This window comes from Mesorhizobium montanum (assembly GCF_033977145.1).
In the GTDB taxonomy this organism is placed as follows: domain Bacteria; phylum Pseudomonadota; class Alphaproteobacteria; order Rhizobiales; family Rhizobiaceae; genus Mesorhizobium; species Mesorhizobium montanum.
Map to the genome: position 1 here is coordinate 1 of NZ_JAVIJF010000001.1, position 56,437 is coordinate 56,437.

Below are 56,437 nucleotides of genomic sequence, written 5' to 3' on the forward strand. Positions count from 1 at the left end.
ACTGCCTACTGCCTACTGCCTACTGCCTACTGCCTACTGCCTACTGCCTACTGCCTACTGCCTACTGCCTACTGCCTACTGCCTACTGCCTACTGCCTACTGCCTACTGCCTACTGCCTACTGCCTATTCGGCCAGTAGACGCGCAGGCGATGATTGTCGGGGTCGAGCGCGACGAAGGTACGGCCGAAATCGAGATCGGTCGGTGCCTGCAGCACATTCAAGCCTCTACCAGCCCAATCCGCATGGGTGGCATCGACCGCCGACGCATTATCGACCGCGAGCACCAGTTCGCCGCCACCGCCCGCAACTGCCGCCGTGGGCTCGACGGTGTGGCGCGACCAGAGACCGAGCTTGAAACCCTTGTCGAGCACGAACATCACGAAGGTCGGCGAGGACTCGACCGGTTCACGTCCGAGCAACGAGGCATAGAAAGCGCCGCTCTTCTCCGGGCTGTCGACATAGAGGATGATGAAATTCGGCGTGGTCATATCTGATCTCCAAAGTGTCTGAACCTTGGGGACCATACGCAAACATACTGTCAGATTCTGGCAGTAGCGATTAGCTGGAAACATCTTTCGCGCCGTTCCGGCCGGGCGCGTCGAGCGTCGCACGCCATTCCTTCAGCATTACCTGGCGACGGCGCGGATAGCGGATATCGGTCGCTGTCAGGCCGGACATTCGGTCGGCGCGGAAATGGCGAAAATCCTGGCGCATTTCGCACCACGCCACCATCACCCGCGCTTTGTCGAAGAAGCCCAGCGCGAATGGCCAGACCAGGCGCTTCGATGCCGCTCCCCCGGCGTCACGGTAAAGGAAGCCGAGCTTGCGCTCGTCGCGGATCGCCTGCCGTACGACACCGAGGTCGATCGCTTCGACGCTTTCCGAGCGCGGCCCGACGAGCAGCGTTGTCGCGTCGAGATCCTCGCGCAGGTCATCCGGCAGTACCGCCGCGATCTTGGCCAGCGCGTCCGTCGCGGCGGCGGCCAACCTTTTGTCCGGCTGCTTTGCCACCCAGCGCGAGCCGAGCACGATCGCCTCGATCTCCTCATCGGTGAACATTAGCGGCGGCAGCATGAAGCCGGGCTTCAGCACATAGCCAAGCCCCGCCTCGCCTTCGATCGGCGCGCCCTGCCCCTGCAGCGTCGCGATGTCGCGATAGAGCGTGCGGATCGACACGCCCATCTCGTCCGCAAGCGTATGGCCGCTCACCGGCCGGCGGTGGCGGCGCAGGATCTGGACAAGGTCGAGCAGGCGTTCGGAACGGGACATCGATTTGCTATCCGTGCTGGTCGGACGATAGGGCCCAGGCGCTCATCACGGCAAGCTTGATGCCGAAACGGAACGCCAGCGGCCCGGCGCCGTTGTCTCCACAATGGAGATGCGCGGATTCCTGTTGTTCTGGTCGGTGCTCGCCGCCACGATCGCTCAGCCTTGGACCGTCCTTTGCCCATGTGCTGGAATCGCTGCCCAGGTTGACGAAATGGCCGCCGGCGCTCTGGCGCGAGGCGACCGTCTTCAACGGTCAGTTGCTGCTTTTTGCCGTGATCGGAGCGCCGCTCGACATCGCCGCGATCCTCTGTCCGGCACTGCTCGCCTGGATGCTGCGCGGCCAAGCTACGGCCTTCTGGTTCGTGCTCGCCGCCACTTTGCTCTATGCGGTCTCGCTGGCGCTCTGGTTCGGGCTTGTCAAACCGGCCAACGATATTCTCGCGACCTGGGCGCCCGGACCGATCCCGGATAATTTCGAGGCCGTCCGGCTGCGTTGGGAAACCGGCCATATGGCGGTGACCGCAGCTAAGGCGCTTGGCTTCATTTCGCTTTGTCTTGGCCTGCTCAGGGTCCGCCACGGTTGATGACTTCACCATTGAATAAGCCACGGTTTGTTGCGCCGATGGGCTGAGCTGTGGCAGAAGCGGGCCGAACCGCCGGAGATGATCCTTCTTGAAATCCTTTCGCGACAAGCGCCGCGATAACCGACCGCAGCCCGCGAGGTCGAAACAGACCCGCGCGCGTGATGCATTCGCGGCTGGACGCCAGCAAGCAGCGCCCGCCGAGCGCGGCGAAACGAAGCCGACGGATCGCCAGGAAGTCAAACCGGCGCAACACGTGCTTGCGCGCCGCGAAGGCGTGTTGCCCGCCGAGCGCCTGCCGCTGATCCTCGAGGTCGCGCCCAATGCCGACTACGCGCTGCTGGACAGCGGCGGCGGCGAGAAGCTCGAGCAATACGGCCCTTACCGGATCGTGCGCCCAGAGGGCCAGGCTATCTGGCAACGGGCGCTTCCGGCGAAGGAGTGGGAGGGCGCCGACGCCATCTTCACCGGCGACACTGACGAGGAAGGCATCGGCCGCTGGCGCTTTCCGAAGGCGCCGCTCGGCGAAACCTGGCCGATGAAGCATGACGGCATCGACTATCTCGGCCGCTTCACCTCATTCCGCCATGTCGGCGTCTTTCCGGAGCAGGCCTCGCATTGGGACCATATGGCAGGGCTGATCGCGGCGGCGAAGCGGCCGGTGAAGGTGCTGAACCTGTTCGGCTATACGGGACTTGCCTCGCTGGTGGCTGCCCGCGCCGGCGCCGAGGTCACCCATGTCGATGCCTCGAAGAAGGCGATCGGCTGGGCGCGCGAGAACCAGGAGATGGCAGGCCTTGCCGACAAGCCGATCCGCTGGATCGTCGAGGACGCGGTGAAGTTCGCCGAGCGTGAGGAACGACGCGGCAGCCGCTACGACATCGTCCTGTTCGACCCGCCGGCCTATGGCCGCGGCCCGAAGGGCGAGGTCTGGCAATTGTTCGAGGACCTGCCGGGCCTCACCGACCTCTGCCGCTCGATCCTGACGCCGAAACCGCTGGCCGTCGTTCTCACCGCCTATTCGATCCGCGCTTCCTTCTTCGCCATCCACGCGCTGATGCGCGATACTTTCGCCGGCATGGGCGGCACGATCGAATCCGGCGAACTGATCATTCGCGAGAAATCCGCCGGCCGCGCGCTGTCGACCTCGCTGTTCTCGCGCTGGGTGGCTTGAAATGACTGCACATGACGGCGCTCGCCCTGTCGGGCAGGTCAAGGAAGTCACCAGCCTTGCCAATCCGCTGGTCAAGGACATCAAGGCACTTGCGCTCAAGAAGTTCCGCGACCAGCAGAACGCCTTCATGGCCGAGGGCCTGAAGCTGGTCATCGACGCGCTCGACCTCGGCTGGTCGATCAGGACGCTGGTCTTCGCCAAGGCCGGACGCGGCAATACGGCCATCGAAAAGGTCGCCGCGCGGACTGTTGCCGCCGGCGGTATGGTTTTGGAAGTCTCCGAAAAGGTGCTCGCGGCAATCACCCGCCGTGAAAACCCGCAAATGGTGGTCGGCGTCTTTGCCCAGCAGACGGTGCCGCTGAAGGATATCCGTGCCAGGGACGGCGATGTCTGGGTCACGCTCGACCGGGTGCGCGACCCCGGCAATCTCGGCACCGTCATCCGCACAATCGACGCCGTCGGCGCCAAGGGCGTCATCCTGGTCGGCGACACCACCGACCCGTTCTCGCTGGAAACGGTGCGCGCCACGATGGGCTCGATCTTCGCCGTGCCGGTCGCCAAGGCGACTGAGCAAGCCTTCCTCGCCTGGCGGCGCGATTTTTCAGGTCTCGTCGTCGGAACGCACCTCAAAGGCGCGGTCGACTATCGCTCGGTCGATTTCTCCAGGGGCCCGGTTTTGCTCCTGATGGGCAACGAGCAGCAAGGTCTGCCGGACAGCCTAGCCGAAAGCTGTGACCGCTTGCTCAGGATACCTCAGGCCGGCCGCGCCGATTCGCTCAATCTGGCCGTCGCCACCGGCGTGATGCTGTTCGAGATCCGGCGCGGCGCGCTGAAGCTCGAGCCCGCCAACGACATCCGATGAGGACTGCTCAGTGAAATCCTGGTCCCCTTACGTCGTGCTGGTCGTCGTTGCCATTGCGCTCGATCAGTGGATCAAGCAACTGGTCGAGAACGGTCTCGCCTTTCAGGAGAAGGTCGATCTCCTGCCGTTCCTGGCGTTGTTTCGCACCTATAACACCGGCATCGCCTTCTCGATGTTCTCGTCCTTCGGCGATATTGGCCTGGTGGTCATCGCCGTGCTGGTCGTCGCCTTCGTGCTCTATCTCGCCACACGCACGCCGGCCGGCCATGTCGTCGCCCGTATCGGCTTTGCCCTGATCATCGGCGGCGCGCTCGGCAACCTCATCGACCGCGCCGTCTACGGCCACGTCATCGACTACATCCTGTTCCACACGCCCGTCTGGTCCTTCGCGGTGTTCAATCTCGCCGACGCCTTCATTTCGATTGGCGCGGCACTCGTCGTCTTCGACGAGTTGATCGGCTGGCGGCGCGAAGCCAGGCCGCAGGATCCAGGCAATTGACCTCAGCCGGCGACCGCCGCAAAGTCTGCCCTGAAGCAATTCCAGGAAAAAGTGTGCAGCGGTTTTCCGTCCGGAATTGCGTGAAAAACAAATCGCCATAGCGAGGAGAAAAAAGTGCCCGACACCTTCAAAGCCATCCTCGTTTCGCGCGATGCGGAAAAGAAGCAGTCTGTCGATGTTGTCGACCTCACCGAGGCCGATCTGATGGAAGGCGATGTCACCGTCGCCGTCGAGGCAACGACCGTGAACTACAAGGATGGGCTAGCTATCACCGGCAAGGCGCCGGTCGTGCGCCGCTGGCCGCTGGTGCCCGGCATCGACTTCGCGGGCACCGTGATCTCATCGTCCCATGCCGACTGGCGCAAGGGCGATCATGTCATCCTCAACGGCTGGGGTGTCGGCGAGACGCACTACGGCGCCTATGCCGGCCGCGCCCGCGTCAAGGGCGACTGGCTGGTGCCGCTGCCCGAAGGCATGAGCGCGCATGATGCAATGGCCGTCGGCACGGCCGGCTACACGGCAATGCTGTCCGTCATGGCGCTGGAGCGGCATGGTATCGTGCCGGACCGTGGTCCGGTGGTGGTGACGGGTGCGGCCGGCGGCGTCGGCTCGGTCGCCATCTCGATCCTTTCCAGCCTCGGCTACCATGTCATCGCCTCGACCGGGCGCAACGCCGAAAGCCCCTATCTGATCGACCTCGGCGCCGCCGAGGTGATCTCGCGCGAGGAGCTCAGCCAGCCGGCGAAGCCGCTCGCCAAGGAGCGCTGGGCGGGCGGCGTGGACTCGGTCGGCAGCAACACGCTCGCCAACGTCTTGTCGATGACATCCTATGGCGGCGCGATCGCCGCCTGCGGCCTGGCCGGCGGCATGGATCTGCCGTCGAGCGTCGCGCCCTTCATTCTGCGCGGCGTTTCGTTGCTCGGCATCGATTCCGTGATGGCGCCGAAAGCAGTCCGCCTGGAGGCATGGCGCCGCATCGGCACCGATCTCGACCTCAAGAAGCTGTCGACATTGTCACGGACGATCGGTTTTGACGGCATTATCGCTGCCGCGCGCGACATCGTCGAAGGCAAGGTCAGGGGCCGCGTCGTCGTCGATATGTAGCTGGAAGCCATCTCGGAAAGCTCCGGTTTCGTGTCGCGCGCGGGCGATCGGAATCCGCGCAATCGCTAAAATTCGAACGATCCGTCCCAGTCTTCCATAATGTCTGTCTGGCATGGTTTGCGCATGGTCGCGGACTCCGACATCAGACAGGACAGCAAAGCCGCGGGCGCTGACAGGCTCATCCCCGATGCGCCGAAGCGGCAGGTGCTTGTCGCGCCGCCGCTGGCTCCCGAATTGCCCGCCGACGGCCACGAAGGCCTGCCGTTCCTGACAATCGTCGCCATCGCCGTTCTGGCGGGGCTGACGCATCTCACTGGAGCGCCGATCGTCGTCACCATCGGCCTCGCCGCCGCGGCCGTTGCCGGCCTTGCCATGCATCTGCGCAGCCGTCGCGACGAGCGGCGCACCGCCGCGCTGCTCGACGAGACCGCAGCCCGCAGCCGCGCAGAGATCGAGACCCTCGCCGACCGCATGTGGGAGATGCAGGAGAGCGAAGAGCGCTTCCGCGGCCTGATCGATGCGCTCGGCGACCTAGTCGTCCATCGCGACCGCGACGGCCATATCGTCTATGCCAACAGCGTCTTTGCCTCGCTTGTCGAGATCGACCCGCGCGATCTCGCCGGCAAGACCTTGTCCGAGCTTGGCATCGATGTCGGCATCGTTCCCGACGCCGCCTTCTCCGACCACGAATGCCTGAGCTCCACCGATGTCGCGATCCGCACGCCGAGCGGGTCGCGCTGGTTCTCCTGGATCGAATTGTCGGTGCGCGACAAGGACACGGGCGCGGTCTCGCATCGGGCGATCGCCCGCGACATCACCGCCCGCAAGCGCGCCGAATCCTCGCTGATCACCGCACGCGAACGGGCCGAATATGCCAGCCAGGCCAAGTCGCGATTCCTCGCCACCGTCAGCCATGAGATCCGCACGCCGATGAACGGCATCATGGGCATGGCGAAGCTGCTCGCGGACACCGACCTCTCACCCGAACAGCGCACCTATGTCGGCGCTGTTTCCACCTCGGCAAGCGCGCTGCTCGCGCTCATCGAGGACCTGCTCGACTATTCCAAGATCGAGGCTGGCCGTTTCGAGCCCGAGCCGCAACCGACCTCGCTGCGCGAAATCGCCGACAACATCATAGAGCTTCTGGCCGCAAAGGCCTTCGCCAAGAACATCGGCCTCGGCTGCCATGTCGAGCCCGACGTGCCGCAGATGATCACCGCCGATCCCGGCCGCGTGCGCCAGGTGCTGCTCAACCTCATCGGCAATGCCGTAAAGTTCACCGATACCGGCGGCGTGCTGCTCACCGTGGCACGCGCCCGCACCGAAACCACCGACCGCATCTGCTTCACTGTAGCCGACACCGGCCCAGGACTGCGTGAAGAGGATTTGGAGCGCATCTTCGAGGAGTTCGAGCAGTCCGACGGCACCTCGACCAGGGTGCATGGCGGCGCCGGCCTGGGCCTTGCCATCTCGAAGCGGCTGGTGGCGGCCATGGGTGGCACGATCTTGGTTTCGAGCCGGCTCGGCGAAGGATCCGAATTCGTCCTCGAGATCCCGGCGGTCGCGGCAACCGAACCGCCGCCGCACCGCCACAACATCCTTGCTGACCGGCGGGCGGTGATCGTGTCGAAAAACGCCACCGAGGCCGATGCCATCGCGCGCACGATCAGAGCCCATGGCGGCATCGTCGAGATTGCGGCGACACCAAGCCAGGCCGCTCCGTTCGCTGCCAGCTGCAACGTCCTCCTGATCGACGCCGCGCTCGAAAACAGCGACGGCAGACTGCTCAAGCGGCTGCGCGACTCGGGCTTCGCCGATTGCGAGGCGATCACCCTGATCGCGCCGACGGACCGCGGCATACTCGGCGAATTCCGCGCCAGCGGCTACGCCACGTTCCTCGCCAGGCCGGTGCGCGGCGAAACCCTCTTGCGGGTGCTGCTGACCCGCCATGGCTCCGCGCTCGCCCAGCCGCAGCCGCGGCCGCGTGGCGCCGCTTCGTCGCGCAGGCGCGATCAGGGCCTGTCGGTGCTGATTGCCGAGGACAATGACATCAACGCCATGCTCGCCCGCGCCACGCTTCTCAAGGCGGGGCATCGCGTCAAGATCGTCGGCAACGGCAAGGCCGCGGTCGATGCCGTTACCGATGCCGGCCTCAAATTCCGCTTCGATGTGGTGCTGATGGACCTGCATATGCCTGTCATGGACGGGCTGGATGCGATCGCCGCCATCCGCCGCCATGAAGAGTCCATGGCCATGCCGCCGATCCCGATCATGGTGCTTTCGGCCGACAGCCAGGAAAAGACCCGGCACGCCGTCCTCGCCCATGGCGCCAGCGGCTTCGTGACCAAGCCGCTCGACCCCGACGCGCTCGTCCAGGCGGTCGAGGGCCAGGTTGCCGCCTGAGGAAATTTTCAACCCTTGAAAGCCTTGGATTGCTTGGCTTGAGCGGCCACAAGATAGCCGGTTGAGGGTATTGCCCAGCCGACAAAGTATTGCCGGCCACGTCGTATCACGGTACTGTCACAATCCTGTTGCACCTACACCGTATCCCCGTGCCAAGAGGGATGGCTCGAAGGAGAATCACTCGTGCATACAGTCATGCCTGAATGTGACACTCGGCCGAATGCCGGCGGCGCCCTGCTCGCCGCCCGTACCGCCGACGCCGTCGCAAGCGGTGCTCCGCTGGGCCGCATCGGCAACCTCGAGGTGCGGCTCGCCCGCAACGAGGCTGAGATCGCCGCCGCCCAGGAAGTCCGCTATCGGGTATTCTATGACGAGCTTGGCGCGAGGAAGGACCTGTTCCAGGCACAGGACCGGCGCGACGCCGACCGTTTCGACCCGCTCTGCGATCACCTTCTTGTGCTCGACAATTCCCTTCCCGGCCCTGAGCATCGCCGCATCGTCGGCACCTACCGGCTGCTGCGGCAGGAGATCGCCGCGACCGCCGGCGGCTTCTATTCCGAGGGCGAGTTCGAGCTGACCAAGCTGATTGCGCGGCATCCCGGCCAGCGCTTCCTCGAGCTCGGCCGTTCCTGCGTTTTGCCGGAATACCGCTCCAAGCGCACCATCGAGGCGCTCTGGCAAGGCATCTGGGCCTATATCAACCACTACAGCATCGGCGTGATGACCGGTTGCGCCTCTTTCCATGGCATCGTGCCGGCCGCGCATGCCGAGGCGCTGACCTATCTCGCCCATCATTGCCGCACCAACTCCGCCTGGGATGTTCGCGCGGTTCCGGGACGCTACTGCTCCATGGACCTGATGCCGATCGAAGCGGTGAACACCAAGGCGGCGATCGCCGCCATGCCGCCGCTGGTCAAGGGTTATCTGCGCGTCGGCGCCCGCATCGGCGACGGCTGCGTCATCGATCACGAATTCTCGACCGTTGACGTCTTCGTCGTCATGCCGGTCAAGGAGATCGGCGCCCGCTACGTCAACTACTATGGCGGCGAGGGGCAGCGTTTCGCGGCGTGAGTAGTGAGTAGTGAGTAGTGAGTAGTGAGTAGTGAGTAGTGAGTAGTGAGTAGTGATGGACGTCACGACTGGAGCGCCTGTCAATACTGACTACTGACTACTGACTACTGACTACTGACTACTCACTACTCACTACTCACTACTCACTACTCACTACTCACTACTCACTACTCACTACTCACTACTCACTACTCACTACTCACTACCGACTACTCCCTCATGGAATGTCTTCCGGCCTTCGCCCGGGCCGGCTCTTATAGGCCGGAAATGACCAGCCGAATTTAAGCGCGCCGCCGCGCACCACGAATGCGCCCGCGAAGCCGAGCAGGCTGGACGCCAGCGCCGGCAGGCCGGCAAGATCGCCAAGGGTGAAGATGGTGGCGCCGGCAAGGGCGGCCGTGACATAGATTTCGGGCCTGAGCAGCACCGAGGGCTCGCCGGCAAGCAAGTCGCGCAAAATGCCGCCGAAGGTCGCCGTCAGCACGCCCATGATGACCGACACGACGGGCGAGCCGGTGATCGCCAACCCCTTGGCTGCGCCCATCACCGCGAAGGCGGCAAGGCCGATGGCATCGAGCCACAGCAACAGCTTGTAGCGGGATTCGACGCGGTGGGCGCTAAAGAAGACCAGCACGGCGACCACCGCGCAGATCAGCACATAACCGCTGTTGGCGACCCAGAACACCGGCAGGTTGAGGATGACGTCGCGCAGCGTTCCGCCGCCGATGCCGGTGACGCTGGCAAGGAACAGGAAGCCGATAATGTCGAGCTGCTTGCGCGATGCGGCAAGCGCACCCGTCGCCGCAAAGACGGCGACGCCGGCATAGTCGAGCAACGCGATGGGGTTCATAGGGTGAGGCAGTAGGAATTAGGGAATAGGCAGTAGCGATCAAAATAGCACGAAGCCGTCGAATTGGTACGGCCCTATTCCCTATTCCCTATTCCCTATTCCCTATTGCCTATCAAGCATCCTTCTCGGCCTGCTCGTTCACCGGGCCTGGCTCGACCTTCGCCTCGGAGCCTGCCTTCGGGCCGCCCTTGGCGACGCCGACCATCGCCGGCCGCAGCACCCGCTCGCCGATCGAATAGCCCGGTTGCACCACTTGGACGACGGTGCCGGACGGAACCTCCGGATTGGGCACCTCGAACATCGCCTGGTGGAAATTCGGATCGAACTTCTCGCCTTCCGGCGCGAGCTTCTTCACGCCGTGGCGTTCCAGGGCCGAAAGCATGGCGCGTTCGGTGAGATCGACACCTTCGATCAGCGACTTGAAGCCGGCGTCGCCGGCAGCCTTCGTCTCCGCCGGGATCGCGTCCAGCGCGCGGCGCAGATTGTCGGACACCGACAGCATGTCGCGCGCGAAATTGGCGACGGCATAGGCGCGGGCGTCCTGCACGTCGCGCGCAGTGCGCCGGCGCAAATTCTCCATTTCGGCCGCGGCGCGCAGCGCGCGGTCCTTCAGTTCCTCATTTTCCTTCAGCAGCCGCACCAGCGCTTCATAGTCGCCGTCGACGCCACCTTCCGCACGCTCGCCGGAAGCCTGGGTGGCTTCCACATCTTCGGGCGTGCGTTCGTCTTTTGCCTGGTCGCTCATCGCGTTTCCCGTCATTCGCATTGGTCTGGATTTGCGCCCGATATCGAGGTTTGGAAGCCAAAAATCAAGGGGTAAGCGCTGGTGAGCCGATGTCAGGGCTGTCGTTCCAGATTAATTCAAATTTTACCCTATCGAGCAGCTTTACTTGCTCTCAAGCGCTGGTGCCGGAACCATGGACGGGCTGCGGGAGTTTCGAAGCCGACACAGGATTTTGGGACGATGAACGGCAACGACGGCAAAAGGCGCGCTGAGCTCGCCAACGATATCAGGCGGCAGGCCGGCAGCGAAGCGACGAAGCGCTTTCTACGCACATTGCCGACATTTCGCCTGGAAAAAGAGGTGCCCAAGCGGCTCAGCGATCTGCTTGACCGCCTCGAGGGCGCCACGGCGAAGAAGGCGCGCGGCGGGCGGCGTCGATAGCCGCGCGCCGCGATCGACGGATCTAAGCCGCCTTCCTGTCGTCGCGCATCAGCGCTTCGCCATGGCGGATTTCGGTGCCGAGCACCTTCAGGCATTCCCGCATGAAGGCCGCGAGGCCCGGCCAGCCCTTGGCTGAAACCAGATTGCCGTCGACATGCGCGCCGGTCGGGGCAACATCAATATAGATGCCGCCGGCAAGCGTCACTTCCGGCTCGCAATAATGCAGCGCCGCGACTTCCTTGCCGCGCACCACGCCGTCGACCGCGATCAGGATCTGCACGCCGTGGCAGATGGTGAAGATCGGCTTGCCGGTCTCATGGAAATGCCTGACGAGCGCCTGCACGCGCTTGTCGATGCGGATATATTCCGGCCCGCGCCCGCCCGCCGCGTAAACCGCGTCGTAGTCGGCCGGGTTCACCTCGGCGAAGGTCTTGTTGAGGATATAGTCGTGGCCGAGTTTTTCCGTATAGGTCTGATGGCCTTCGAAGTCGTGCAGTGAAGTCTTGAGCACATCGCCCGCCCTCTTGTCGGGGCAGACGACATGGACGGTGTGGCCGACCGCGTGCATGGCCTGCTCAAAGACGAAAATCTCGTATTCCTCGCTGAACTCGCCAACGAGCATCAGTATCTTCTTGGCTGCCATGCCATTCCTCCCTTTGCTGGCTGTTTATTTCGGAGCACGAAATAATGAACCTATCCTAAGGGCAGGATGGCTGAAGGGGAAGTCTGAATCGACAATGTGGTCTGACCAGAACGTTGTAGCTTGGACTCTGCACTTATTTTGAATGGGATCGGTCGACAAAAATGCGCAATCTTGGTCGGACCAGGGCGATACCGTTGCGGTATGAAATGTTGCGTCAGCCGGGGCGCTTGCGCCGCCAGGAATATTTCGGACCCTTGGGCTCCGGTTCCACCGCCGGCTGATAATACACCGGCAGACCGCCGATTCGGCCCTGTTCCAAGCGCTTCAGCAGCACCGGATTGGAGATCTCGAACTCATCGAAGCCGAGCCGCAGCATATGCGGCAGCTGGTCGACCAGCACCTGGCCGGTGGCGCGCACCGGACCCTTGAAATGATGCCGGGCGCGCAGCAATTCGCCCTTTGAGAAGGAGCGGCCGTCATTGAACGCCGGGAAGGCCAGCGCCACCAGCGACAGCTGGTCCAGCAGCCCGGTTATCTTGTCGAGCTCGTCGCCCGGCTGCAGCAGCACGCCGATGCGCTCGCGCGCCGACTTGCGGACCTCCTCGTCGAGGCCGAGAAAGGTCTGCAGCGGCAGGATGAAGCAGCCATTGCCGGCAAGCGCCTCGGCGCTCTCCGCATGGGTCCATTCATCCTCGCGAAAACCGTCCGGGGTCCAGAGGCGGGTCGATCCAGTCATTAAAAATCCTAAAATTCAAAAATCGAGGCTATGTCGAGAGTCAGGTCAGGCCGAGTCGAGAGCGGTGGCTTCCGAGAACCGGAGCGGAGCGTACTTGAAGTACGTGAGCACCGGAAGCGCAGGAAGCCGCCGTTCGCAGGCCGGCCTCACCTGACCATTGGCATAGCCTAAAGCGAGGCGTCGGTCAGCGACTTCTCCAGTCCCGACAAGTGAATGCCGCACTCGGTCTTGGCGTGGCCAGCCCAGCGGCCGCTGCGCGCATCCTCGCCCGGCTGCACAGGCTGCGTGCACGGAAAGCAACCGATCGAGAGATAGCCATAGGCGACCAGCGGATTTTCGCGCAGCGCATGCGCGCGCATGTAGTCGGCCTGGTCCGATGTAGTCCAATGCGCCAACGGATTGATGCGGATGCGCGCGCCGACCGCCTCGAAGACCGGCAGTGCCGCCCGCGTCGAGGCCTGGAAGCGCTTGCGCCCGGTGAACCAGGCGCGGAACGGTTCGACGCCGCGCGCCAGCGGCTCGACCTTGCGCACGTTGCAGCAGGAATCGGTGTCGGTTTCGTTGAGCCTGCCGGTAGGATCGACGCGTTCGAGCGCGTCCTCGTCGGGCTTGATCACCCTGACATCGGTCAGGCCGAAATCGGCGACCAGAGCATCGCGATAGCCGAGCGTCTCCTCGAAATGCTTGCCGGTATCGAGGAAGATCACCGGCAGCGAGCGGTCGACCTTGGCGATCATGTGCAGCAGCACCGCGGAGTCCGCGCCGAAGGACGACACTGCCGCGATTGCGCCACGGAACTCGCGCGCCGAGCGTTCGATGACCTCGATCGGCTTCAGATGGCCGAACAGCGCGTCGAGCCCCGCCGCTTCCGCGGCAACTCCGGCTTCGACATCGACGACCCGGTCAAGCGGCCTTGGTTTCGCCAGCATAGAGCGCCTCCTTGAACGGCGCGGGACCGACTCTGCGGTAGGCGTCGATAAAACGTTCATCGGGACTGAGCCGAAGGCCGAGATAGGTGTCGACAATCTGCTCGATGGCATCGGTGATCTCTTCCGAGGAGAAGCCGCGACCGATGATCTCGCCGACGGATGTGTTTTCGTCGGCCGAGCCGCCAAGCGTCACTTGGTAGAGCTCGGAACCTTTCTTCTCGACGCCGAGGATGCCGATGTGGCCGACATGGTGGTGGCCGCAGGCGTTGATGCAGCCGGAGATCTTCAACTTCAATTCGCCGATCTCGCGCTGCCGCTCGAGCGAGGCGAAGCGGAGCGAGATTTCCTGCGCGATCGGAATGGAGCGCGCTGTGGCCAGCGCGCAATAGTCGAGGCCGGGACAGGAGATGATGTCGCTGATCAGGTTGGAATTGGCGGTCGCCAGGCCAATCTCGACCAGCGCGTCATAGACCGCTTTCAGGTCAGCGCGCGCCACATGCGGCAAGATCAGGTTCTGCTCGTGGCTGACGCGCAATTCGTCGAAGGCGTATTTCTCGGCGATGTCGGCGACCGCTTCCATCTGGCTGTCGGTGGCATCGCCCGGAACCTCGCCGATGCCCTTGAGCGAGATCGTCACCGCCGCGTAGTCGGGGTGTCGATGGGTCACGACATTCTGGTCGAGCCATTGCGAGAAACTCTTGGAATCGAGCCTGGCTTGTTTCACCGCATCATCGCCTTCCGGTCGGGAAACCAGCGCCGGCGGCGCGAAATAGGCGTTGATGGCCTCGATGTCGGCCTCCGGCAATTTCAGCTCGGCGTCCTTGAGCTCCTGCCATTCGGCCTCGATCTGGCGGGTGATCTCGTCCACGCCAGTCTCGTGCACGAGGATCTTGATGCGCGCCTTGTACTTGTTGTCGCGGCGGCCATAGAGATTGTAAACGCGCAGGATCGCGGTGCAGTAGGACAGAAGATCGGCCTCCGGCAGGAAGTCGCGGATCTTCCTGGCCACCATCGGCGTGCGGCCCTGACCGCCGCCGACATAGACGGCGAAGCCCAGCTCGCCGGCCGCGTTCATTTTCAGATGCAGACCGATATCGTGCGTCTGGATGGCGGCGCGGTCGCGCTCGGCGCCCGTCACCGCGATTTTGAACTTGCGCGGCAGGAACGAGAATTCCGGATGCACCGACGACCACTGGCGCAGGATTTCCGCATAGGGGCGCGGATCGGCGACTTCGTCGGCCGCGGCACCGGCGAAATGGTCGGCGGTGACGTTGCGGATGCAGTTGCCGCTGGTCTGGATGGCATGCATCTCGACGCTGGCGAGATCGGCGAGGATCGCCGGAATGTCGGACAGCGCCGGCCAGTTGAACTGGATGTTCTGGCGCGTGGTGAAGTGGCCGTAGCCCTTGTCGTATTTGCCGGCGATGTGGCCGAGCATGCGCAATTGCCTGCTGTTCAGCGTGCCATAGGGCACGGCGATGCGCAGCATATAGGCGTGCAGCTGCAGATAGACGCCATTCATCAGCCTCAGCGGCCGGAACTGGTCCTCGGTGATCTCGCCGGCAAGCCGGCGCTGCACCTGGTCGCTGAACTCGGCGACACGGGCGTGAACGAAATCGTGGTCGAACTCGTCGTAACGGTACATGCTTCGTCTCTCAGGGCGCGTCCGCCCGCTCTTCAATTCTTTTGTTGGAGCATGATCTTCTCCGAAAACCGGTTCCCACGTTTCGGGATCATGCTCAAAACCTATGCCGCCCGGACGGTTTCCGGACTCGCCTGCTTGCCGAGATCGGTGCGGATGGTGGGCCCCGCGGCGCGGATTTTTTCGCGCAGCCGCACCGGCTCGACCAAATCATCGACTATCGCGACGTCGATCAGGTTCACGTCGACCACCTCATTGTTGGCGGCGGCTGCGGCGCCGATCGCTTCGAGCCGATCCTCCGCCGCCTTGTCATGCGCTATATCGGCATGGCCGACGGTTTCCGCCCAGCCGCCATCGGCGTACCAGACGGCGATGCCATCGGAGAGCCTGTTCGCGGTCAGAACCTTCATGGCTCAACTCCTTCGGCCAGCACGCTCGCCGCCTCTTCATGCTTATGTGCCGCGAGCGGCTCGGATTGTTCAAAGTTTGCGCCAGCGACGGCATCGCCGATAATCGTCATCACCGGACCGGTGAGGTCCGCGCGCTCTTCCAGAGACGGCAGGTCCGCAAGCGTGCCATGGAAACGGCGGCGGTTGCCGAGGCTGGCATTCTCGACGACGGCGACGGCGGTGTCCGGCGACAGTCCCGCTTCGACGAGCCGGCCGGCGACCTCGGCAGCTACCGAACGGCCCATATAGACGGCAACCGTCGCGCCCGAGATGGCGAGCTTTGCCCAGTCGGGCAGCGAGTTGCCCTTGAGATCGTGGCCGGTGGTGAACACCATCGAGGACGAGACACCGCGCAGCGTCAGCGGCAGTTCGAAATCGGCGGCGGCGGCAAAGGCGGCGGTGACGCCGGGAACCACCTCATAGGCGATCCCGGCCTCGCGCAGTGCCGCCATCTCTTCGCCCGCCCGGCCGAACACCAGCGGGTCGCCGGACTTCAGCCGCACCACTTTGCTGCCGGCGCTGCCAAGCTCGATGAGCAGCGCGTTGATTTCTTCCTGGCTCTTGGAATGGCAGCCCTTGCGCTTGCCGACCGGCAGGCGCTCGGCATCGCGGCGACCCATCGCCACAATCGCCTCCGGCACCAGCGCGTCGTATACGATCGCATCGGCTTCCATCAGCAGGCGGTGCGCGCGCAGCGTCAAAAGGTCCTCCGCGCCCGGACCGGCGCCGACCAGCGCGATGTGTCCCTCGGCCGGAGCGCTCGTAGCCAATAGGTCGAGCGCCGCACCATGCGCCTCGACGAGCTCCCCGGCTTCAATTGCCTTGGCCGGCGCGCCGGTGAAGAAATCGTTCCAGAACCGCCGGCGGCGATTGCCCTTCGGCAGATTTTCGGCGGCGGCACGAAAGGACGCGGCAAGTGCTGCCAGCCGGCCAAGCGACGGCGACAGCATGCGGTCGATGCGGCTGCGCAGCATCTGTGCCAGCACCGGTCCGGCACCCTCGGTGCCGATGGCGATGGCGACCGGCGCCCGGTTGACCAGGGCCGGCGTGAAGAAGTCGCAAAGCTCCGGCCGGTCGACGGCATTGACCGGGATGCCCAGCCGGCGTGCGTCCTCGGCGACGCGGCGATCGAGCGCTTCATTGCCGCTGGCCGCGAACACCAAGGCAGCACCTTGGAGATGGGGGACCTCGTAGGCCGCGTCGATGTGCACGGCGCCGGTCGATGCGATGAAATCCAGCAGGCCGCCACCGGCATTGTCGGCAATGATGCGCAGCACCGCGCTCGATTGCGAAAGCAGCCGCGCCTTGGCAAGCGCTTCCTCGCCATTGCCGACGATGGCTACGGCTTCGCCGTCGACCCGCATGAAGACGGGAAAGGCATTGAGCTTGGCATTGGCTGGCGGCATGGCGATCAGCAATATTGGAACAGTTTGGCAGTTTTACGCGGCTATGCCAAAAACCAGAAGGCAAGCACTCGCGCAACGCCCGAAAGCAGGCAATCGCTTTTCCGCAAGCGCCAAGGGCAAGAGAAAAAAATTCTACCCTGAGGGTGATGCGGCCAGAGCGGCGTGAGAAATCGCCTTGATCCGCCGTAATTTTTAGCGCCGCGCTTGGAATATGGCAAAACAGTTTTTTCTAAATTCTACTAAGTTAGTAGATTAAAGCCGACCTTCCCGGTTCGGCGCTCCCAGCCTGCCTGCCGGAAGTGATCGAGACGTCACCGCCGATCGGAACAATCATGCTTCGCGGCTCGTTTTGCCTAGCAGTCCGTTCTGTCGATCCTAAGCTCGACCGATCGGCAATCATGCAAGCAAGGAGGAACGCCATGAGCATCAAGCTGAAACGTGGACTGTGGGTCGTCGTGGCCGATGGCGAGAAGGCGCTCTTCCTGCGCAACCAGGGCGACAACAAGTTCCCGAAACTGGAAGTGGTGTACGAGATGGAGCAGGAGAATCCTCCCACGCGCGAGCAAGGCACGGACAAACCGGGCCGGTACGCGGAAGGGCCGCGCAGCGCCATTGAAGACACCGACTGGCATCGCCTGAACAAGGAGCGCTTCGCCATCGACATTGCCGACCGGCTGTACAAGCTCGCGCATCGCGGCGAGTTCGACGCGGTCGTGCTGATCGCGCCACCGCAGGTGCTTGGCGAGATGCGCCAGAAACTGCACAAGGAGGTCGACGAGAAAATACAGGCGGAAATCCCGAAGACGCTCACCAACCACACGATTTCCGACATCGAGAACCTATTGCGGGCGGCATAGAACGGCCGACAGATCGCGGCTTCGAGGCCGGATCGCGCCTCGGAGCCGTCTCTTTGGCGGCGCGGCGCCAATTTTCCGCTGCGCGCTCTGCTTCGCTGTCGATTTCGCGCGGCGGCGGTTGCATCGTCGCCGATCCCTCCGACACCGTGATCATGGGCGAGCGCGAGATCGCCCGCGGCATCGTCGAGGTGGTGACCTGCAAAACCACCGATCCAGCCGGGCCTGCCATGGAGGTCAAGCCGCAGCCCGCTTGATGGATGTCAGGCCAGGAACGCGGAACCGCCGTTCTGCGTGATATCGCTGAGATATTTCGCAGGCGGCTTGCCCAGCGCCTTCTTGAACATGGTGATGAAGGCGGTGACGGATTCATAGCCGAGATCGCCCGATACCTGCTGCACGCTGGCACCGGAAGACAATTCCCGGAGCGCGACGATCAGATGCAGCTGTTGGCGCCAGCGGCCGAAACTTAAGCCCGTCTCCTTGACGATAAGGCGCGCCAGGCTGCTTTCGCTCAGCGCCACGCGATCCGCCCACTCCGCCAGCGTGCTGCGATCGGCGGGGTGGTCAGCCAACGCTTCGGCGATCCGTCGCAGCCGTGGCTCGGCCGAGATCGGCAGGTGCAATTGCTGCACAGGCATGCGCGGCAACTCGGCGAGCATGACCTTTCCCAGGAAATCGCATCTCGGCTCGTCCGGCGCGCACTCCGACAATTCGATGATCAGTTCGCGCAGCAGCGGCGAGATTAAAAGCGTGCAGCATCGATCCGGCAGGTCGGCAGCGCCCGGCTCGATGTAGACGAAGAAAATCCGGGCGTTGGCCGTCGCGATGTTGCTGTGCCGCATGCCGCCGGGAATCCACACGCCGCAATGCGGTGGCACCATCCACAGGCCACCGGGAACGCGGCAGGTGACCCCGCCGCCGAGCGCGAAGACGAGCTGCCCCTTGCGATGCCAGTGCTCGGGCACCTCAGCCCTGGTCTCGGTCACGTCGACACGGACCGCGATCGCGGGCGCGGCCACGTCGTCGACGTCGAAATCCAGCCAGGGCCAGCGAAGTGGCTGTCTCACGGTTGACGTCTTTTAGTGATCATTTGGTTTTATATCTAAATTTTTCGCCTGGAAAAGTCGATAGGGTCGATCCGTTACCGCCACAGCCGATCGCGGCTCCATAACCGCTAATTTTCAAGGTGGCCCATGCTTGCTCTCGCTATTTCTTCCGACAGCCCCAGCCGGCTGAAGCTCACTGTGGCAGACGAGCCAAACTGCAATGAAAATGAAGCATTGGTGACTGTTCATGCAACATCGTTGAACCGTGGCGAGCTGCGTCTGCTCAGCATACGCCCCGACGGCTGGATACCTGGCCAGGACATCGTCGGCATTGTCGAGCGCGCGGCCGCCGATGGCTCCGGCCCGGCCGCGGGCACGCGCATTGCGGCCTTGGTCGACCAGGCCGGCTGGGCTGAACGGGTTGCCGTTCCGACCGACCGTCTCGCCATCCTGCCTGATGGCGTCAGCTTCACCTCCGCCGCCACGCTTCCGGTGGCGGGCACGACGGCGCTGCGGACTTTGCGCCATGGCGGCGACCTCGCCGGCCAGCGGATCCTGATCACCGGCGCAAGCGGTGCGGTCGGTCGTTTCCAGATCCAGATCGCTCGCGAGCAAGGCGGGCTCGTGACCGCGGTCGCGACCTCCCGGCATAGCGAGGATCTCTATTCGCTGGGAGCCGAACAGGTGGTCGAGTCGATCGAGCTGGCCGAGGGACCGTTTTCGCTGATCACCGAGTCCGTCGGCGGCAAAAGCCTCACTGAGGCGATCGAACGCGTCGCGCCCGGCGGGACCATCGTCATGTTCGGCTCGAGCAGCGGCGAACTGACCCCCATCGGGTTTCGTCAGTTCGTTCCGGGTCACGAAGGCGCGAGGCTTCAGACTTTCGCCTATTACACATCCGGTTCGGACATCGGCGCCGACATCGCCGCGCTGCTCGCGCTGGTCGCGGCCGGCCGGCTGGAGACCCGCGTGGCCATGACCGTGCCCTGGACCGAAATCGCCCAAGCCCTGGACGCGCTGCGGCAGCGCGGCATCAGCGGCAAGGCCGTCCTCACCATAGCCGGATGAGCAGAAGGGGGCCTATTGCTTCACAACCGTAAGGTCGGCATCTATCAGCCGCCTCCTGATCGTTTGAACGTCGCCCAGCGGAACGTCCCATTGCCATGTGACGGCCGAAAGTTTCCGCAAGACGCCAAATGAGTTTTCTTCAATCCAGTTTTCCAGGCGTTTGCCATCGATCTGGCGGTCCAGATGGCCTTCTGACAGCAGATTGAAGGGAAACAGATCGCGAAGTTTTTGGTCCAACTGCCGTGTGGCGCCTTCAGCTCGGAAAATTGGGCCGAAGGCGAAAAACTGCTCTTTCATTTCAGGTGGAGGACCGTAAACCGTCTTGTCGACAGTTGCGAAACGGGAAGATGCCGACCCGTGCGCAAATGCCCTCGGACCCCAGAAATACGGCATCGACAGACCGATCCCGTAAACAGGTTGCAACTCCTCGCAAAGCAATCTGATGATCTTCTGGAATGTGCCGTTGAAATCCGCGACCGCTGCTTTGTCGATATGGATTTCGAAGCATCGGAAACTATCGGGAGAGCAGGCAATTTCTATCGCAAAATCCGAGAGTGTGTCGACACTCCTCTTCCAGAGATAACTCAGCGCCTGCCACTCCCGCTTGTGAAGCACATCGAGCTTAACGAAGTTGCGGTAAAGATAGTCCCTGCTGGTTTTCTCGCCGGCGACAGTAGCTATATCTGGCGCTAAGGCGATAATTTCGACGATCTTGTCCAGTATGTCGTGCGCCCGAAATATGTCGAGTTCCGCAGCCCATTCATAGATTACAAGCGACGCAACGACGTTCGTTTCGGTGTAGCGCTCAAAATTCTCGCTCACACGTGCTGGCCGCCATTGATGTGGATTTCCGAGCCGGTCACGTAGGACGCCTGGCCCGAACACAGGAAGAAGATGATGTCGGCCACCTCCGACGTGGCGCCCAGCCGTCTGAGCGGGATTGTCTCGACGATCTTGTCGGTGCCGGGCGACAGGATCGCGGTGTCGATCTCGCCGGGCGCGATCGCGTTGACGCGGATGCCGTGCGGACCGAAGTCATGCGCCATCTCGCGGGTCAGCGAGCCGAGCGCCGCCTTCGACGTCGCGTAGGCCGTGCCGGCGAAAGGATGCACCCTGGTGCCGGCGATCGAGGTGACGTTGACGATCGAGCCCTTGGCGGCGGCGAGTTCCTTGAACAGCCCCCTGGCCAGCATGATCGGCGCGAAGAAATTGACCTGGAAGACATCACGCCAGACATGCATCGGCGTCTCGATCGAGTTCATCCGGCTGCCGTCCTTCAGCTTCGGCGAAATGCCGGCATTGTTGACCAGCGCGTTGAGCTGTCCGCCATGCGCCTCCAGCCGGTGACGGATTTCCGAGACCGCGATGCCGACGTCTTCCTGGTCGGCGAGATCGACCTTGATGTGGTCCTCGGGGCCGGCCGGCCACGGGCAATCCTCGGCGAAAGCCTGACGCGAGCAGGTGATGACGCGCCAGCCTTCGCGCGAAAAACGCTTCACCGTCGCATGACCGATGCCGCGGCTGGCGCCGGTGAGCACGATGGTTTTTCTGCTGTCGGTTTCGGCCATGGGCTTGGTCTCCGGCCGGACATGTAGCCGAAGGCGCTTGCCATTACGAGAGGCGAAGTTGCCGCCCTGATGCATGTCGCCCAAAAGTGCGCAGCGGTTTTGGGATAACGACATGCATCAGACAAAGACTGAAAGCGCGTCGCCTGAATCGGTTTCATCGCGACGCGCCTTAGCCGCCGCCCAGGATGTCGAGGATCGAGGTTTGCCGCTTTTTGGTGGGACCGCCGACATTGCCGGGCGGCACCGGATGCTTGATCGAGGCGGTCGATCCGCTGTCGCTCGGCATGTCGAAGCCGCCGGCATCGACGGTTTCGGCCGGCTGTGCGGTCCGCACCGGACGCGCCGGCGCCGGCGCCTGGGCAACAGGCTGTGACTGGCCGACGGCCGCGGGCGGCGCGGGCGGTGGCTGCGAAGCGTCCGCCGACGGTATCTCGTCCGGTACGATCGTATCGGACGGCGTCGACTTCCAGGTGCCGGGCAACGGCCTGACCGGCACGCCTTCATGCGCCGCCACCATGAACTCGTGCCAGGCCTGCGCCGGCAAGGCGCCGCCGGTGACCTTCTTCATCGCGCTGCCGTCGTCATTGCCGAACCACACGCCCGTGGTGAGATTGGCGGTATAGCCGACGAACCAGGCGTCGCGCGAGTTCTGACTGGTGCCGGTCTTGCCGGCCGAGGGCCAGTTGAAGGCCGCCTTCTTGGCGGTGCCGACCTCGACCGTGCCCGTCATCATCGAGTTCATCATGCCGACGATGTCGGCCTTGATGACGCGCGGCGCGCTGCCGCCATTGTTCTCGTAGAGCACCTTGCCGGCCGCCGTGGTGATGCGCTGGATGAAGTGGATATCCGGCTTGTAGCCGCCATTGGCGAAAGGCACGTAGGCCGAGGTCAATTCCAGCGGCGTCACTTCCGAAGTGCCGAGCGCGATCGAGGTGTTGGCCTGCAGGTCCGACTGGATGCCCATGCGATGCGCGGCTTCCACCACGGCGTCGGGTCCGACCTCCATGGTGAGCTGTGCCGCCACCGAGTTGAGCGATTTGGCCAGTGCCGTCGCCAGCGTGACCTTGCCGTAATATTTGCCGCCGTAATTGTCGGGCGTCCATTTGCCGATCTTGATCGGCGCGTCGTTGCGCAGGCTGTCCGGCGTGCGGCCGGCCTCGAGTGCCGCCATGTAGACGAAGGGCTTGAAGGCCGAGCCGGGCTGCCGGCGCGCTTCCGAGGCGCGGTCGAACTGGCTGGTCGAATAATCATAGCCGCCGACCATGGCGCGCACCGCGCCGGAATCGTCGATCGACACCAGCGCCCCTTGCGTGACGTTGAGCTTCTTGCCGCTCTCGTCGATCAGCCGGCGGATCGACTGTTCGGCAAGCTTCTGCAGGTTGAGGTCGACGGTGGTGTTGATGACGATGTCGCCGCGCACGTCGCCGATGAGGTCGGGAAGCTCGTCCATCACCGTATCGGCGACATAATTTTCGGAACCGGTCCAATAGGACGGCGCGCGCGTCGCCGGCGCGCTCAGCGCCGTCTTGTATTCCTTGTCGCTGATCTTGCCTTCCTCGCGCATGGCGGCCAGCACGAGCTGCGCCCGCTCCTCGGCCGCCTTCGGGTCGCGCGCCGGCGAAAGCCTGGACGGCGCCTTGAGCAGACCGGCCAGGAGTGCTGCCTCCGAAAGGGACACGTCGCGAGCGCTCTTGCCGAAATAGCGCCGCGAAGCCGCCTCCACGCCATAGGCGCCCGAGCCGAAATAGACCCGGTTGAGGTACATTTCGAGGATCTGGTCCTTGGTGTGCTTGTGCTCGAGCCAGAGCGCGAGCAGCACTTCCTGCACCTTGCGCTCCAGGGTGCGGTCCGGCGTCAGGAACAGGTTCTTTGCCAGCTGCTGCGTCAGCGTCGAGCCGCCCTGCGAGAAATGGCGGCCGATGAGGTTGGTGACCATGGCGCGCGACAGGCCGATCGGGTCGATGCCGAAATGCGAATAAAAGCGGCGGTCCTCGATGGCGACGACGGCCTCAGGGATATAGGGCGACATTTCGTGCAGGCCGACAGCCTCGCCACCGGACATGCCGCGATTGGCGATCAGCCCGCCATCGACCGAGACGATCTTGATGTTGGGCGCGCGGTCGGGGATCGACCATGTGGTCGCCGCCGGCATCTTGGCGCCGTAATAGACGACGATGCCGGCCACCGCGATGCCGCCCCATATGCACAGCACGAAGCACCAGTAGACCAGGCGGGTGGCAATGCCGAGCAGCCCGCGCCGGTTGCGGTCCCGGCCACGACCGCGCGATTTCGCCTTGGCGGACTTGCCTTTTGCAGCGGATTTACGGGTGCGCGGCACGACGCGATCCTCCTCGCTCACCGAAAAGCCATCGGAGGACTTCGCGCCCGGCGAACCCTCGAAGCTCGGTTCGATGCGACTGTCTCTGCGGTTCGCCATGCGCTCTTGCTTGTTGCCCCGGTGCCTATGGCGTTTGGGTTGAAGACTAGATGCGGCGGTTTAAAGGCGCGTTAAAGCAAGGTTTATGCGGAGCTTTGAAAACCATTATGATTTTCTAAATCCCGCTGTCTCGCCAGCATCGTTCGGGGTCAGTTCGGCTAAACTTGCAAGCGGATAGCGTTCAAAGACCCGCCGCTTTTGCCAAATAGGGCGCCAGCGCCAGCGCGTAGGTTGCCGTCAGGTGATGGTTGTCGCGCAGGACTACGATGTTGCCGACCACCGCCGGGCAGCTGTCCTTGCCGCATAGCGTATCGTTCATGTCGACCACGGTCACCCCCGTCATGGACCGAGCGGCGAGCGCGTAGATGTCTCCCCGTTCGACCTTGCTGCGCGGATTGATGCAATTACCCGGATCGGTTCCCAGGCAATTGCGTGGATCGAACAGGCTATAGGGCGTGTTGCGGATGGCGACGACGCGCGCACCCTCGCCGGCGAGCTCGCTCCAGACGCTGCGTAACCCCTCGATCATCGCATCCTGCGCAATGCTGGTGTAGTTGCTCTGGCTGGTGACAACGAAATCGGGCTTCAATTTCGCGATTGCAGCGAGAACCCTCTCGCGCCATAGCGCGCATTGCTCATACGGCTTGCTGTCGTCAAGGATGGCAACCCGGGTTACCGGGCATGCCGCCTTGGTGAAGGTGACGAGCTTCCACTTCCTGTCTTTGGCGATTTTGTCGACTGCCGGTACCCATTGCGCCGCGTGGGAATCGCCCATCACGACAATGGTCCTCGTCCCCGCCGGATCCCCAAGCCGGCAACCGGTCGCGTCGATGCCCCCCTGCTCCTGATGACATTTCATCCGGTAGATGACGGGTACGTCGGCGCCGATCTTGCTAAGGGGAGGCAGTGGCTTGACGCCCTCGGGGACTGCGGCGTTCGCCACCAAGGCCGCCGGCCCCGGATAATTCGGCGTTCCAATCAGGCTGACGTCGATGGGCTGCCGGTCGATCGCATAGACCAGTCCGCCGGCCGCCGCCACGCACAGCCCTACCGCCGCCGTGCCGTCGATCAGCGGCCGCCATGCCAAGGATGAACGCGAATGGCGATAGGGCTGTTCGACGAAGCGATAGGAGAGACCGGAGACGACCAGGGTGGCGATGATCAGCGCAACGCCATCGACCAGGCCGATCGTGCCTCGCCGCGCCACATAGAATATGATCAGTGGCCAATGCCACAGGTAGATCGAATAGGAGCGATCGCCGATATAGCGCAGCGCGGCGGCATCCAGGCCGCGGAAGCGGCCGATGCGTATGCTGCCGGCCGCAATGATCAAGGCCGCGCCGAGCGTCGGCAGCAGCGCCTTGAAGCCTGGAAAATCGGTCGACCTTGAAAACAGGATCGCCGACGCAAGCATCGCCAACATGCCGGCGACAGCCATCGCCGTCCGCGCACGCCCGTTCGGCTGCAACCGATCGAGGGTCAGCGCCAGGAGCCCGCCAAGAGCCAGCTCCCAGATCCGCGTGTAGCTGACGAAATAGGCCCATGCCGGATCGGATCGGGTGACAACGACGGAAGCCGCGAGCGAGGCTGCCAGGACAACGCCGAGCACAAAGGTGAGCATTTGCACCGGCGAGTGCCCGCGACACCGGGCCCACCAGAGCGCCGCGATCATCAGCAACGGCCAGACGATGTAGAACTGCTCCTCGATCGACAGCGACCAGAAGTGTTGCACCGGGCTCGGCGCGTCCTCGGCGCCGAGGTAGTCCACGGCCTGCTCGGCAAGCCGCCAGTTCTGCACGTAGAGCGCGCTTGCCATCACCTGCTTGGCGGTTTCTTCCCACCATGCGTCCGACACAAACAGCAGCGTTCCCGCGAGCGTGACGAAGAGCACGACGATAGCCGCCGGCAGCAGCCGCCTGACCCGGCGCGTGTAAAAGCCGACAACCGAGATGCCGCCGTCGTTGAGCGCCATGCGGGTGAGCAGGCCGGTGATGAGAAAGCCGGATATGACGAAGAAGATATCAACGCCGACATAGCCGCCGGGAAGTGCTGCCGGCCAGATATGGAAGATCACCACAAAAGCCACGGCGAGCCCGCGCAGTCCCTGTATTTCCGGCCGAAATTCCCCCGGCGCAGTCGCATCTCGCAAAGCCAGTCTAGCCCCTCACAAGCGCCAACCTGTCCCGGCTGGCCGCTATGGTCAATTCTGCTGGATCGAAATACCCTTGTTGTCGATCTTGAGCTCGACGCCTTTCGGCTTGGTCTGCTCGCGATAGACATAGATGCCGAGCGCGATGACCACCACGATCAGCGCCCCGATGATGAGATAGAGCGTGTTCTGCCTCATTGCGCCTCCTTGTTGCGGCCGAGTCTCACGCCCGCTTTGAAACTACCAGGAGCAATCGCTTACTGGTCGTCATCGTCATCGGGTGCCGGACGCCAGCTCGTCGGATCGACCTTCTTTTGCGTGTCGCTGTCGGTGTAGACCCACCAGCCGCCGTCGCGATACTGACCGACGGATTCATTGACGACGCCGTCGCCGTCCTTCCACATAATGGTGACCTTCGAGCCGTCCTTCGGCGCGCTTTCGATCGGTTTGCGCTCTGCCATCTCACTCCTCCATGAACCGGTCCCCACCACGAACCGGCAAGAACGCCCTTGGACGCGCCGGTTCCGTCAGCTGTGCGCGAAGATGTCTTCCTCGGCCCAGCCCATCAGGTCGAGCTTGGCGCGCGTCGGCAGGAAACGGAAGCAGGCGTCCGCCTCCTTGGTGCGGTTTTCGCGCGCCAGGCGTGCCGCCAGCACCTCGCGCAGACGGTGCAGGTAAAGCACATCGGAGGCGGCATATTCGAGCTGTTCGGGCGACAGCGTTTCCGCCGCCCAGTCCGAGGACTGCTGCGCCTTGGACAGGCCGATGCCGAGCAACTCGTTGCACAGATCCTTCAGCCCATGCCGGTCGGTATAGGTGCGGGTGAGCCGCGAGGCGATCTTGGTACAGAACACCGGCTCTGCCATGACGCCGAAGGCATTATAGAGCACGGCGATGTCGAAACGGCCGTAGTGAAACAACTTCATTACGGCGTCGTTCCTGAGAAGGCTGACGAGGTTGGGCGCCTCCTTTTGGCCCAGCGCGATCTGGATAACGTCGGCGCTGCCGTCTCCAGGCGAGATCTGCACCACGCACAGCCGGTCGCGATGCGGGTTCAAGCCCAGCGTTTCCGTGTCGATGGCCACCGCCCCGACATTGTAGCGGGCGAGGTCTGGCAGATCGTTCTTGTGGAAGCGGATATCGGCGGTCATTCTCTTCTCCGGATCGCGGCCTGCAGCGCCGCGCATCCCGTGGGATGGCCAAAGGACGCTGCACATGCACTAGAAAGCCCGTCCTCGCCGCGATCCGGAGAAAAATCAACAAAAAGTTGAATGTCACGTCTTTCGTGAAACCGCGCCTCAGCGGGTCAGTGCATCGAGAATGCGCGCCCAGGACCGCTGCCCCTTATGGAAGGAGGTCAACTCGTATTTCTCGTTCGGCGAATGGATGCGGTCGTCGTCGAGGCCGAAGCCGACCAGCAGCGATTCCATGCCGAGATAGGTCTGGAAATCACCGACCACGGGAATGGAGCCGCCGCCGCCGGTGGTAACGGCCTGTTTCGCCCATTCGTCGGACAGTGCGTCCTTTGCCTTGGTCAGGAACGGCGAGTCGTAAGAAAGCTGGATCGCCGGCGAGCCGCCATGCGGATGGAACTCGACCGAGCAGTCGCCGGGGATGCGTTCGCGCACGAAGGCCTGGAAGGCGGCGCGGACCTTCTTTGGATCCTGCTTGTGAACGAGCCGGAACGACACTTTCGCCGACGCCTCCGCCGCGATCACCGTCTTGAAACCTTTGCCGGTATAGCCGCCGATGATGCCGTTGAATTCCGCCGTCGGTCGCGCCCAGGTGAGTTCGAGCACCGAGCGGCCCTTCTCGCCGGCCGGAATGGAGAGGCCGACCGGTCCGAGGAAGGTCTCGGCGGTCTCGCCGAGCCCTTCCCAGGACTTCAGCACTTGCGAAGGCGTCTCCTCGACGCCGTCATAGAACCCTGGAATGGTGACCCGGCCACCCTTGTCATGGATGTCGGCCAGGATCCCGGCCAGGATGCGGATCGGGTTGGCGGCGGCGCCGCCATAGAGTCCCGAATGCAGGTCGCGGCTGGCCGCCTTGACGGTGACTTCCTCGCCGACCATGCCGCGCAGCGACACGCAGATCGACGGCGTTTCGCGATCCCACATGCCGGTATCGCAGACAAGCGCGAAATCGGCCCTCAGCTCGGCGGCGTTCGCTTCCAGGAACGGCTTCAGCGACGGCGAACCGGATTCCTCTTCGCCTTCGAACAGGATGGTGACGCGGCAAGGCAGATTGCCATGCACCTGCTTCCAGGCGCGGCAGGCCTCGACGAAGGTCATCAACTGCCCCTTGTCGTCGGCCGAGCCGCGACCGGTGATTACCTTGCGTCCAGGCTCGATCTCCTTGATCGACGGCGCGAAGGGATCGCTCTCCCATAGTTCGATCGGATCGACGGGCTGCACGTCGTAATGGCCGTAGAACAGCACATGCGGCGCGCCGGCCGGCCCCTCGTGATGCGCCACGACCATCGGATGTCCGGGAGTGTCGCGCAGACTGGCGTCGAAGCCGACCAGCTTGAGCTCTGCGACCAGCCATTCGGCTCCCTTGCGGCAGTCGGCGGCAAAGGCCGGATCGGTGGAGATCGACCTGATGCCGAGCAGGCCGAAAAGCCGCTCCAGGCTCTGGTCGAGATTCTGGTCGAGACGGTCGAGGACGGGGGAAATTCTGGACATTTTTTCAGCCTTTCGATTCTGGCCAGACCCTAAAGGCACGAGCAAAAAACGCAAAGCCGTGATCGTTGGACCACGAGTTCTGCCGTCGGTAATACGTAGGCTGCAGGGCAAAAAAAGAACCGCCGTGGTGGAGGGGGAACCACGGCGGTCTTTACTCGAAACGATGCGGCAGCCCGGAGAGGGGGGATAGGCTGCCGCAATTGCCCGGGATAGGCGGGGGACGGGCCTTACTCCGGACTTCGGCGAAAACTGCCGATAACAGCTATTTGGGTCCCCGAACATGGCGATTCAAGGGCACGATAATTACACTTTTGTAACATACCCGTGAGCGGTCGGATTCTAACGCGTGTCGCCCAAACCGTGCAGCGGTTCGAGAAACCGCCATGCATCGGAAACATAGGCTGATCGTGTCGCCTGAATCCCTTTCAGCGCGACGCGCTTGAACGGGAGGATCTGTCAGGGGCGTTGCTGGAACCCGTGGGTCGCGCAGCCTTTGGCATGGACCGCGGCGCCTGGCCGCGCTATCCCTGCCGGCATGAAAAAAGGCGATCATCTCTTTCTTGTCGACGGCTCCGGTTACATTTTCCGCGCCTATCACGCGCTGCCGCCGCTCAACCGCAAATCCGACGGTCTGCCGACCAGCGCCGTGCTCGGCTTCTGCAACATGGTGTGGAAGCTCGTGCAGGACGCCCGCAATACCAGTGTGGGCATTGCGCCGACGCATTTCGCCGTTATCTTCGACTATTCCTCGAAAACCTTCCGCAGCGATCTCTATCCCGAATACAAGGCCAACCGCTCGGCGCCACCGGAGGACCTGATCCCGCAATTCGGGCTGATCCGCCAGGCGACCGTGGCCTTCAATCTGCCCTGCATCGAGACAGAAGGCTTCGAGGCCGACGACATCATCGCCACCTATTGCCGGCTCGCCTGCGAGGTTGGTGCCGACACCACCATCGTCTCATCCGACAAGGACCTGATGCAACTCGTTGGCCCGACGGTCCGTATGTACGATCCTATGAAGGATCGCCGGATCAGCATCCCCGAAGTGATCGAGAAATGGGGCGTGCCGCCCGAAAAGATGATCGACCTGCAGGCGCTGACCGGCGACTCGGTCGACAATGTGCCGGGCGTGCCCGGCATCGGCCCGAAGACCGCGGCGCAATTGCTGGAACAGTTCGGCGACCTCGACGGGCTCCTGGCGCGCGCCGGTGAGATCAAGCAGGACAAGCGGCGCGAGACCATCATCGCCAATGCCGACAAGGCGCGCATCTCGCGCGAGCTGGTGACGCTGAAGAACGACGTGCCGCTGAAAGAGGGGTTGGACGACCTGGTCCTGCATGAGCCGGACGGGCCGAAGCTGATCGGCTTCCTCAAGACGATGGAATTCACCACGCTGACCCGCCGCGTCGCCGAGGCGACCGCGACCGAGATCGGCGACGTCCAGGCTTCCGCCGTTACCGTCGAGCGGGCCGATTCCGCGCACGGCCCCGATGTCGGCGCCGGCGCGCCGCCCGTGCCAAGGCAGGCCACGCCCACGCAAAACGACGCGGCGAAGCCAACCACAAGGGGCGAGGACGCGCCGCCGCAAGGCGACACCCCTTCCCTGCTCTCTGCCCTGCGCTTGGAGCAGGCGGCCGCTCGCAGGATCGACCCTTCGGCCTATAGCGCCATTCGCGATGCGGCCGCGCTCAAGGGCTGGATTGCCGAAGCTCGCGATGCCGGCATCCTCGCATTCGACGCCGAGACCACCTCGTCCGACCCGATGCAGGCCGATCTGATCGGCCTTTCCATGGCGATCGCGCCGGGCCGCGCCGTCTATGTGCCGCTCGTCCACAAGAGCGGCAATGGCGACCTGCTCGGCGGCGGCGTGCTGGACAACCAGATCTCGGTCCGCGAAGTGCTGGCGCTGCTCAAGCCGCTGCTCGAGGACCGGTCGGTCCTGAAGATCGTGCAGGACACGAAATACGACATCGTCGTGATGAGCCGGCACGGCATCGACGTCGCGCCGTTCGACGACACGATGCTGATCTCCTACGTGCTCGATGCGGGCACCTCCGGCGGTCATGACCTCGCCTCGCTGTCGGAGAAGTGGCTGGGCCACGCGCCGGCTGTGAAAAAGGCGCTTGCCGGCTCGGGCAGGAGCGCCGTCGGCTTCGACCAGGTCGATATCGAGCGCGCGACCGCCTACGCAGCCGAACAGGCCGACATTGCGCTGCAGCTCTGGCAGGTGCTGAAGCCGAGGCTGGCCGCCAAGGGGCTGGTTTCCGTCTATGAGCGGCTGGAAAGGCCGCTGGTGCCCGTGCTTGCCCGCATGGAGCAGCGCGGCATCTCCGTCGACCGCCAGATCCTGTCCCGGCTGTCGGGCGAGCTGGCGCAGGGCGCCGCCCGCGTCGAGGAAGAAATCTACGGCATCGTCGGCGAGCGCATCAACATCGGCTCGCCCAAACAGCTCGGCGACATCCTGTTCGGCAAGATGGGCCTGCCTGGCGGCTCCAAGACCAAGACCGGACAATGGTCGACTTCGGCGCAGCTTCTGGAGGACCTTGCCGCCGAAGGCCACGAGCTGCCGCGCAAGATCGTCGACTGGCGCCAGCTCACCAAGCTGAAATCGACCTACACCGACGCGCTGCCCGGCTTCATCAATCCCGGCACCAATCGCGTGCATACCTCATATGCGCTCGCCGCAACCACGACCGGTCGGCTGTCGTCCTCCGATCCCAATTTGCAGAACATTCCCGTGCGCACGGCCGAAGGCCGCAGGATCAGGACCGCCTTCATCGCCGAAAAGGGCCACAAGCTGGTCTCGGCCGACTACAGCCAGATCGAGCTGCGCGTGCTTGCCCATGTCGCCGAGATCCCGCAGCTCAAGCAGGCCTTTGCCGACGGCGCCGACATCCACGCCATCACCGCGTCGGAAATGTTCAACGTGCCGGTCGAAGGCATGCCTTCGGAAGTGCGCCGCCGCGCCAAGGCGATCAATTTCGGCATCATCTACGGCATCTCGGCCTTCGGCCTCGCCAACCAGTTGTCGATCCCGCGCGACGAGGCCGGTGCCTACATCAAGCGGTATTTCGAGCGCTTCCCGGGCATCCGCGACTATATCGAGGAAACCAAGGCCTATGCGCGCGAAAACGGCTTCGTCGAGACCATCTTCGGCCGCCGCATCCACTATCCGGAGATAAGGTCGTCCAACCCGTCGATCCGCGCCTTCAACGAGCGCGCCTCGATCAACGCCAGGCTGCAGGGCACCGCCGCCGACATCATCCGCCGCGCCATGGTGCATATGGAGGAAGCGCTGGACAAGGCGAAGCTGTCGGCCCGCATGCTGTTGCAGGTGCATGACGAGCTGATCTTCGAAACGGTGGAAGCGGAGGTGGAGGCCACGATCCCGGTGGTGCGGCGCGTGATGGAAAACGCGCCGATGCCGGCGGTCTCGATGTCGGTGCCGCTGCATGTCGACGCGCGTGCTGCGAACAATTGGGACGAGGCGCACTGACGCCTCACGTTCGTTCGTTCTCCACGGGCGGAGCAAGGAGCGAGGCGACGCGGCGAAGACCCGAGGAGGACGAAGAAGGCCTTAAGCTGCCTCAGCCCTGCACTTCGCGCACACACCGCGAAACTCGATCACCGCCTTCTTCGCGGCAAAGCCCGTCGAGCGTACCCACTCGTCGAGGCGATGGTCGACATCGTGATCGGACATCTCGGTTACCTGGCCGCAATTGTCGCAGATGGCGAATGCGGTCATCGAATGGCTGTGATCGTGCGGTTCGGCGCAGGCGACGAAGGAGTTGAGGCTTTCAAGCCTATGCACGAAACCGGACTTCACCAGCGTATCGAGCGCGCGATAGACCTGCAACGGCGCGCGGAAACCGCGCTCGCGCAACTGGTCGAGCAGCGTATAGGCGCTGAGCGGCCCGCTTGACGCCTCGAGCTTCTCGAGCACGCAGAGCTGGTTCTTGGTCAGCGCATCCCTAGCCGTCATCTTGTTCGCCCGATCGACGCTCGCATGCGACCGCGCATGCAAAGAACTTCAATTTCCCCTGAGATAGCGACGAACGCGTGATTTTGCCACTGTTTCCGCAGCGCGTGATGGCTGCGCGCGCGGCGCGACGATGGTTCGCCGGCTAAGCGCTACTTGCGCGGCGGCCCTTTGCGCTCCGCGGAAGCGGCCCACAGGTTGATGTCGGACTCGCGCGCGTAGCTGTCGATTTCGGCAAGTTCGGCATCGCTGAAGTCGGGCGCCTTGAGCGCGCCGACGCAATCCTCGACCTGTTCCGGCCGGCTGGCGCCGATCAGCGCCGTGGTTACCCTGCCCTTGCGCAGCACCCAGGCCAGCGCCATCTGCGCCAGCGTCTGGCCGCGGCGGCCGGCAATGGCGTTGAGCGCCCTGATATTGGCGATCGACTGGTCGTTGATGAAGGCCGGCCGCAGCGACTTGCCCTGGCTGGCGCGGCTGCCCTCGGGAATGCCGCCGAGATATTTGTCGGTCAGCATGCCTTGCGCCAGCGGCGAGAACACGATCGAGCCGATGCCCAGCCCTTCCAGCGTGTCGAGCAGCCCGTCATCCTCGACCCAGCGGTTGAGCATCGAATAGCTCGGCTGATGAATGAGGCAGGGCGTGCCGAGCCGCCTCAATATGTCGGCGGCCTCGCGCGTGCGCTGCGAGTTGTAGGACGAGATGCCGGCATAGAGCGCCTTGCCGGAGCGCACGGCATGGTCGAGCGCACCCATCGTCTCTTCCAGCGGCGTCTCGGGATCGAAGCGGTGCGAATAGAAGATGTCGACATAGTCGAGCCCCATCCGCTTCAGGCTCTGGTCGAGGCTGGCCAGCACATATTTGCGACTGCCCCATTCGCCGTAGGGACCGGCCCACATCTCGTAGCCCGCTTTGGTCGAGATGATCATCTCGTCGCGATAGGCGGCGAAATCGGTGCGCATGATCTCGCCGAACGCGGTCTCGGCCGAGCCGGGCGGCGGGCCGTAATTGTTGGCGAGATCGAAATGCGTGATGCCGAGGTCGAAGGCCTTGCGCACGATCGCCTGCTTGGTCCTGTGCGGCGTGTCGTTGCCGAAATTGTGCCACAGCCCGAGCGAGATCGCCGGCAACTTCAGGCCGGACCGTCCGCAGCGGTTGTAGATCATTTTCTCATAACGGCTCTCGGCGGCGACATAGGACATGTGAATCCTCGGGATCGGGGCGGCGCAGCGGTCGCCGCATAGAGAAATTGAATCGATGCTTGCCCCTCATCCTTACCCTCTCCCCGTCGAAACGGGGAGAGGGGTGTTGCCACCTAGTTTTTCTTGGCCAGCAGCGCCTTCGCGGCCTTGATGCCAAGCGCGGCCGGCCGTTCACAGGTCGTCTGCATGGCGACATATTTGCCGCTTTCGCCCGAACGCAGGATGCCGGTCATCACATCGACCGCATGCAGCGCCAGCTCCATGGAGCAACGGTGCGGCCGCCCCTCGGTTATGGCAACGGCCATGTCGGCAAGGCCAGCTGTACGGTAGTTCGCCATCATGCCTTGGCCATGCATTTCGTTCAGCACGCCGAACGGATGGTTCCACTTGGGCAGCTTCTTAACCGGCTTGGCGCTGTCGGTGAAGCGCACATCGCCGCCGAAGAAATTCGGGTCCGGGACGAAGACGGTACCCAATTCGCCATAGAGCTCCATCGGCGCGTGGCCATGGCTCCAGACGTCCCAGGAGGTGTTGAGTGTGATCACCGCGCCGTTCGCGAACTCCAGCAGCGCGTGGATGGTGGTCGGCGTGTTCACCGGGATCTTTTCGCCCGCCCGAGGTTTCGACGAGATCGTCCGTTCCTTCGCCGGCGTCGTCGCGAAAGCCGCCACCTGCTTCACCGGCCCGATCAGCTGGATCAGGTTGGTGACATAATACGGCCCGATGTCGAGCACCGGTCCGGCGCCCGGCTGGAAGAAGAAGTCCGGATTGGGGTGCCAGTGCTCCATGCCGTGGCCCATCACATGGCAAGTGCCGCTGGTGATCGCGCCGAGCTTGCCGCTGTCGATCAGCTCGCGCACCAGCTGATGCGCGCCCCCGAAAAAAGTGTCCGGCGCCGACCCGATACGCAGCCCTTTCTTCTCGGCCCGTTTCTTGAGATCAAGTCCTTCCTCGATCGACAACACGAACGGCTTTTCCGAATAGACATGCTTGCCGGCGTCGAGCACCGCTTTCGACACCTCGTAGTGCACCGCCGGGATCGTCAGGTTGACGACGATGTCGATTTCGTCGTCCTTGAGCAGGTCGTCAACCGTCTCCGCGCGCAGCTTGAACTCCTTTGCCCGCGCCTTCGCGGCATCCATGTTGAGATCCGCGCAGGCCCGCATCTTGATGCCGCGAAACAGCGGCGCCAGCGAGAAATACGCCTTCGAAATGTTGCCGCAGCCGATGACGCCGACGCCAAGCTTCTTTGCCATTTCGATTACTCCTGCCAGCTCTTGGCTGCCGCGATCGAACGCCGGGCATAACGCTCGATGTCGTTCGGGTTGTCCTGCTCCATGATGAAATACTGCGCCGAACTCTTGGCGCGCAATGTCTTGAACAGGCCCGCCCAGTCGATCGTGCCATGGCCGACATCCGACCAGCCGTCCTCGTCAAGCCCTTCGCCGGGCTTGGCTATGTCCTTGACGTGAACCGACGCAATGCGCTTGCCGTGCTTCTCGATCCAGGGCAGCGGATCGGCGCCGCCGCGCACCACCCAGGCGACGTCCATTTCCCAGCCGATGTCCGGCGCGGCTGAGAGAATATGGTCCTGCGGCAGCGAGCCGTCGGCAAGCGCCTTGAACTCGACATCATGGTTGTGCCAGGCAAAGCTGTAGCCGGCCTTCTTGGCGGTCTCGCCTACCTTGGCGAGACGCTCGCCGAAGCCGCGCCAGCCGGCGGCGTCGGACGGCCGCGCATCGGGCATCAGATAGGGGCAGATCAAGAGCGTGATGCCCAGCGCGTCGGCGATCTTGCGCACGCCGTCGAAATCATTTTCCAGCGCATCGATCGAGAAATGCCCGGTCGGCATGGCAAGCCCGTTCTTGTCGAGCTCGGCGCGGAAGGCTTTCGGGTCGTCATAGACGCCACCAAAGCCTTCGACCTGGCTGTAGCCGAGTTCGCCGAGCATTTTGACCACGCCGTTCCATGGCTGGAAATTGCGCGCGCTGTAGAGTTGGAATGACCAGTTCATCTGTCCTGTCCGTTCTGTTGGTCTTGGGAGGTTAAAGACGGTTGCCGGTTTGAGCGTCGAAGAGCGAGGCGCGCAACGGATCGAAGCCGATGCCGACCGTATCCCCGTTCTTCGGCGTGCGTTCGGAGGTGACGCGTACGGTGAAGTTCTGCTGGCCGAGTTTCAGCCAAACGAGCGTGTCGGAACCCATCGGCTCCACGACCTCGACATTGGCCGTCGCGGCGAAGGGCCAGCCCGTGCCGCTGTTGAAGGCGACATGCTCGGGCCGGATGCCGAAGACCGCGGGCCCCGGCACAGGCTCCTTCTCGAAGGCATAGGTTGCAAGCGGGATGCGCAAATCCTCGACGGCAAAGTGCCAGTCGCCGCTGTCCTTTACCAACTTGCCGTCGATGAAATTCATCGCCGGCGAGCCGAGGAAACCGGCAACGAAGCGATTGACGGGGCGGTTGTAGATGGTCTGCGGCGCGTCGAGTTGCTGGATCACTCCGCCCTTCATCACCGCGATGCGATCTGCCAGCGTCATCGCCTCGATCTGATCGTGAGTGACATAGATCATGGTGTTCTTGAGCCTACGGTGCAGCAGCTTGATCTCGACGCGCAGTTCCGAACGCAGCTTGGCGTCGAGGTTGGAGAGCGGCTCGTCGAACAGGAAGACATCGACGTCGCGCACCAGCGCGCGCCCGATCGCCACGCGCTGGCGCTGGCCGCCGGAAAGCGCCGAGGGTTTGCGCTGCAACAGCGGCTCGATCTGCAGGATCTCGGCGGCGCGCGCGATGCGTTTGGCGATCTCGTCCTTCGGCACGCCGGCGACGCGCAGGCCGAAGGAAAGGTTCCTCTCGACCGTCATCTGCGGATAGAGCGCGTAGGACTGGAACACCATGCCGATGCCGCGGTCCTTCGGCTCTTCCCAGGTGACGTTCTTGCTCTTGATGAAGATGCGGCCGTCCGAAATGTCGAGCAGGCCGGCGATGCAGTTGAGCAAGGTCGACTTGCCGCAGCCCGACGGCCCGAGCAGCACGATGAACTCGCCGTTGGCGACATCCAGATTGAGCGTCTGCAGCACTGAGACGGCGCCGAAATTGAGCGACAGGTCCTGGATCGAAACGCTGGGATTGGCGATTTCAGCTGCCATCATCATCCTTTCACCGCGCCGGCGGCGATGCCGCGCACGAAGAGCTTGCCTGAAATGAAGTAGACGATGAGCGGAACGAGGCCGGTCAGGATGGTGGCGGCCATGTTGACGTTGTATTCCTTCACGCCCTGCACCGAGTTGACGATGTTGTTGAGCTGCACCGTCATCGGATAGGTGTCGGGGCGCGTGTAGACCACGCCGAACAGGAAGTCGTTCCAGATGCCGGTCACCTGCAGGATGATGGCGACGACGAAGATCGGCAGCGACATCGGCAGCATGATGCGCAGATAAATGCTCCAGAAGCCGGCGCCGTCGACACGCGCGGCGCGGAACAGCTCCTCCGGCATCGATGTGAAATAGTTGCGGAAGAGCAGCGTCAGGATCGGCATGCCGAAGATCGAATGGACGATCACCAGGCCGGTCAGCGTTCCGTAGATGCCGATCTCGCGCAGGATGATGACGATCGGATAGATCATCACCTGGTAGGGGATGAAGGCGCCGACGATCAGGATGATGAAGAAGGTGTCGGCGCCCTTGAAGCGCCAGTTGGCCAAAGCATAGCCGTTCACCGAGGCGATCGCGATCGACAGGATCACCGACGGCACGGTGATGCGCACCGAATTCCAGAAACCGCGCGAAAGCCCGTCGCAATTGAGCCCGGTGCAGGCGGTCGCCCAGGCTTTCACCCAGGGCTCGAAGGTGATCTCCACCGGCGGCGAAAAGATGTTGCCGAGGCGGATCTCCGGCATGCCTTTCAGCGACGTGACGATCATCACGTAGAGCGGCAAAAGATAATAGAGCGCCACGACGACAAGGGTGCCGTAGAGAAAGATATTGCGGCGCGACAGCACGCGCCGCGGCTTCGGCCCGCTCGGGCCGGCAGCATCGCGCAGCGCTTGGGCGCCGATCGGCAGGGAGGCGACGTCAACCACGCTTGCCGCCTCCGAATTCAAGATAAGCCCACGGCACGATGACGACCACCACCGACAGCAGCATCATAGTCGAGGCGGCGAAACCCTGGCCGAGATTCTGGGCGAAGAACATGTAGTCGTAGACATATTTCGCCGGCACTTCGGAGGCGATGCCGGGGCCTCCACTGGTCTGCGCCACGACCAGGTCGTAGACCTTGACGATCCCTGCGGCGATGATCACCAGCGTGGTAATGAAGACCGGCCGCATCATCGGGATGACGATGAAGAGATACGTCTTCCACATCGGAATGCCGTCCACCCGCGCGGCCTTCCAGATGTCTTCGTCGATGCCGCGCAGGCCGGCGAGCATCAGGCACATGATCAGCCCCGTGCCTTGCCAGAGCGCCGCGATCGAAATGCCGTAGATGACGATGCTGGAATTGTAGAGCGGGTCGAAGCTGAAGCTCGTCCAGCCGAGGTCGCGCACCACGCGCTGGACGCCGAAATCCGGATTGAGCAGCCACTGCCACACAAGTCCGGTGACGATGAAGGACAGCGCGAACGGATAAAGGAAGATGGTGCGGAACGTGTCCTCGAAGCGGATCTTCTGGTCGAGAAGAGCGGCAAGCAGGAAGCCTATGACCAGCGAGAACACCAGCGAGATCGCGCCGTAGATCAAAAGGTTCTCGATCGAAACCAGCCAGCGCGATGTCGACCAGAGCCGGTGGTACTGGTCGAGCCCGACGAAATTGAGCCGCGGCAGCAGCTTCGAGTTGGTGAAGGAATAGAGCACCGTCCACGCCGTGCCGCCGACGAAAACCACAAGCGCGGTCAGGATCATCGGGATCGATGCGATTTTCGCGTTGAGGTTACGGAAAATCTGGCTGGGGCGTTCGCTGTTGCTCATCTCGGCAGCCGGACTGGGACAATGAGGACGTCGTGCTCCCGACCCCGGATAGGCAGGGGCCAGGAGCTGGCGGGGGCGCCGTGGATCAGTCGGCCGAGCCGATGATGTCGGCGAAGCGCTTCTGCGCCTCTTCGAGCGTCATGTCGGGCTTGGCGAAGAATTCGGAGAACAGGTCCTCCTTCTGCTTCTGGCTGTCTTGCGAGAGCAGTTGGTCCGTCCACGGGATGACCGCGCCCTTGGCGAGGATGGCGAGGCCTTTCTTCATGCAGTCGTTCGCCGTGTTGAGGTCGACGTCGCCGCGCACCGGCAGCGAGCCCTTCTTGAGGTTGAAGGCGACCTGCGTCTTCGGAGCGAGCAAGGTCTCGGCCAACACCTCCTGGGCCTTGGACTTATCGGCATCCTTGAGCAGCGGGAAGTAGAAGGCGTCGCCGCCGGTGGCGATGACCTCGTTCAGGCCGAGCCCGGGCAGGCAGGTGTAGTCCTTGCCGGCGGTCTTGCCGGCGACCTGGAATTCGCCCTGCGCCCAGTCGCCCATGATCTGGCCGCCGGCCTTGCCGGTGATGACCAGATTGGTCGCCTGGTTCCAGTCCTGGACATTGGTGTTCTTGGCCATCTTGCGGGCGTCGTCGGCTGCCTTGAACACCTTGGCGACCTCGGGACCGGCGGCAAACTTGGCGTCCTTGTCCTTGTAGACCTTGAGGAAGGCGTCGGTGCCGCCGACCGCGGCGAGCAGCACGTCGAAAGCGCCGGAGGACTGCCAGGGCTGCCCGCCGACGGCGAGCGGGATGATGCCGGCTTTTTCCAGCGCCGGCGCATCCGCGACGAATTCATTCCAATCTTTCGGGACAGCCAGGCCGGCCTTCTGGAAAGCCTCGTTCGACAGCCACAGCCACTGCCAGGAATGGATATTGACCGGCACGCAATAGATCTTGCCGTCGATGGTGCACGAGTCGAGCAAGCTCTTCGGCCGCACCACTTCCGTCCATTTGCCCTTGGTCGCGATATCTGTGAGGTCGCGCATCAGCCCGGCCTGGACGAGCTCCTCCGCCTGCCGGCCGTGGTTGAACTGGGTGGCGCCCATCGGATCGCCGCCGGTGATGCGGCTGATCATGATCGGCCGCGCCGTGCCGCCGGAGCCGGCGATGGCGCCGTCGACCCAATGATTGCCGGTCGCGTCGAATGCCTTGGCTAGCTCGGCCACCGCCGCCGCCTCGCCGCCTGAAGTCCACCAGTGGGTGACTTCCAGGTCGGTCGCGGCCGCCGGACCGGCGAAGTTGAGTGCGACCGTCGCGGCAAAAGCAGCGGTCAGGAATTTGTATCGCATTTCGGCTTCCTCCCAGAATCTGAAACGTTACAGATTTTCGATACGGCAAATAATCCGCATAGGCAACCCCTCGACTCCAGGTCGACCGAGATTTTTCGGAACGCGAACAAAATCTTTCTTCGGAGGCGGCAGTGTCAGCGTCTCAGCGGTCGATTGATGCCAAAAGCAGGCCCTGGATCGACATTTCTTTGTGATTCCAGCGACTTTCGGTTCATTTCCACTCCCGCAATGCAAAGGTCGCAGCCTTGCTGGTCACTCACGAATATTGGCAATCTGTAACGTTTCAGTATATTGGACAGGCCGCAGGCTAAGGATCGCGCAAATGTAAACGCCGCACGATTGCCGGTCAGCCCCGCGGCTGCTATGCGCCTGACGGGCGGGACGAATGGATAGACGGGTAACGAAGAAGGACGACGACACGTCGGGCACGGAGCGGCCGACGCTGAAGACGCTTGCCTTCATGACCGGTCTCGGCGTCACGACGGTGTCACGCGCGCTTAAGGACGCGCCGGAGATCGGTGCCGAGACCAGGCGCCGCGTCCAGCTCGTCGCCAAGCAGATCGGCTATCGCCCGAACCGCGCCGGCGTCAGGCTGAGAACAGGCAAGACCAACGTCATCTCACTTGTGCTGAACACCGAGCATGAGATCATGAGCTTCGTCTCGGACATCATCTACGGCGTCACCGAGGTCATCGCCGACACGCCCTACCACCTGATCGTCACACCCTATTCGCGCTCGCAGGATCCGCTGGACCCGGTTCGCTACCTTGTGGAGACGGGCTCCGCCGATGGCGTCATCATTTCACGCACGCAGCCCAACGATCCGCGGGCCCGCTACATGCTGGAGCGCGGCATTCCGTTTGCCACGCATGGCCGCACCGACATGGGGCTGGTGCATCCCTATCACGACTTCGACAATTACGCCTTTGCCGGTGAAGCCGTCCGCTCTCTCGCCGGCAAGGGCCGCAACCGGCTTGCCCTTGTGACGCCCCCGGTCGGCCTCACCTACTACGGCCATACGGTGAACGGCTTTGCCGACGCGCTGAGCGACGTCGGCGCCAGCGAGGTGCCGTTCAACACCGTCTCGATCGACCACACGATCGAGCAGATAAGGATGCGCACCGCGCAGCTGATGCGGCGCGACAACCGTCCGGACGGCATCGTCAGCAGCTCCGCCGCCGCGACACTCGCCGTCGTCGCCGGCATTGAGGACGCCGGGCTGAAGCTCGGCCGCGACGTCGACGTCGTATCGAAACAATCGTCCGAGCTGCTGCATCTGTTCCGGCGGGAATTGCTCGTCGTCAACGAAAACTTCCGGCTGGCGGGCTCCGAGCTCGCCCGCGCCGTGCTCGGCTGGATCGGCGGCGCCGACCCAGGTTCGCTGCAGTCGCTCAGCACGCCGAGCGAGGTGCTGCCTTATCGGGGTTAGTGCCCCGCACCACTGCCCCAGGGGCCGTGGAACGCGCCCTGCTCGCCGGTGCGCTCGAAGCCATGCGCGCCGAAGAAGTCGCGCTGCGCCTGGATCAGGTTCGACGTGCCGCGGCCCTGGCGGTAGCTGTCGAAATAGGCAAGCGCCGACGACAGGGCCGGCACCGGCGAGCCGGCCTCGGAGGCCCTGGCCACGATGTGCCGCAGCGACGGATGCGCCTCCTTCATCATGGCGATGAAGGCCGGCGCCATCAAAAGATTGGTCGAAGCGCCACCCGACCCAAAGGCCTCGGCCATCGTGTCCAGCATCTGCGAGCGGATGATGCAGCCGGCGCGCCAGATCTTGGCGATGGTCGGCATCGGCAGGTTCCAGTTGAATTCCTTGGAGGCGCCGCTCATCACGGCGAAGCCTTGCGCGTAAGCCGCGATCTTGCCGGCAAACAATGCCAGCTCCAGATCCTTGAGCAGCGCGGCCTTGTCGCCGGAGATCCTTTCGACACCGATATTGCCATAGGCCTTTTCGGCCGCCTGCCGCTCATCCTTGATCGAGGACAGCACGCGTGCCGCGACCGCTGCCTCGATCGCCGTCGCCGGTATGCCGAGCTGCTGTGCCTCAATGACCGACCATTTGCCGGTGCCCTTCTGGCCGGCGCGGTCGAGGATGATGTCGACCACCGGCTTGCCGGTCTTGGGATCGTCGGCAGCCAGCACCTTGGCGGTGATCTCGATCAGGTAGGAGTTGAGCCGGCCCTTGTTCCAGCTCTCGAAGACCTTACCGATCTCCTTGGGCTCCATGCCGAGACCGTCACGCAGGATGCCGTAGATCTCGGCGATCATCTGCATGTCGGCATATTCGATGCCGTTGTGGATGGTCTTGACGAAATGGCCAGCGCCGTCGGTGCCGAGCCAGGCGGCGCAAGGCTCGTCCCTGAACTTGGCCGAGATCGCCGTCAGCACGTTCTCGACGCGCTTCCAGGAGTCCTCCGTGCCGCCGACCATGATCGACGGCCCGTGGCGCGCGCCTTCCTCGCCACCCGACACACCCATGCCGATGAAGGTCAGGCCCGAGCCGGACAGCTCCGAGAAGCGGCGCATCGTGTCGCGGAAATTGGCGTTGCCGGCATCGATGACGATGTCGTTGTCGGAGAGCACGCCGCGCAACGCCGCGATCTGCTCGTCGACCGGCTTGCCGGCCAGCACCATGATGATGATCGGCCGCGGCGGCCGGATAGCCGCGGCGAGTTCTTCGAGGCTGTAGCACGGCACAACCATGTCCTTCAGCGGACCGGCGCTTTCGACGAAGGCGTCGGTGCGGGAGGAGGTGCGGTTGAAGACGGCGATGCGGTGCCCGTGCTCGGCGATGTTAAGCGCCAGGTTGGAGCCCATCGTGCCAAGGCCGATCAGGCCGATTTCGGCTTTTTCCATCGTTTCCTCCCTGCTTTCGGATCTTTTGTTGACGGCCGCGTTTTGAAACTTGGCCCATTTCTTCCCAAGATGAATGACGGGCCTTCGCGACGGCGTCAACCGCCTCGCCGAATTGTGTCATTGAGAGATGGTCAGGCTACTCGGAGCGAACCTCTATTGGGGCTTCGATCTTCACCATCTCGAAATCCGAGACGAGAATATCGAGCCTGGCGTTCCAGCGGCCGGGCAGTGGGATGACGAGATTGTCGACACGCCAGGTACCATCGCCGGGTTTTCTCGCCGGCCGCTTGATCGGCTCGATGCCGGAATCCGGCTTCGACAGCACCAGCGTTACCGCCTTGGCGTCCAGCGGTCCGAAATCGCCGGTCATGATCACCATCGAGGCGGCGACCTCGCCGGCATGGCCGGGCGTGATGCTGAGATCGGCCATCGCCTTCAGCGTGTGGATGTGGATCGACACCGGCTGCGCGGCGGCGATGGCCAGCGCGCGCGGAGGCGGGGTGAAGCGCCATCCGGCGGCGACGCCGAAGATGGCGAGCACGATCAGCATCTCGATGCCGATCGAGCGCACCAGTCGCCGCTGCACCTCGGTATCGCCGGCCTCGGCGGGCGCTGTCAGCGTCCAGCGGTTGACCGCGGCAAGCGTGAACAGGAAGAGCAGCAGAGCCAGCTTGAGCAGCAGCAGGCGGCCATAGGCCGTGTGGATCAGTGCCGCCGGTTCCCGCACCTGGATGATTGCCAGCACGATGCCGCTTGCGGCAAGCACGGCGACGACTGGCAGGATCACGCGCGAAAACCGGCCGAGGAACGCGCGTGCTTCGGCCGGCTGCTGCCGCAATGCAAGACCGAGCGGCGCCAGCGAGCCGGCCCAGAAGGCGATTGCCGTGCCGTGCATAAACACCAGAGGCCGCGTCAGCCATTGCGGTTCGGCGGCGCTGGCGTGACCGCTCGCGGCAAGAGCGGCGCCGACGCCGAGCAGTGCTGCACTTGCCGGCAGCTTGCGAAGACCCGACGGTCCGGCAAGCGACAATAGAGCGAGGCCAAGCGCGATCAGGCCGATCAGCACCGTCCAGACGAAGCTCGTCGCCAGCGCGGTCTTCCAGACCGTCGGCGCCGCGAACCGGGCGAGCGGCGCGCCAAGCCCGTCCAGCCCCTGGAGGCCGAGCGACACCGGCGCCCCGACGAGGCCGAAAAGCAGTGCCGCGGCGACAAAGCGCTGGCCGCGGCGCCGATCCCCGGCCAGCCAGGCGAGCGCGAACGCGCCGCCGACGCCGAGAAAAAGGCCGGCATAGAGAAGCAGCTTGGCCGCCCAGATCGCCGTGCGAAGCGTCCAGTCGACGGTTTCGCCCGCCACCGGCGCGGCACTTGGCGCGCCTATGGAAAAAAGTGCCGAACCGCCGACCGGATGGCCGTCGACCGATACCACCCGCCAGCTCAGCACATGCGTGCCGGATTTGAGCGTTTCGGGATTGTCGATCTCGACCGTAAGGTCCTTGAGGCGGAAGGATGTGAGCGCAAGCTGCGACCCGTCGGGCCGCACAAGCGTCAGAACCAGCGGCGAGACCGGCTCGCTGAAGGTCAGCGAAAATTGCGCGGGACCTTGCATCAGCACGGCGCCGTCGGCCGGGTCGGTCGCGACAAGGGCCGCATGCGCGAAAGCGCGGCCGGGGACGGCCAGCACCGCCAGCGCCATGAGCGCCGCGAACAGCCAGGCGAGCAGGCCGGTATGCGTGCGGATCGTCGAGGAAGACTGCACTGTGCTCATGTCGTCGTAACAGGAAATGGTGGCGCGCCCCGATGGAGCGCGCCAACAGGAGATCATTTCTTCGGCAGCAGTTTGATGCCGGGCGCCGGATTATCCAACGCGTCTTCATCCTGGCCCGCCGCCGGGATCTCGATCCAGCGATCGGTCGCCTCGCCGCACTCCTGCACCACAGGGAAATAAAGCATCTGGCCGGCCGGCAGATCAGCCGCCAGCGAAACGCGGAACACGAACTCGTCATAGAATTCGTCGGGCAGGTTGCCGCCGCTCCAGTCCACTTCCTTCACGCCCGTTGTCAGCGTCTCGCCATAGAGCTGATAGGGTTTCTCGTACTTGCCCTTCTTGGTCTGCAGCGTCCAGCCGGGCTTGGGCATCGGCTTCACCGCAATGACGCCTTCGGGAATCTGCACGCGCACGGCAGTCGTCGCCTTGCCCTCGCAGCCATGCGGCACACGCAGGACGGCCTTGTAGGTCGAGCCGACAGCGGCCTCCTGGATCTCCAGCGTGATATGGGCGAACGCGGCATTCGTGCCGAACGCGAGAAGCGCGCCCGTGGCAAAAAGATAGTTCTTCATGAATGAATTGTCCCTCTGATTCTAGATGGCGCGTCAGTCAGCGTGATCCATGTCCATGTCGTCCGTGTCGCCCATGCCTTCGACAAGGAACTCGACTTTGACGCTGCCGGCCTTCTCGAAGGTCAGCGTCGCGGGGAATTTCTCGCCCTGCTTTGGCTGCCGCTTCAGGCCGGTGAACATCAGATGGTAGGCGCCCGGCTTCAGCGCGACCTTGCCGCCGGCCGGAATCTCCAGCCCGCCCTCGACCGGCCGCATGATCATGACGCCGTCCTTGACGCCCATCTCATGCAGTTCGGCCTTGTCGGAGATATCGGAGGAGATCGACAGCAGCCGGTCCGGCGCGCTGCCCTTGTTGATCACGGTGAAATAGCCGCCAGCCACCTTGGCCCCGGGCGGTGTTGCCCGCGACCAGGGATGCTCGATCTCGAGATCGCCGACCTTGAATTCATGCGCGCGGGCGCCGGGAACGCAGGCAAGCAGGAGAAAGAGAACGAATAGGGCAAGGCCAAGGTGTTGGAGGTCGAATGGCGGCGCGGCGCGACCGGAATAGGCCTGTGCCCTGGGAAGAAGATTGGACATGGTTGCTCCATGAATATGAGGATCACGCCGCTTTGCGGCCGCGAACAGTCTGATCTTTGGATGAATACGCCCGCGAAAAGTTTCCGCGGATCAGACCATTACCGGCGGCGCGCGCGGATTGGCCGGAGAACGGTCGCGGGCGAAGTCCTGGTGCCGAAAGGCTGGAAATTGGAAGGCGACGTTTTCGAAAATCCGGGTTCTGGTCAGCGCGCCGGCAACCGGCGGCGGCAGATTCGCCGGCGAGACCATGTTGCAGCCGAGCGAGCAGCAGGCCGGCATATGCTGTTGGTGCGGATCGCCGCCGGGGAGTTTTACGGCCCCTTCATGCGTGCAAATGACGTTGCCGAAAGCATCGAACTGCGAAGGCGCGCCGAAGGCGAAAGCGCCGAGAGAGGACTGAAGCAGCAAGAGCAGCGCCGCGACGAACGCGGCCGGCATGCTCCATCGTCTCAGCCGGATATCCAACGCAAGTCCCCTCTCCTGGAAACGCGTCGACCCTAACACGGACGATGCGGCCGGAAAATCGGCAAAACCGCGCTGCGGCAACGCGGCGCGATGGGCACCTGCCAAATGCGCGATGGGCACCTGCCAAATGATTGTGCACTTGTCAGGCGGGCTGCGCCTGCCGTCCTTCGGGAATGGAGGTCAGCAGCGTCTGGCGCGCCGACTTCAGGTGCTTGCGGCAGGCGGCATCCACCTTGACGGGATCGCGCGACTTCAGCGCGGCAATATAGGCGAGATGCTCTTGGACCGCGACCTCGTTGCGCTGGCGCTCCTCGGCCTTGTTCCACTGGTAGTGGTAGTGGAAGATCATCGCGATCACATCGTAGAAGTCGACGATGAAGCGGTTGTGGGAAGCGCGGTGGATCAGCCGGTGGAAGCGCTCGTCGAGTTCGGAAAATTCGTTGAAGCGCGTGGCGATCTCGCTGGCGAGCTGGCGGTGTTGGACCTCCAGCATGTCGAGGTCTACCCAGACCGCGCTATCCTCCGGCAGCGCGGCGAAAGCCGCCGCCGAGCGCAGCTCGAACATCTCGCGTATCTCGGTCAGCTCTAGCGCGAAGGCGCGCGTGAAACCTTTCAGCACCCAGTGGCTGTTGCGCCGCTTCTCGATCAGCCCGAAGCGCGAGAAGCGGATCAGGAATTCGCGCACGCTGGTGGTGCCGACGCCGATCTCGCGCGCCAGCTCCAGCTCGTTGATTTGCATGCCGGCCTCGGCGCCCTCGGCGAGCAGGCGCCGCATGAAGGAGCGCTCGATGATCTCGGCCAGCGAGTCGGTCTCCTCTTCGGGGAAGAAATCTTCCGGCCGCGGCGCACGCAGCACCGTCTTGTTGCGCTTGTTCCAGTCAATCAGCCCGGTCTCCTCCATGCGCGCAAGAATGCTGCGCACGGTGGTGCGGCTGACGCCGAGCAGCGTGCCGAGCTCAGGCTCCGATGGCAGGCTCTTGTTCTCGTCGAGCAGCCTGAGGCAGCGGTTGAAGGCGTCCTTGTAGACATTGTTGCTCTTCGACATGCCCCGTATCCCCCAACGCTTGCGGCGGCCTGCCGGAAGCGCGATATGATCGGTGTTTCTAGCGCAAGCCTCCGAAAAGCGAACGTTTTTCGCCGGCTTGCCAAATGGGCAACCGCGGGCCTCTATGAGGCGCGAGCCACCCGTGGTGAAAAAACAATTGACGCAAAAATGTTTTTTCACGATAAAAGACATTACCTTTAAACGGGCGCAAGTCAATCCGCCCGCCCTCCCAGGATCCACCCAGGACAACCGCCCGTGAACGTCGCAAACACCATCCTTCTTTCTCCCGCCGACAATGTCGCCGTCGCCAACGGCCGTCTCGAGATCGGCACTATATTGCCGGGCGGCGCCGCCGCGGCGGCGGTGATCGAGCCGGGCCACAAGGTGGCGATCAAGCCGATCGCGGCGGGCGAAGCAGTGGTGAAATACGCGCAGGCGATCGGCCGCGCCACGCAGGACATCGCGGCCGGCGAGCATGTCCACTCGCACAATCTGGTGTTCGAGAGCGGCCGCCTGCCGGTGGTGCCGCCGAGCGAGGCCGAGCACGCCACCGCGGCCGACCGCAAGCGCACCTTTATGGGCTATCGCCGCGCCGACGGCCGCGCCGGCACGCGCAACTTCATCGGCATCATCGCCAGCGTCAATTGCTCGTCGACCGTCTGCCATGCCATCGCCGACGAAGCCAACCGCACGCTGCTGCCGAAATATCCCGGCATCGACGGCTTCGTGCCGATCGTGCATGGCCAGGGCTGCGGCATGAGCGCCACCGGCGACGGCATGATGGTTCTGCACCGCACGCTCGCCGGCTATGCGCGCCACCCGAATTTCGGCGGCATCCTAATGGTGGGGCTGGGCTGCGAGGTCAACCAACTCACCCTTTACGGCCAGAAAGGCGCCGCGGCGGGCAAGCGTCACTTCAACATCCAGGAAGCCGGCGGCTCGCGCAAATCGGTCGAGAAGGCGATGGGTGTGCTGGCCGAGATCGCCGAGGAAGTCGGCCATTTGCAGCGCGAGCCGATCCCGGTCAGCGAGATCGTCGTCGGCCTGCAATGCGGCGGCTCGGACGGCATGTCCGGCATCACGGCAAATCCGGCGCTGGGCGCGGCTGTCGATATCCTGGCCGGCTGCGGCGGCATCGGCATACTGTCCGAGACGACCGAGATTTACGGCGCCGAGCATCTGCTTGCCTACCGCGCGGCATCGCCCGAGATCGCCGCCAAGCTCGACGGCTATGTGAAGTGGTGGGAGGACCATACCGCCAAGCACGGTGCCTCGATCGACAACAACCCCTCGCCCGGCAACAAGCGCGGCGGCCTGACCACCATCCTGGAGAAGTCGCTTGGCGCGGTTGCCAAGGGCGGCCAGACGCCGCTCAATGGCGTCTTCGGCTATGCCGAGAAGGTCTCAGGCAGCGGCCTGGTGTTCATGGACACGCCCGGCTACGATCCGGTCTCGGCCACCGGCCAGGTCGCGGGCGGCGCCAATGTCATCGTGTTCACCACCGGCCGCGGTTCCTGCTTCGGCTGCCGGCCGACGCCGTCGATCAAGGTCGCCACCAATTCGACCATGTATCACCAGATGGAAGAGGACATGGACGTCAATTGCGGCGTCATCGCCTCGGGCGAGAAGACCATCGCCGGCATGGGCCGCGAGCTCTTCGAGCTGATCATCGAGACCGCGTCCGGCCGCAAGACCAAGAGCGAGGCGTTCGGCTATGGCGACAACGAGTTCGTGCCCTGGCATCTCGGCGCAACGCTTTAGTCCGCGGACCATTATCGCGGCGGAAGCGCTGCCGACCTTCATAATCCTACGATTCAACGAGGGAATGAATATTCCATATTGACAGAATAGTGGAATTAATGTTCCATCTCGACAAGGAGGAACGGAAGCACCTGTGTGTGCTGCCAGGGAAGAGCCGGCAGAGCCGAACAAGCCCCAACCAGCATCACGCAAATGGCACCAGACACCGCTTGCATCGACCATGGCGATGCACTATCAAAAAGCGGCATCTGTTTTTTATTGATAAAGTTCCGTTTGGGCCGCGCCTATCCAGATGGAGCTTCCGAACCTTCACCAGGCGACTTTAGGGAGGAACCTAAATGAAATTCGTGACCAGCCTTCTCAACCGCCGTGCTTTCGTGGCTTTAGCCGCCGCTTCGATGCTTGCCGGCGCGATGCATTCCGCCCCCGCCTCGGCGGCCGACGTGACCATTCCGATCATCGTCAAGGACACCACCTCCTTCTACTGGCAGATCGTTCTGGCCGGCGCCCGCAAGGCCGGCAAGGATCTCGGCGTCAACGTGCCGGAGCTCGGCGCCCAGGCCGAGACCGACGTCAACGGCCAGATCTCGATCCTCGAGAACGCCGTCGCTGGCAACCCGGCCGCCGTCGTCATCGCGCCGACAGAAGCCAAGGCGCTCGGCAAGCCAATCGATGAGGCGGCCTCCAAGGTCAAGGTCATCGGCATCGATTCCGGCGCCGACTCCAAGGCCTTTACCTCGTTCCTGACCACCGACAACGTTCAGGGCGGCCGCGTCGCCGCTGACGGTCTGGCTGCCGCGATCGGCGCCGCCAATGGCGGCAAGGTCGAGGGCAAGGTTGCGCTGATCACCGCGCTGCCAGGCGCCGGCTCGCTCGAGCAGCGCGCCCAGGGCTTCAAGGAACAGCTCAAGGCGAAGTATCCCGGCCTCGAGCTCGTCGCCGACAAATACGCCGATGGCCAGGCCACGACCGGTCTTAACATCGCGACCGACCTGATTACCGCCAATCCGGACCTCAAGGGCATTTTCGCCTCCAACCTGATCATGGCGCAGGGTGTCGGCCAGGCGATCGCCGAGAACAACCTTGCCGGCAAGGTGGGGCTGATCGGCTTCGACAGCGACGAGAAGCTGATCAAGTTCCTCAATGACGGCGTCATCTCCGGCCTCGTCGTCCAGGATCCGTACCGGATGGGCTATGACGGCATCAAGACCGCGTTGGCCGCCTCGAAGGGCGAGAAGGTCGAGGCCAATGTCGACACCGGCGCGAACCTCGTCACCAAGGCCAATATGAAGGACCCGAAGATCGACGCGCTGCTCAACCCGAAGCTCAAGTAAGCATCGTGACTTATCGTTTCCGGGGCCTGGCGCCCCGGAAACATCCGCCACCAGCGGCTTCCATCAAGATGCGCACCTGAAGACGCATCGCTGCGTACCCAAAAACGGTTGAGACCAATCTGGGAGGATTGTCATGACGTCCACCGCGCAGGAACTGCACCCGGCCCCCACGCTGCAGCCGGGCAGGACGATCCTCGAACTCAACGGCCTCGAAAAGCGCTATCCCGGCACGCATGCGCTGAAGCCCGTTCACCTTGCCTTCAAGGCGAGTGAGATCCACGCCATTGTCGGCGAGAATGGCGCCGGCAAATCGACGCTGATCAAGCTTCTGACCGGCGTTATGCCGCGCACCTCGGGCGAGGTCATCTGGGAAGGCAAGCCGGCGGCTTTGGCCACCCCGCATGAGGCGATGGCGCTGGGTATCAACGCCGTCCACCAGGAGGTGGTGCTGTGCCGCCATCTCACCGTCGCCGCCAACATGTTCCTCGGCGAGGAGGAGTCCCGCTTCGGCCTCTTACAGCAGCGCGCCATGGTCAAGGAAGCGCAGAAGATCATCGACGGGCTCGGCTTCGACCTGCCGGCGCATGTCGTGCTCGGCGATCTAACCATCGGCCAGCAGCAACTGATCGCCGCCGCCCGCGCCACCGTGCGCGGCACAAAATTCCTGATCTTCGACGAGCCGACCGCCTACCTCACCCGCAAGGAAGCTGACCAGCTCTTCAAGCTGATCCGCCGGCTGAAGGGCGAAGGCGTCACCATCATCTATATCAGCCACCGCATGGAGGAAGTGTTCGAGCTCGCCGACCGCGTTTCCGTACTGCGTGACGGCACGCTCGTCGGCACCCGCAACATTGCCGAGACCAACGAGCCCGAGCTGGTCAAGCTGATGATCAACCGCTCGATCGAGCAGATCTACCACAAGGAGCATTTCACGCCCGGCGCCACCGTCGTCGAGGCGAGGAGCCTCTCGGGCAAAGGTTTTGAGAATGTCTCGGTGACCGTCCGGGAGGGCGAGATCGTCGGCCTCTACGGCCTGATCGGCGCCGGCCGCAGCGAGTTCGTCACCACGCTTTATGGCCGCCACAAAAAGTCGGCCGGCCAGATCCTGTGGCAGGGCAAGGAGGTCCAGGTCAACTCCGAGCACGATGCGATTAGGTTGGGCATGGCGCTGGCGCCGGAAAGCCGCCGCGACCAGGGCCTGTGCCTCAATCTGCCGGTCGGCATGAACCTCAACCTGCCGATCTACAAGCGCATCTCGAGCAACCTGCTGATCTCCGGTGCGAAGGAGAAGGCCGAGGCCGACCGCCAGATCGCCGATCTGCGCATCAAGACGCCGACGCGCCATGCGCTTGCCTCCAGCCTGTCCGGAGGCAACCAGCAGAAGATCGTCATCGGCAAATGGCTGGCGCATGGCGCCAAGCTGTTCATCTTCGACGAGCCGACGGTCGGCGTCGACGTCGGCACCAAGGCCGAGATCTACCGGCTGTTCAGCGTGCTTCTATCGAAGGGCGCCGGCATCATCCTGATCTCGTCCTATCTGCCGGAAGTCTACGAGCTCGCCGACACGCTGCATGTGTTCCGGCGCGGCAAGCTGGTCGCCACGCATGGCTTCCACAGCGCCGATCACGAGGAAATTCTCACGCAGGCGCTCGCCGAGAAACAAGAAAAACAGGGAGGTCAGACATGAGCACCGAGGCCATCGCCGCCGAAAAGCCCAAGCGAAATTACAACGCCCTGTTCGGGCTGACGCTGCTGGCGCTGCTCGTTCTGCTGTGGGTCATTCTGTCGCTGGCGACGCCGAGCTTCGCCTCGGCCAACAACATCTCGAACCTGCTGCGGCAAGGTTCGATGATCGCCATCCTGGCGGTCGGCCAGACCTTCGTCATCATCACCGGCGGCATCGATCTTTCCGTCGGCGCGGTGGTCGGCTTCACCACCGTCATCGCCGCCATGTTGATCAATGCCGGCATACCGGTCTTCGCCGCGATCCTGATCACGCTTCTGGTCGGCGTCGCCATCGGCCTGTTCCACGGTTTCGGCATCGTCAAGATGGGTCTGCCGCCCTTCATCATCACGCTGGCGACGCTGACGTCCCTGCGCGGCATCGGCCTGTTGATGACCAACGGCAATTCGATCTCGATCAACAACGACGCCTTCCAGGAGTTCTCGCGCAACTCCTTCGTCGGCATCCCCAATCTGTTCTGGATGGTGATCCTGGTTGGTATCCCGGCCTACGTCTTCCTGCATCACAGCCGCTGGGGCCGCTATCTGTTCTCGGTCGGCTCCAATGCCGAGGCGTCGCGCCTGTCCGGCGTCAACGTGCAGCGCACCATCTACATGGCCTATACGCTGTCCGGCCTGTGCGCGGCCTTCGTCGGCGTGCTGCTCGCCTCGCGCATCGGCATCGGCAACCCTACCCAGGCCGAGGGCTGGGAACTGCAGGCGATTGCCTCATCGGTGATCGGCGGCACCTCGCTGTTCGGCGCGGTGGGTTCGGTGCACGGGCCCCTGCTCGGCGCCTTCATCCTCGCCACCATCAACAACGGTGCCAACCTGCTCAACGTCAATGCCTTCTGGCAGCGGATCATCACCGGCCTGCTGATCATCGTCATCGTCTACTTCGACGGTCTGCGCCGTCGCGGCAAATGAATCCTCCCTGAAACTTCCGCGCCGGCCCCGTTCAACCGAGGCCGGCGCGCTTTTTTGAACTCTGGATTTGCCCAATGAAAGCCGTCGTCTGCCGCTCGCCCGGCGATCTCGTCCTCGAAGACCGCGCCGACCCCGGCGCGCCTCCGCCCGGCTGGGCGCGCATCGCGGTCAGCCATGTCGGCATCTGCGGCACCGACTACCACATCTTCGAAGGCAAGCACCCTTTCCTCGCCTATCCGCGCATCATGGGCCACGAGGTTGCGGGCACCGTGGCCGAGAGAGGTGAAGGCGTCGACCTTGCCGTCGGCGAGCCGGTGATCGTCAACCCCTATCTCGCCTGCGGCAAATGCGTTGCCTGCCGACACGCCAAACCGAATTGCTGCGTGAAGATCGAAGTGCTGGGCGTGCACCGCGACGGCGCCATGTGCGACGAGATCCTGGTGCCGGCGCAGAACCTTTATCCGGCAAACGGCCTGTCATTGGCCGACGCCGCCACAGTCGAATTCCTGGCCATCGGCGCGCACGCGGTGCGCCGCTCGCTTGGCATGCCCGGCGCGCGCACGCTGGTCATCGGCGCCGGCCCGATCGGCCTCGGCACGGCGATTTTCGCGCGCATCGCCGGGCTGGACGTCAGCCTGCTCGACATGAGCACCGAGCGTCTCGGCTTCGCCGAAAAGGAACTCGGCTTTGCCCCGCTCGACAGTTCGAAGGCAACCGCCGCCGAACTGGTGCGGCAGGCAACCGACGGTGAAGGTTTCGACCTCGTGTTCGACGCGACCGGCAACACGCGGTCGGTGCAGTCGGCCTTCGCCCATGTCGCGCATGGCGGCGCGCTGGTGCTGGTCAGCGTCGTCAAGGACGACATCACCTTCTCCGATCCCGAGTTCCACAAGCGCGAGATGACGCTCGTCGGCAGCCGCAATGCGCTAAGGGCCGATTTCGACCATGTCGCGGCTTCGATCCGCAACGGCGCCGTGCCGTTGGACAAACTCGTCACCCACCGCACGACGCTTGGCCAAACGCCGCGTGATCTGGCACGGTGGACGCATGAGAAATCCGGCCTGATCAAGGCGATCATCGAGGTCGGATAGGACGCTTCTAATCGTTGGCCGAGAGCCTGAGTTCCACCCGCTCCGCTGGAAAGCGCGACTCCGCGAACTGGATCGGCTGGCCGTCGAGCGTCACGTTGACGGCGACGGTGACCAGCACGATGGCGCCAGGCTGCAGATCCAGCGCGGCAATATCGTCGGCATCGGCGTGCCGTGCCGACAGCACCGTCGAGTTCCGAAGATAATCATTGATGCCGAAGCGCTTCAGCGAGGCGGTGATCGATCCTGTCTCCGCCATTGCCGCTTCGATGCCGGCGAAGCGTTTGGCGTCGAACCAGGTCGTTGCACGCGACACCGGGTGACCGTCGGCCTCGCCGCGCGTCTCCAGGCGGATGACGACCGCGCCCTTGGCAATGCCCAGCGACTCGGCGATGCGCCGGCTGGCCGGTTCGGTCGATGACGAAAGCAGCGCGATATGCCGCTCGGTCGTCTGCCCCTGCAGTCCGGTCGAGAAGCGCGTGCGTGCGCCGATCGGATAGGACAGCCGCTTGCGCGACAAGACGAAGGTGCCGCGTCCCTGCTCGGCCTTCAGCACGCCTTCCTGCACAAGTGCTGCAATAGCGCTGCGCACCGTGTGACGGTTGACGCCGTATCGCTCGGCCAACACGACTTCAGGCGGCAGTGCCGCATTCTCCGCGAAATCGCCGCTCGCAATCCCCTGCAGGATCCTGTCGGCGATCTGCCGCCACAGCGACACGCCGTTACGCCTTTCAATGCTGCTTGCCAGTCCGACCACCTATCGCCCCCGCGCATTTTTCCCGGGTTGTCATCCACCCGTCATGGACTCCCGTTACGAGGTGAGTATAATTTGTATAGTTGTCTATATCAATAGACAAATTTCTGCATGCAGGGAGCGACGCCATGCGAGGACGGGAAGCGCGCGAGCAGGCCGGGCGAAAGGCCATGATGGCAACGCTGGCACACGCTGCGGCCGACGACATCGCGCGTCTGTGGAACGAGGCCGGTCTGCCCTCGGAGGCGGAGCTTTTGCGTGGCCCCGAAACCGGATTGGTGACGGTGCGCGGGCGGATCGGCGGCGGCGGCGCGCCGTTCAATGTCGGCGAGGCGACGGTCACCCGCGCCACGGTGCGTCTGCCATCCGGCCAGGTCGGCCATTCCTACGCGCTCGGCCGCGACAAGGGCAAGGCAAGGCTCGCGGCGATAGCCGACGCGCTCTGGCAGGATCCGGCGCAACGCGAGGCGGTCGAGACGAAACTGGTCGCCCCCCTGCGCGCGGCGCACGACACGGCGCGCGAGACGCGCCGCGTCGAGACGGCGGCCACGAAAGTGGATTTCTTCACCATGGTGCGCGGAGAGGATTGATGAATATCGCCACGCAATCGATCGACGGCGGCTTCATTGAGCCGGTCTTCGACGCGCAAGTCGTCTTCCGAGCCATCATGGACGCTATGGCTCGCCCCGGTTCCGTCCAGGCCCTCGCGCAGCTCGCTCACCCGCCGGCGCCGTTGTCGGCGACGGCCGGCGCCGTAGCGTTGGCACTCTGCGACAACGATACGCCGGTCTGGCTCGATCCGCCGCTGCAGGCGGAAGCCTCGGTCAAGGCCTGGCTCGGCTTTCACACCGGCGCGCCCTTGGCCATGGCCAACACGCCGGCCGACGCGCATTTCGCCCTGATCGCCAATCCGAAGGAGATGGCGGCGCTCGACGGTTTCTCGCAAGGTACGCAGGAATATCCCGACCGCTCGACGACGCTGATCCTGCTCACCAGCGATCTCGGTTCCGGTCCGACGCTGCTGCTTGAAGGCCCGGGCATCGAGAAGACGGCGATGATCGCGCCGACCGGCATGCCGCGCCATTTCGTCGAGCAGTGGAAGCAGAACAACCAGCGTTTCCCGCGCGGCGTCGACATCATTCTGGCCGCGCCCGGCAGCCTCGCCTGCCTGCCGCGCACCACCCGCATCAAGACCATGGAGGCATGACATGTATGTCGCGGTGAAAGGCGGCGAAGCCGCTATTGCCAACGCCCATCGGCTGCTGGCCGATCGCCGCCGCGGCGACCGCTCGGTGCCGGCGCTGCGCCTCGACCAGATCGTCGAGCAGCTGGCGCTCGGCGTCGACCGGGTGATGAGCGAAGGCTCGCTCTATGATCGCGAGCTTGCGGCCTTGGCCGTCGTCCAGGCGCGCGGCGACATGATCGAGGCGATCTTCCTGGTGCGCGCCTACCGCACCACGCTGCCGCGCTTCGGCTACACCAACCCGGTCGATACCGGCGCCATGCAGGTCGA

56 protein-coding genes (1 of these 56 cut by a window edge) are annotated in these 56,437 nt (G+C 63.8%); 22 read left to right on the forward strand and 34 right to left on the reverse strand.

Annotation, left to right across the window (positions count from 1 at the left end; genetic code table 11):
• Positions 1-117: 117 nt before the first annotated feature.
• Both RFM68_RS00005 and RFM68_RS00010 read right to left on the reverse strand, forming a co-directional pair.
• Positions 118-489 (reverse strand): VOC family protein, encoded by a 372-nt coding sequence (locus tag RFM68_RS00005; protein WP_320230607.1) that lies wholly within the window; start codon positions 487-489, stop codon positions 118-120.
• Between the two features lie 70 nt (positions 490-559).
• Positions 560-1,270, reverse strand: a complete 711-nt coding sequence (locus RFM68_RS00010) for a helix-turn-helix transcriptional regulator (RefSeq protein WP_320230608.1) — start codon at positions 1,268-1,270, stop codon at positions 560-562.
• Between the two features lie 203 nt (positions 1,271-1,473).
• On the opposite strand from RFM68_RS00010, the gene RFM68_RS00015 reads away from it, so the two are divergent.
• From RFM68_RS00015 to olsB, 7 genes are all read left to right on the forward strand, one after another.
• Positions 1,474-1,854 (forward strand): DUF1772 domain-containing protein, encoded by a 381-nt coding sequence (locus tag RFM68_RS00015; RefSeq protein WP_320230609.1) that lies wholly within the window; start codon positions 1,474-1,476, stop codon positions 1,852-1,854.
• A gap of 88 nt (positions 1,855-1,942) precedes the next feature.
• Complete coding sequence (locus tag RFM68_RS00020; protein ID WP_320230610.1) at positions 1,943-3,025, forward strand: RsmD family RNA methyltransferase; 1,083 nt, start codon at positions 1,943-1,945, stop codon at positions 3,023-3,025.
• A gap of 1 nt (position 3,026) precedes the next feature.
• Positions 3,027-3,887 carry a TrmH family RNA methyltransferase gene (locus tag RFM68_RS00025; protein ID WP_320230611.1) on the forward strand — a complete coding sequence of 287 codons (861 nt, stop codon included), beginning with the start codon at positions 3,027-3,029 and terminating at the stop codon, positions 3,885-3,887.
• Positions 3,888-3,897: 10 nt separating this feature from the next.
• A complete protein-coding gene (gene lspA / locus RFM68_RS00030) occupies positions 3,898-4,386 on the forward strand; it encodes a signal peptidase II (RefSeq protein WP_320230612.1) in 489 nt (162 codons plus the stop codon).
• 114 nt (positions 4,387-4,500) lie between these two features.
• Positions 4,501-5,490 carry an acrylyl-CoA reductase (NADPH) gene (gene acuI, locus RFM68_RS00035; protein WP_320230613.1) on the forward strand — a complete coding sequence of 330 codons (990 nt, stop codon included), beginning with the start codon at positions 4,501-4,503 and terminating at the stop codon, positions 5,488-5,490.
• A gap of 123 nt (positions 5,491-5,613) precedes the next feature.
• Entirely contained in the window at positions 5,614-7,893 is a 2,280-nt protein-coding gene (locus RFM68_RS00040; protein ID WP_320230614.1) for an ATP-binding protein, read from the forward strand.
• 195 nt (positions 7,894-8,088) lie between these two features.
• Positions 8,089-8,964 carry a l-ornithine N(alpha)-acyltransferase gene (gene olsB, locus RFM68_RS00045; protein ID WP_320230615.1) on the forward strand — a complete coding sequence of 292 codons (876 nt, stop codon included), beginning with the start codon at positions 8,089-8,091 and terminating at the stop codon, positions 8,962-8,964.
• 217 nt (positions 8,965-9,181) lie between these two features.
• On the opposite strand, the gene RFM68_RS00050 is transcribed toward olsB, so the two are convergent.
• Both RFM68_RS00050 and grpE read right to left on the reverse strand, forming a co-directional pair.
• Positions 9,182-9,814, reverse strand: coding sequence for a trimeric intracellular cation channel family protein (locus tag RFM68_RS00050; RefSeq protein ID WP_320230616.1), 633 nt, complete (start codon positions 9,812-9,814; stop codon positions 9,182-9,184).
• 112 nt (positions 9,815-9,926) lie between these two features.
• Positions 9,927-10,559 (reverse strand): nucleotide exchange factor GrpE, encoded by a 633-nt coding sequence (gene grpE, locus RFM68_RS00055; RefSeq protein ID WP_320230617.1) that lies wholly within the window; start codon positions 10,557-10,559, stop codon positions 9,927-9,929.
• A 219-nt stretch (positions 10,560-10,778) separates the two neighbouring features.
• Here grpE and RFM68_RS00060 point away from each other — a divergent pair, with 219 nt between their 5' ends.
• Positions 10,779-10,979 (forward strand): hypothetical protein, encoded by a 201-nt coding sequence (locus tag RFM68_RS00060; protein WP_320230618.1) that lies wholly within the window; start codon positions 10,779-10,781, stop codon positions 10,977-10,979.
• A 22-nt stretch (positions 10,980-11,001) separates the two neighbouring features.
• Here the strand turns inward: RFM68_RS00060 and RFM68_RS00065 are convergent, their stop codons facing one another.
• From RFM68_RS00065 to cysG, 6 genes are all read right to left on the reverse strand, one after another.
• Positions 11,002-11,622, reverse strand: a complete 621-nt coding sequence (locus RFM68_RS00065) for a DJ-1/PfpI family protein (protein ID WP_320230619.1) — start codon at positions 11,620-11,622, stop codon at positions 11,002-11,004.
• Between the two features lie 214 nt (positions 11,623-11,836).
• On the reverse strand, positions 11,837-12,358 hold the full coding sequence (locus RFM68_RS00070) for a DUF934 domain-containing protein (RefSeq protein ID WP_320230620.1): 522 nt from the start codon (positions 12,356-12,358) through the stop codon (positions 11,837-11,839).
• Between the two features lie 167 nt (positions 12,359-12,525).
• Positions 12,526-13,287 carry a phosphoadenylyl-sulfate reductase gene (locus RFM68_RS00075; protein ID WP_320230621.1) on the reverse strand — a complete coding sequence of 254 codons (762 nt, stop codon included), beginning with the start codon at positions 13,285-13,287 and terminating at the stop codon, positions 12,526-12,528.
• A complete protein-coding gene (locus tag RFM68_RS00080; protein ID WP_320230622.1) occupies positions 13,262-14,932 on the reverse strand; it encodes a nitrite/sulfite reductase in 1,671 nt (556 codons plus the stop codon). Before RFM68_RS00080 ends, RFM68_RS00075 begins: the two co-directional genes overlap by 26 nt.
• Positions 14,933-15,033: 101 nt before the next feature.
• Positions 15,034-15,339 (reverse strand): DUF2849 domain-containing protein, encoded by a 306-nt coding sequence (locus tag RFM68_RS00085; protein ID WP_320230623.1) that lies wholly within the window; start codon positions 15,337-15,339, stop codon positions 15,034-15,036.
• Positions 15,336-16,784 (reverse strand): siroheme synthase CysG, encoded by a 1,449-nt coding sequence (cysG, locus tag RFM68_RS00090; RefSeq protein WP_320230624.1) that lies wholly within the window; start codon positions 16,782-16,784, stop codon positions 15,336-15,338. The genes RFM68_RS00085 and cysG overlap by 4 nt, the downstream gene beginning before the upstream one ends.
• Between cysG and RFM68_RS00095 the strand changes: the two genes are divergently transcribed.
• From RFM68_RS00095 to RFM68_RS00105, 3 genes are all read left to right on the forward strand, one after another.
• Complete coding sequence (locus RFM68_RS00095) at positions 16,783-16,950, forward strand: hypothetical protein (RefSeq protein WP_320230625.1); 168 nt, start codon at positions 16,783-16,785, stop codon at positions 16,948-16,950. The two genes, cysG and RFM68_RS00095, sit on opposite strands and share 2 nt — an antisense overlap.
• Before the next feature lie 253 nt (positions 16,951-17,203).
• A complete protein-coding gene (locus RFM68_RS00100; protein WP_320230626.1) occupies positions 17,204-17,641 on the forward strand; it encodes a baeRF12 domain-containing protein in 438 nt (145 codons plus the stop codon).
• Positions 17,642-17,694: 53 nt separating this feature from the next.
• A complete protein-coding gene (locus RFM68_RS00105) occupies positions 17,695-17,895 on the forward strand; it encodes a hypothetical protein (protein WP_320230627.1) in 201 nt (66 codons plus the stop codon).
• Positions 17,896-17,901: 6 nt separating this feature from the next.
• Here the strand turns inward: RFM68_RS00105 and RFM68_RS00110 are convergent, their stop codons facing one another.
• On the reverse strand, positions 17,902-18,708 hold the full coding sequence (locus RFM68_RS00110) for an AraC family transcriptional regulator (RefSeq protein ID WP_320230628.1): 807 nt from the start codon (positions 18,706-18,708) through the stop codon (positions 17,902-17,904).
• A gap of 126 nt (positions 18,709-18,834) precedes the next feature.
• On the opposite strand from RFM68_RS00110, the gene RFM68_RS00115 reads away from it, so the two are divergent.
• Positions 18,835-19,755 (forward strand): zinc-binding dehydrogenase, encoded by a 921-nt coding sequence (locus RFM68_RS00115; protein WP_320230629.1) that lies wholly within the window; start codon positions 18,835-18,837, stop codon positions 19,753-19,755.
• A 12-nt stretch (positions 19,756-19,767) separates the two neighbouring features.
• Here RFM68_RS00115 and RFM68_RS00120 read toward each other — a convergent pair whose 3' ends face one another.
• The 8 genes from RFM68_RS00120 to RFM68_RS00155 form a co-directional block, all read right to left on the reverse strand.
• Entirely contained in the window at positions 19,768-20,577 is an 810-nt protein-coding gene (locus RFM68_RS00120; RefSeq protein ID WP_320230630.1) for a hypothetical protein, read from the reverse strand.
• Positions 20,574-21,323, reverse strand: a complete 750-nt coding sequence (locus RFM68_RS00125) for an SDR family NAD(P)-dependent oxidoreductase (RefSeq protein ID WP_320230631.1) — start codon at positions 21,321-21,323, stop codon at positions 20,574-20,576. Before RFM68_RS00125 ends, RFM68_RS00120 begins: the two co-directional genes overlap by 4 nt.
• A 169-nt stretch (positions 21,324-21,492) precedes the next feature.
• On the reverse strand, positions 21,493-23,760 hold the full coding sequence (locus RFM68_RS00130; protein ID WP_320230632.1) for a transglycosylase domain-containing protein: 2,268 nt from the start codon (positions 23,758-23,760) through the stop codon (positions 21,493-21,495).
• 181 nt (positions 23,761-23,941) lie between these two features.
• Positions 23,942-25,909, reverse strand: a complete 1,968-nt coding sequence (locus RFM68_RS00135; protein WP_320230633.1) for an acyltransferase family protein — start codon at positions 25,907-25,909, stop codon at positions 23,942-23,944.
• 51 nt (positions 25,910-25,960) lie between these two features.
• Entirely contained in the window at positions 25,961-26,107 is a 147-nt protein-coding gene (locus RFM68_RS00140) for a hypothetical protein (RefSeq protein WP_320230634.1), read from the reverse strand.
• Between the two features lie 59 nt (positions 26,108-26,166).
• Complete coding sequence (locus tag RFM68_RS00145; protein ID WP_320230635.1) at positions 26,167-26,370, reverse strand: hypothetical protein; 204 nt, start codon at positions 26,368-26,370, stop codon at positions 26,167-26,169.
• A 66-nt stretch (positions 26,371-26,436) separates the two neighbouring features.
• Positions 26,437-27,060 (reverse strand): ribonuclease D, encoded by a 624-nt coding sequence (locus tag RFM68_RS00150; RefSeq protein WP_320230636.1) that lies wholly within the window; start codon positions 27,058-27,060, stop codon positions 26,437-26,439.
• A 147-nt stretch (positions 27,061-27,207) separates the two neighbouring features.
• Complete coding sequence (locus RFM68_RS00155) at positions 27,208-28,593, reverse strand: M20/M25/M40 family metallo-hydrolase (protein WP_320230637.1); 1,386 nt, start codon at positions 28,591-28,593, stop codon at positions 27,208-27,210.
• A gap of 535 nt (positions 28,594-29,128) precedes the next feature.
• Here RFM68_RS00155 and polA point away from each other — a divergent pair.
• The gene (gene polA, locus RFM68_RS00160) at positions 29,129-32,089 is read left to right on the forward strand and encodes a DNA polymerase I (protein WP_320230638.1); all 2,961 of its coding nucleotides are present in this window, start codon (positions 29,129-29,131) and stop codon (positions 32,087-32,089) included.
• An 81-nt stretch (positions 32,090-32,170) separates the two neighbouring features.
• On the opposite strand, the gene RFM68_RS00165 is transcribed toward polA, so the two are convergent.
• From RFM68_RS00165 to RFM68_RS00200, 8 genes are all read right to left on the reverse strand, one after another.
• Positions 32,171-32,575, reverse strand: coding sequence for a Fur family transcriptional regulator (locus tag RFM68_RS00165; RefSeq protein ID WP_041003614.1), 405 nt, complete (start codon positions 32,573-32,575; stop codon positions 32,171-32,173).
• A 149-nt stretch (positions 32,576-32,724) separates the two neighbouring features.
• Positions 32,725-33,771 carry an L-glyceraldehyde 3-phosphate reductase gene (gene mgrA, locus RFM68_RS00170; protein WP_320230639.1) on the reverse strand — a complete coding sequence of 349 codons (1,047 nt, stop codon included), beginning with the start codon at positions 33,769-33,771 and terminating at the stop codon, positions 32,725-32,727.
• Between the two features lie 113 nt (positions 33,772-33,884).
• Positions 33,885-35,027: a Gfo/Idh/MocA family protein gene (locus tag RFM68_RS00175; protein ID WP_320230641.1), complete on the reverse strand. Its 1,143-nt coding sequence runs from the start codon at positions 35,025-35,027 to the stop codon at positions 33,885-33,887.
• A 5-nt stretch (positions 35,028-35,032) separates the two neighbouring features.
• Positions 35,033-35,785 carry a sugar phosphate isomerase/epimerase family protein gene (locus RFM68_RS00180; protein ID WP_320230642.1) on the reverse strand — a complete coding sequence of 251 codons (753 nt, stop codon included), beginning with the start codon at positions 35,783-35,785 and terminating at the stop codon, positions 35,033-35,035.
• 31 nt (positions 35,786-35,816) lie between these two features.
• On the reverse strand, positions 35,817-36,917 hold the full coding sequence (locus RFM68_RS00185) for an ABC transporter ATP-binding protein (protein ID WP_320230643.1): 1,101 nt from the start codon (positions 36,915-36,917) through the stop codon (positions 35,817-35,819).
• A gap of 2 nt (positions 36,918-36,919) precedes the next feature.
• Entirely contained in the window at positions 36,920-37,849 is a 930-nt protein-coding gene (locus RFM68_RS00190) for a carbohydrate ABC transporter permease (RefSeq protein ID WP_320230644.1), read from the reverse strand.
• Positions 37,842-38,735 (reverse strand): carbohydrate ABC transporter permease, encoded by an 894-nt coding sequence (locus RFM68_RS00195; protein ID WP_320230645.1) that lies wholly within the window; start codon positions 38,733-38,735, stop codon positions 37,842-37,844. The genes RFM68_RS00190 and RFM68_RS00195 overlap by 8 nt, the downstream gene beginning before the upstream one ends.
• Before the next feature lie 85 nt (positions 38,736-38,820).
• Positions 38,821-40,059, reverse strand: coding sequence for an ABC transporter substrate-binding protein (locus RFM68_RS00200; RefSeq protein WP_320230646.1), 1,239 nt, complete (start codon positions 40,057-40,059; stop codon positions 38,821-38,823).
• Positions 40,060-40,444: 385 nt separating this feature from the next.
• Here RFM68_RS00200 and RFM68_RS00205 point away from each other — a divergent pair, with 385 nt between their 5' ends.
• Positions 40,445-41,488, forward strand: coding sequence for a LacI family DNA-binding transcriptional regulator (locus RFM68_RS00205; RefSeq protein WP_320230647.1), 1,044 nt, complete (start codon positions 40,445-40,447; stop codon positions 41,486-41,488).
• On the opposite strand, the gene gnd is transcribed toward RFM68_RS00205, so the two are convergent.
• The 6 genes from gnd to RFM68_RS00235 form a co-directional block, all read right to left on the reverse strand.
• A complete protein-coding gene (gene gnd / locus RFM68_RS00210; RefSeq protein WP_320230648.1) occupies positions 41,485-42,912 on the reverse strand; it encodes an NADP-dependent phosphogluconate dehydrogenase in 1,428 nt (475 codons plus the stop codon). The genes RFM68_RS00205 and gnd overlap by 4 nt on opposite strands.
• A gap of 136 nt (positions 42,913-43,048) precedes the next feature.
• A complete protein-coding gene (locus tag RFM68_RS00215) occupies positions 43,049-44,677 on the reverse strand; it encodes a copper resistance CopC/CopD family protein (protein ID WP_320230649.1) in 1,629 nt (542 codons plus the stop codon).
• A gap of 53 nt (positions 44,678-44,730) precedes the next feature.
• Entirely contained in the window at positions 44,731-45,249 is a 519-nt protein-coding gene (locus RFM68_RS00220; RefSeq protein WP_320230650.1) for a YcnI family copper-binding membrane protein, read from the reverse strand.
• Positions 45,250-45,282: 33 nt separating this feature from the next.
• Positions 45,283-45,828 carry a copper chaperone PCu(A)C gene (locus RFM68_RS00225; RefSeq protein ID WP_320230651.1) on the reverse strand — a complete coding sequence of 182 codons (546 nt, stop codon included), beginning with the start codon at positions 45,826-45,828 and terminating at the stop codon, positions 45,283-45,285.
• 90 nt (positions 45,829-45,918) lie between these two features.
• A complete protein-coding gene (locus tag RFM68_RS00230) occupies positions 45,919-46,266 on the reverse strand; it encodes a hypothetical protein (protein ID WP_320230652.1) in 348 nt (115 codons plus the stop codon).
• A gap of 169 nt (positions 46,267-46,435) precedes the next feature.
• The gene (locus RFM68_RS00235; RefSeq protein WP_320230653.1) at positions 46,436-47,338 is read right to left on the reverse strand and encodes a GntR family transcriptional regulator; all 903 of its coding nucleotides are present in this window, start codon (positions 47,336-47,338) and stop codon (positions 46,436-46,438) included.
• Positions 47,339-47,593: 255 nt separating this feature from the next.
• Here RFM68_RS00235 and RFM68_RS00240 point away from each other — a divergent pair, with 255 nt between their 5' ends.
• The 5 genes from RFM68_RS00240 to RFM68_RS00260 all read left to right on the forward strand — a co-directional run bounded on the left by RFM68_RS00240 (position 47,594) and on the right by RFM68_RS00260 (position 54,173).
• Positions 47,594-49,099 (forward strand): UxaA family hydrolase, encoded by a 1,506-nt coding sequence (locus RFM68_RS00240; RefSeq protein WP_320230654.1) that lies wholly within the window; start codon positions 47,594-47,596, stop codon positions 49,097-49,099.
• A gap of 338 nt (positions 49,100-49,437) precedes the next feature.
• The gene (locus RFM68_RS00245; protein WP_320230655.1) at positions 49,438-50,433 is read left to right on the forward strand and encodes an ABC transporter substrate-binding protein; all 996 of its coding nucleotides are present in this window, start codon (positions 49,438-49,440) and stop codon (positions 50,431-50,433) included.
• A 133-nt stretch (positions 50,434-50,566) separates the two neighbouring features.
• Positions 50,567-52,120, forward strand: coding sequence for a sugar ABC transporter ATP-binding protein (locus RFM68_RS00250; RefSeq protein ID WP_320230656.1), 1,554 nt, complete (start codon positions 50,567-50,569; stop codon positions 52,118-52,120).
• Positions 52,117-53,082, forward strand: a complete 966-nt coding sequence (locus RFM68_RS00255) for an ABC transporter permease (RefSeq protein ID WP_320230657.1) — start codon at positions 52,117-52,119, stop codon at positions 53,080-53,082. Before RFM68_RS00250 ends, RFM68_RS00255 begins: the two co-directional genes overlap by 4 nt.
• 74 nt (positions 53,083-53,156) lie before the next feature.
• Positions 53,157-54,173: a zinc-binding alcohol dehydrogenase family protein gene (locus RFM68_RS00260; RefSeq protein ID WP_320230658.1), complete on the forward strand. Its 1,017-nt coding sequence runs from the start codon at positions 53,157-53,159 to the stop codon at positions 54,171-54,173.
• 7 nt (positions 54,174-54,180) lie between these two features.
• Here the strand turns inward: RFM68_RS00260 and phnF are convergent, their stop codons facing one another.
• Positions 54,181-54,918 carry a phosphonate metabolism transcriptional regulator PhnF gene (gene phnF, locus RFM68_RS00265; protein WP_430694808.1) on the reverse strand — a complete coding sequence of 246 codons (738 nt, stop codon included), beginning with the start codon at positions 54,916-54,918 and terminating at the stop codon, positions 54,181-54,183.
• Positions 54,919-55,052: 134 nt separating this feature from the next.
• On the opposite strand from phnF, the gene phnG reads away from it, so the two are divergent.
• The 3 genes in view from phnG to RFM68_RS00280 are tightly spaced (at most 1 nt apart) and all read left to right on the forward strand, a layout consistent with a single transcriptional unit that may run on beyond the window.
• Positions 55,053-55,514 carry a phosphonate C-P lyase system protein PhnG gene (gene phnG / locus RFM68_RS00270; RefSeq protein ID WP_320230660.1) on the forward strand — a complete coding sequence of 154 codons (462 nt, stop codon included), beginning with the start codon at positions 55,053-55,055 and terminating at the stop codon, positions 55,512-55,514.
• Complete coding sequence (gene phnH, locus RFM68_RS00275; RefSeq protein ID WP_320230661.1) at positions 55,514-56,131, forward strand: phosphonate C-P lyase system protein PhnH; 618 nt, start codon at positions 55,514-55,516, stop codon at positions 56,129-56,131. Before phnG ends, phnH begins: the two co-directional genes overlap by 1 nt.
• Position 56,132: 1 nt before the next feature.
• Positions 56,133-56,437: the 5' portion of a carbon-phosphorus lyase complex subunit gene (locus RFM68_RS00280; RefSeq protein ID WP_320230662.1), read on the forward strand. Its footprint extends 808 nt past the window's final position; 305 of the gene's 1,113 nt are visible here — the first part of the coding sequence; the start codon lies at positions 56,133-56,135; its stop codon lies beyond the right edge, outside the window.

Coding starts and splice junctions, on each gene's coding strand:
- RFM68_RS00060 (WP_320230618.1), top strand. CDS start 10,779: ATGAACGGCAACGACGGCAAAAGGCGCGCTGAGCTCGCCAACGATATC.
- RFM68_RS00140 (WP_320230634.1), bottom strand. CDS start 26,107: ATGAGGCAGAACACGCTCTATCTCATCATCGGGGCGCTGATCGTGGTG.
- phnH (WP_320230661.1), top strand. CDS start 55,514: ATGAATATCGCCACGCAATCGATCGACGGCGGCTTCATTGAGCCGGTC.
- RFM68_RS00025 (WP_320230611.1), top strand. CDS start 3,027: ATGACTGCACATGACGGCGCTCGCCCTGTCGGGCAGGTCAAGGAAGTC.
- RFM68_RS00125 (WP_320230631.1), bottom strand. CDS start 21,323: ATGGCCGAAACCGACAGCAGAAAAACCATCGTGCTCACCGGCGCCAGC.
- RFM68_RS00095 (WP_320230625.1), top strand. CDS start 16,783: ATGGCGATCAGCAATATTGGAACAGTTTGGCAGTTTTACGCGGCTATG.
- phnG (WP_320230660.1), top strand. CDS start 55,053: ATGCGAGGACGGGAAGCGCGCGAGCAGGCCGGGCGAAAGGCCATGATG.
- cysG (WP_320230624.1), bottom strand. CDS start 16,784: ATGCCGCCAGCCAATGCCAAGCTCAATGCCTTTCCCGTCTTCATGCGG.
- RFM68_RS00150 (WP_320230636.1), bottom strand. CDS start 27,060: ATGACCGCCGATATCCGCTTCCACAAGAACGATCTGCCAGACCTCGCC.
- mgrA (WP_320230639.1), bottom strand. CDS start 33,771: ATGTCCTATGTCGCCGCCGAGAGCCGTTATGAGAAAATGATCTACAAC.
- RFM68_RS00205 (WP_320230647.1), top strand. CDS start 40,445: ATGGATAGACGGGTAACGAAGAAGGACGACGACACGTCGGGCACGGAG.
- RFM68_RS00235 (WP_320230653.1), bottom strand. CDS start 47,338: ATGTCGAAGAGCAACAATGTCTACAAGGACGCCTTCAACCGCTGCCTC.
- RFM68_RS00200 (WP_320230646.1), bottom strand. CDS start 40,059: ATGCGATACAAATTCCTGACCGCTGCTTTTGCCGCGACGGTCGCACTC.
- RFM68_RS00245 (WP_320230655.1), top strand. CDS start 49,438: ATGAAATTCGTGACCAGCCTTCTCAACCGCCGTGCTTTCGTGGCTTTA.
- olsB (WP_320230615.1), top strand. CDS start 8,089: ATGCCTGAATGTGACACTCGGCCGAATGCCGGCGGCGCCCTGCTCGCC.
- RFM68_RS00040 (WP_320230614.1), top strand. CDS start 5,614: ATGGTCGCGGACTCCGACATCAGACAGGACAGCAAAGCCGCGGGCGCT.
- RFM68_RS00010 (WP_320230608.1), bottom strand. CDS start 1,270: ATGTCCCGTTCCGAACGCCTGCTCGACCTTGTCCAGATCCTGCGCCGC.
- RFM68_RS00050 (WP_320230616.1), bottom strand. CDS start 9,814: ATGAACCCCATCGCGTTGCTCGACTATGCCGGCGTCGCCGTCTTTGCG.
- RFM68_RS00255 (WP_320230657.1), top strand. CDS start 52,117: ATGAGCACCGAGGCCATCGCCGCCGAAAAGCCCAAGCGAAATTACAAC.
- RFM68_RS00100 (WP_320230626.1), top strand. CDS start 17,204: ATGAGCATCAAGCTGAAACGTGGACTGTGGGTCGTCGTGGCCGATGGC.
- RFM68_RS00175 (WP_320230641.1), bottom strand. CDS start 35,027: ATGGCAAAGAAGCTTGGCGTCGGCGTCATCGGCTGCGGCAACATTTCG.
- grpE (WP_320230617.1), bottom strand. CDS start 10,559: ATGAGCGACCAGGCAAAAGACGAACGCACGCCCGAAGATGTGGAAGCC.
- RFM68_RS00230 (WP_320230652.1), bottom strand. CDS start 46,266: ATGCCGGCCGCGTTCGTCGCGGCGCTGCTCTTGCTGCTTCAGTCCTCT.
- RFM68_RS00115 (WP_320230629.1), top strand. CDS start 18,835: ATGCTTGCTCTCGCTATTTCTTCCGACAGCCCCAGCCGGCTGAAGCTC.
- RFM68_RS00195 (WP_320230645.1), bottom strand. CDS start 38,735: ATGAGCAACAGCGAACGCCCCAGCCAGATTTTCCGTAACCTCAACGCG.
- RFM68_RS00005 (WP_320230607.1), bottom strand. CDS start 489: ATGACCACGCCGAATTTCATCATCCTCTATGTCGACAGCCCGGAGAAG.
- RFM68_RS00075 (WP_320230621.1), bottom strand. CDS start 13,287: ATGCTGGCGAAACCAAGGCCGCTTGACCGGGTCGTCGATGTCGAAGCC.
- RFM68_RS00260 (WP_320230658.1), top strand. CDS start 53,157: ATGAAAGCCGTCGTCTGCCGCTCGCCCGGCGATCTCGTCCTCGAAGAC.
- RFM68_RS00185 (WP_320230643.1), bottom strand. CDS start 36,917: ATGGCAGCTGAAATCGCCAATCCCAGCGTTTCGATCCAGGACCTGTCG.
- RFM68_RS00145 (WP_320230635.1), bottom strand. CDS start 26,370: ATGGCAGAGCGCAAACCGATCGAAAGCGCGCCGAAGGACGGCTCGAAG.
- RFM68_RS00225 (WP_320230651.1), bottom strand. CDS start 45,828: ATGTCCAATCTTCTTCCCAGGGCACAGGCCTATTCCGGTCGCGCCGCG.
- RFM68_RS00130 (WP_320230632.1), bottom strand. CDS start 23,760: ATGGCGAACCGCAGAGACAGTCGCATCGAACCGAGCTTCGAGGGTTCG.
- RFM68_RS00180 (WP_320230642.1), bottom strand. CDS start 35,785: ATGAACTGGTCATTCCAACTCTACAGCGCGCGCAATTTCCAGCCATGG.
- RFM68_RS00065 (WP_320230619.1), bottom strand. CDS start 11,622: ATGGCAGCCAAGAAGATACTGATGCTCGTTGGCGAGTTCAGCGAGGAA.
- RFM68_RS00085 (WP_320230623.1), bottom strand. CDS start 15,339: ATGAAGGTTCTGACCGCGAACAGGCTCTCCGATGGCATCGCCGTCTGG.
- gnd (WP_320230648.1), bottom strand. CDS start 42,912: ATGGAAAAAGCCGAAATCGGCCTGATCGGCCTTGGCACGATGGGCTCC.
- RFM68_RS00080 (WP_320230622.1), bottom strand. CDS start 14,932: ATGTACCGTTACGACGAGTTCGACCACGATTTCGTTCACGCCCGTGTC.
- RFM68_RS00250 (WP_320230656.1), top strand. CDS start 50,567: ATGACGTCCACCGCGCAGGAACTGCACCCGGCCCCCACGCTGCAGCCG.
- polA (WP_320230638.1), top strand. CDS start 29,129: ATGAAAAAAGGCGATCATCTCTTTCTTGTCGACGGCTCCGGTTACATT.
- RFM68_RS00165 (WP_041003614.1), bottom strand. CDS start 32,575: ATGACGGCTAGGGATGCGCTGACCAAGAACCAGCTCTGCGTGCTCGAG.
- RFM68_RS00070 (WP_320230620.1), bottom strand. CDS start 12,358: ATGACTGGATCGACCCGCCTCTGGACCCCGGACGGTTTTCGCGAGGAT.
- RFM68_RS00215 (WP_320230649.1), bottom strand. CDS start 44,677: ATGAGCACAGTGCAGTCTTCCTCGACGATCCGCACGCATACCGGCCTG.
- RFM68_RS00220 (WP_320230650.1), bottom strand. CDS start 45,249: ATGAAGAACTATCTTTTTGCCACGGGCGCGCTTCTCGCGTTCGGCACG.
- RFM68_RS00155 (WP_320230637.1), bottom strand. CDS start 28,593: ATGTCCAGAATTTCCCCCGTCCTCGACCGTCTCGACCAGAATCTCGAC.